This window comes from Rhodopirellula sp. UBA1907 (assembly GCF_002337565.1).
GTDB classification, from domain to species: Bacteria; Planctomycetota; Planctomycetia; order Pirellulales; family Pirellulaceae; genus Rhodopirellula; species Rhodopirellula europaea.
In genome coordinates this window covers 1-45478 of record NZ_DDGH01000113.1, presented here as the reverse complement: position 1 = coordinate 45478, position 45478 = coordinate 1, and the positions used below count along the sequence as shown (strand labels likewise).

Sequence of the window (45478 nt, the reverse complement as noted above, 5' to 3'; positions counted from 1 at the left end):
TCTGAGCCGACTGAGGGCCTCAGTCGGTTACAGGGTTGGATGGAGTTAGAGCGGGACGACTGAAAGGCTCAGTTGGCTGCAGGTGCTTGGCTGCGGTGAGGGACGGCCGACGGAGAGCACCGGATGGTGGGTGGTACCATGCGGTGGCAAGCACCTTTCCGACTCATTTGCGATGCGCGGTCGAACAGGCGGGAATTCGAAAGCATGTGACGAGTCACACGTCCCGCCATTGTTTTGCGACGCATTTGTTATGGTCCGGGACGGACATTCGTCAGATCCAACAGTTGCTGGGGCACAGTGACGTGAAGACGACGGAGATCTACACGCACGTGCGGAATCCGAACGAGGCGAAGGTGGTCAGTCCTTTGGATCGGTTGGTGCGGGACGAGGAGGTGGCTGGGGGTTGCGCTCGAGCCGACTGAGGGCCTCAGTCGGCTACAGGGTTGGATGGAGTTGGAGCGGGGCGACTGAAGGGCTCAGTCGGCTGCAGGTGGTTGGGCGAAGTCGGAGCGGGGCGATAGTGGGGGTGTGTCGGCTACGGGTGGTTGTAATGGCTTTTGATGATCGAGTCGGATGAGTCCTTGGGCAGTTGAATTGCTTGGCCAGCGGGTTGTGAGGTTGTGGGGAGCCTTGCTTACGCGGCGGGTTGTGATTGAAGGAGATCTCAGGCTGGAAGCCGATCGGGCCGTTGATTTGGTCGCCTATCGAATGACAACCATTTTCCGATGGGCGTCAGCCCCGGTTGGCGTCTGATTAACCGTCGCTAACGCGGCAAGGCACGTCAAATCAACAGCACGCTAAGCCACAGCGTGTGGGTGCGTTGTTTGATCTCAGGCTGGAAGCCTAAGCCACAGGGGAGCTCGTGGTGTGATGGCTGGGGAAGCATCGGAGGTGAGCGAACTGCTTTTGAGGGTGCCGTGATGAGCCGGTCGCTGTTTGGTCCGTTTGCGTCGTTGGAACCGGTGCGAACGCACTTCGGTGAATAATCCTCGGCCACGTGAATGATTTGCTTTGAACAGCGGGCTTGCGTGGTTTCATTTGCACGCTGGGTGCTTCACAATGGCGTTTCCCGCCCCGCCCCTTCCGTCCATTTTTGTGGAGACCGTTTGATGTCCCTGCCCCATCTTCTGGCATCGCTTTCGTTGGCCCGTTTGAGCGCCGTGGTTGTTTGTTTGGGAATTCCGGTTGGCTCGACCGCAACGGTTGGTGCGGCGGAATCGGTTTCCGTCGATTCAAAGAACGCTGACGTGATTTGGCCGCAGTGGCGTGGTGGATCGCAACAGGGCGTTGCACCCGAAGGCGACTATCCAGTGGAGTGGTCAGAGGAAAAAGCGACTCGGTGCAAGATTCCAGGCAGCGGTGCGAGTACTCCCGTGATCGTGGGAAACCGCGCGTTCTTGACCAGCGGGATTGATGGTCAGAATCATCTGTTGGGCGTGGACATCGATTCGATGGAGATCGCTTTTCAGACGCCGCTGGGCGATGACCGCGGCAACAAGCACCGCAAAGGCAGCGGAAGCAACCCGTCCGCTGTGACGAATGGCAAGAACGTGGTGGCTTATTTCCGCAGCGGTGATTTGGCGTGTTGTGATCTTGACGGAAAACCACTCTGGCACACCAATTTGCAAGAACAGTTTGGTGAGGACACGCTTTGGTGGGATTTGGGATCTTCCCCGATGATCGTTGATAATTTGGTGGTCGTTGCGGTGATGCAAACCGGTCCCAGTTACATCGTCGCCATTAACATTGAATCGGGCGAAGTGGTTTGGAAAGACGACCGGATGGTTCCGGCACCCGAAGAAGCGGCACAAAGTTATTCGACGCCTCTCGCGACAGAAGTCGATGGCAAGAAAGTCGTCGCCGTGTTGGGGGCTGATCACTTGACGTTGACCGATGCCAAAACCGGCAAGCGGTTGGGAACGCTCGGTGGTTTTAATCCGGGGCAAGAGAAGTTCTTTCGTTCGATTGCGTCGCCGGTGATCACGGGCAACGTCATCGTTTGTCCTTACTCTCGGGGCGCGACATTGACTGGGGTGGACATGGCCAAGCTGATTGAGGCGGGAAGTGACAAGAACGCAGCCGATGATGCCATTTTGTGGATGCGTGACGATGTTGGGTCGGATGTGCCGACGCCTGCCGCTCGCGACGGCATCGTGTATTTGATCTCCGATGGCAAGCAGTCCAAAGGGAAGTTGTCGGCTCTGTCGGCACAGACCGGTGAAACGCTTTGGGACACTTCTTTGGAACGGACGCGATCGAGTTACAGCAGTTCGCCGCTGCTCATCGGTGATCGTCTCTACGTCACTGATGAGTCGGGAACGACTTCGGTGTTGGAGAACATCGGTGGTGAGTCGGAGCCAAAGTTGATCCACACCAACCAAGTCGACGATGACGAGCAATTCACCGTTGCCAGCCCGGTACCGTTTTCCGGTGGGTTGTTGCTGCGGACGAAAAGCCATCTCTACAAGTTGACTCGTTGATCGATCTGGCGAGCGTCATTGGGGCAGCGGCATTCGGCCGTTGTCGGTCGGATCGTCGAACGAAGTGATTTGGGTGGACGTAGGTAACCGAACGTTCAGCGAGCTTGAACGATTGCGGCTGAAGTGTCTGGAAACAGATTGTGTATCAGAACGTTCTGTTGGCACCGTTTGGGGTGGTTGACGGTCGGCGAATGTGACATAGCAGCCGGTCGTGGCTGCCAATGTGGCGCGGCGTCCCAGGCCGGTTCAATGACAACTTTTGGAATAACTGTCGCAGGCGGTCGGAATCGCCCGGCAAAAATCGGTTGGTTAGGCGACCCAGGCGGTTTGAGGGCTAGACTTCAGTTTCGCGAATTGGTTTGGAACAGCGGCATTCGCTGGTTTTTGCGAAAATTGGCCCGTGTTGGACGGAATGCGACAGGCAGAGCGGCCGACTCGAGTCATCCGGTTAGGCAACGATCCGCCATCGCGGTACACTCCTTGCACTGGCGAGACGCAACTCGCCATCGCCAGTGCCAACGAACAGTGACTATTGAGGATAAAACGGTATGAAAAAGGATTCCGAATCGAACTCTTCGGACAAATCCAACAAGGAAGAGCTCTCGACGGGACGCCGTGGTGGCAATCCGATGATCATCGCTTTGGTGATCACCGTGCTGGCCGCGATGCTGTTTTTCAATCAGCCCGAGCCATCCTCTTTGATTTCGGCGAGCTTTTTCCGAAGTCAGCTTGAAAAGAACAACATCGAGTCGGTGGAAATCGGCGACATCGAGGTTTCGGGAACGTTCAAGACTCGTCCGCAGATGCCGGCCAGTGAATCGGCTGACGGCGACGAGAAACCGAAGGAATTGCTGAAGCGTTTTCGGTTCACGCGGCCCGCGGGAGCGGATTACGCCGTGCAATTGTCCGAAGACCTCGAGAAGCGGAACATCAAGGATTGGAAATTCTCGCCGCCGGACAACACCGCTGCGATCTTGAATTTGTTGATCCTGGTTGGTTTGCCGCTGGCGATTTTCTTCTTCATCTTCATGATGATTCGCCGCACGCGAAACGACATGATGGGCGGCGGATTTTTGTCGGGGTTCAGCAAGAGTCCGGCGAAACGATTTGAAGCGACCGACAAAGTCATCACGTTTAACGATGTTGCTGGTTTGGAAGGCGTCAAAGCTGACCTGCAGGAGATCGTTGATTTCCTGAAGACGCCGGAGAAGTTTCAGAAGCTTGGCGGGCAAGTTCCCAAAGGCGTTTTGCTGAATGGTCCTCCGGGAACGGGGAAAACGTTGCTGGCTCGCGCCGTTGCGGGTGAGGCGGACGTGCCTTTCTTCAGCGTCAACGGTAGTGAATTCATCCAGATGTTTGTTGGTGTTGGTGCCAGCCGCGTGCGTGATTTGTTCAAGACGGCAAAAGAGCAGTCACCATCGATCATCTTCATTGACGAAATCGATGCGGTCGGTCGTCAGCGTGGGGCTGGTTTGGGCGGTGGACACGATGAACGTGAACAAACGTTGAATCAGATCCTCGGCGAGATGGACGGTTTCGGTGGTGCTCAAGCGGTCATCGTGATCGCGGCGACGAACCGGCCCGACGTGCTGGATCCGGCACTGCTTCGTCCGGGACGTTTTGACCGTCATGTGACAGTCGGTCGTCCGACGATGAAGGGCCGCGAAGAGATCTTCAAGGTTCACGTTCGCGACGTGCCGCTGGGTGACGACGTTGATTTGCATCGTTTGGCAGCGGGCACCGTTGGACTGACGGGTGCCGACATTCGCAACATGGTCAATGAGGCGGCTCTTTGGGCGGCACGTGGCGACAAGAAAATCGTCGAGATGAGCGACTTCGACTACGCTCGCGACAAGATTTTGATGGGTGCGAAGCGTGAAGAGGTTTTGCTGGAAAGCGAGAAGGAAAAGACGGCTTATCACGAAGCCGGGCACACGTTGACGGCTTGGCACTTGGAAGGTTCGCACATCGTTCACAAGGTTACGATCATTCCACGCGGACGTGCGTTGGGTGTGACTCAGTACGTGCCGAATGAGGACCGATTGAGCATGAGCAAGCGAGAGCTTGAGCATCAATTGATCGTGTTGCTCGGTGGCCGTGCGGCGGAGAAGATCATCTACACGGAGACTTGTGTGGGTGCGGAAAATGACTTGGAACGAGCGACCAGTATCGCGCGGCGAATGGTCACGCACTGGGGCATGAGCCCGAAGATTGGTCCGGTCAGTTACAAGACGAGCGACGAAGATCCGTTTTTGGGTCGCGAGATTCATCAACAACGTCAGTTCAGCGAACACACGCAAGAATTGATCGATGAAGAGGTGGCGCGAATCTTGATGGAAGCGGATCAGAAGGCTGAGCAACTGTTGCGAGAACATCGCGGTCAGTTGGAGACGATCACGCGTGAGTTGCTGGATCGTGAAGAGCTGAACGAGGCTGAATTGACGGAACTGATTGGTCCTTCGATTCACAAACGTTTGGGCGACGAAGAGGGCAAGGTCGAACAGATCATGGCCCCCGAAGGAGCCGCCGAGCGGTCTTCGAACGCTTCCGCACGACGCGAAGACTGACCCTTGGCAAAGAAGCGAAGCGGAAACCTCCGAGCAAATTTTCGTAAGAAGCACCAGGGCCGAGTGCGGCGTGGTGATTTGACTCGTGATTTTTGCGAAGGTGATTCTCAAGACGACGCTGTTCAATCCGAACGGCTGAGCGGTAAAGGCGAGCTGACCCGAAAACGCACGATTCAAGGTGCGGATTCGACGCCGGAGTCAGCCGCGGGAATGCATGTGCAGTTGTCGGTCGATGAAGACAACTTGTTGCAAGGCCGCGTGCTGAGTGTTCACGGGTTGCAAAGCAAGGTGCTGGGCGACAACGGCGTTTTGTATGCGTGTGCGGTTCGTCAGGTTTTGAAATCGCTGAGCACCAGTCAACGCAATGTGATCGTTGCCGGGGATCGGGTTTGGTTTCGGTCGGAGTCTCGCGATGGCGTGTCGCTGAAGTCGGAAGCCGACGGGATGATCGAGCGGGTTGAACCGCGGACGGGAATGATCAGCCGGACAAGCCGTGGTCGTCAGCATGTGTTGGTTTCGAACATTGACGCGATGTTGATCATCGCCAGTGCGGAACAACCGGGCATCAAGCCGGCGTTGATTGACCGAATGATCCTGACGGCTCACCAATGCCAGATCGAACCGATCGTGATCATTAACAAGGTCGATTTGATCGATTTGGTTGATCTGCAGCCTTTGATCGGTGTCTATTCGTCGCTCGGCTATCGCGTCTTGCCAACGTCGGCGGAGACAGGCCAGAACGTCGACTACCTGCGGGCTTTGTTGAAAAACCGGCAAACCGCTTTGGCTGGTCAGAGCGGCGTTGGCAAAAGCAGTCTGTTGAACGCCGTTCAGCCGGGTTTGGGATTGGCGATCGGTGCGGTCAGCAGTGACAACGACAAGGGAAAACACACCACCACGGCGTCTCAATTGATTCCGTTGGCCGATGGTGGGGCGGTCTTTGACACACCGGGAATCCGGCAATTTCAGTTGTGGGACATCAGTGCGAGCGAGGTGGCTGGCCTGATGCCTGATCTGAGGCCCTACGTGAGCGGCTGTCGCTATCCGGACTGCTTGCACCTCGCCGAAGATGATTGTGCGGTGAAGAACGCAGTGGCCGACGCACGAATCGACGCGCGGCGTTACGACGCGTACTGTCATTTGCTAGAAGAAGAACTCATGTAATTGTGGCGCAAAATTCGTCAGGTTTTGGGCTCCAAGGGAAGGTTCGGGCATGACAGCGGTTTGAAATCTGCGAAACTGCTGTGGTGATTCAAGTTCATTTTCGATTGCAACTCGTGATTTCAGCAGGAAGTCTGAGGATCGCGGTCGATTCGCTGAGGACGAGGTTGAAATGTTAGAGTTGGATTCCGAGTCACATTCGAATCAAGCGTCGGAGACGGGACCCCAGGCGGGCACGACCGCTCGGGAGGGTGTTCGCGATCGAAATGGGAAGATGAGCAGCGGAACCACCAAGAAATCGCGTGGGGCGAAACCCAAGCCGCACGAAAGCAAGCTTTACGACAATCTCGTTCCGGCCTATCAGGCTCTTTGGCCGGCGGTGGCTCGTCGCCGGATTCAGCACAATCTGAATTCGCTGAACATCGCGGCGGGCACGAAGGTCTTGGAGGTTGGGGTTGGCACCGGGTTGTCGTTGGACGCTTACCCGAAGCACGCGGATGTCACCGGGGTGGATTTGTCTGAGTCCATGTTGGCGGAAGCGGAGGAGTTGATCGAGCAACGCGGATGGGAGCATGTTTCCGTCCAGCCGATGAACGCCGAGGAGTTGACGTTCGAGGACGCGAGCTTTGATTTGGTGACATCGTTTCACACGATCAGCGTTGTTTCGCATCCCGAACGAATGATGCGAGAACTTGTGCGTGTGTGTCGCCCGGGTGGTAAAATCTTGGTCATCAATCATTTCCGAAGCCCCAACCCACTGATTGCTCGCGTTGTTGATTCGGCGGGCAGCTTGACCCGTCACTTGGGATGGCGGACGGATTTGAATGTCGATGAATTGCTCAACGAATTGCCGATCCAGGTTATGCGATGCCAAAAGTCCAACCCGCTGTCTCTGTTCCGAGTCTTGATCGCCGAACGCAAAGCTTAGGGGCCGTCACACAGCGGCGTGCGTTTTTGAAAACCACCGCCGCGGCGACGCTGGCGACCCTCGCCGGACATTCTGCATCGTCCATCGCGCAGGCTCGCGGGCCGATTGAGCGTTCTGGTCCGCCGCGATTTAGAATTGGCATCGCGGGTTATTCTCTCCGCCCTTACTTTCGCTATATGAAGGGCAAGGAACAAACGTTTCGGCCGATTCCGGACGACGTTTCGTTCACCGACCGAGACGTGTCCGGCGGTTTGACTCAAACTGATTTCTTGGACTACTGCGTTTCGATGGGCGTCGAAGCGGCCGAGTTGACCGGTTACTTCATGACGCCGGGGCCGGATGGTTTTCCCACGGAAGCGTCATTGCTCGAACTTCGTCGGCAAGCCTTCACGCGTGGTGTTGTTATCAGCGGAACCGCGATCGGTAATAACTTCACGGTCGGTTTGGGTGAACGCTATGAGCAAGAGGTTCGCGATGCGATCCGTTGGATCGATTTGGCGGCGACTCTGGGTGCACCGCACATTCGTTTCTTCGCCGGTACAGCAGCTCAGCTTGCCAAGTCACCCACACGGATGGATGAAGCCGTTGCGGCGGTGAATCGATGTGCGGAACACGCGGCGAAGAAGGGTGTCTTTCTGGGCGTGGAGAACCACGGGCGTCTGACGGCGACGCAGATGCTGGAGATTATGGATCGGGTCGATTCGCCATGGGTGGGCATCAATCTCGATACCGGCAATTTTGAGTCAGACGATCCGTATGGCGACTTGGAAGCGTGTGCTCCTTATGCGGTCAACGTGCAAGTCAAACCGGTGACGAAGTCGCCTTCGGGCAAGAAGACTCCGGCGGACTACGGACGCATCGCGAAAATTCTTCGTGACTCGGGTTATCAGGGCTACGTGGTGTTGGAATACGAAGACGCTGATGTGTTGGAGGCTCTTCCGGGGCACTTGGATGAGCTGCGCGGGGCGCTTGGGGTTTGAGGGGAAGTTGGTTGGGTCTCGGTGGGCGAGCATCGCGTTGCAAGTTGGGTCTCGGTGGGGGACCACCGAGCTACAGTTGGACGACGAGCTAAAGGTTGGATGACTGTGATCCCTCCTCGCTATGCGAGGAGGAATCTGTAGCTTGCTGGGGCCCCCAGCGAGCCGAGCGCAAATCCACGGTGTGGGACCACCGTGCTACGGATTGACAGGTTTAGGGGACTGGTTTGCGGACGGCGTCGACCAGGGCGTTTCGGATGGTTTCTTGTCGGTCTGAATCCGTGATGGGACTACCGTCCAAGTTGGTGACGTAGAACACGTCGGCAATCTGATCGAGGTGCGTGTCGATCTTTGCGAATTGAATCACGACGTCGAGCTGCGACAACGTCCCGGAGATGTCTGACAGCAGGCTGGGGCGGTCGTAGGTGAACATCGAAAGAATGGTTTGATGGTCAAAGGTGTCGTTGTCAAAGAGCACCTTTGTCGGCAGCAACAGCACGCTGGACGGTTCCTTTGAACCCTGTGTCTGCCAGACTCTTCGTGGGGTCGGCATGACTGAATCGGGATCGTCGAGAGCTTTGGTCACAACGCGACAAACCTCTTCGATCCGCGATTCGGGTTGGCGTTGTTTCAGTTCCGGATCGTTGACCCAGAATTGATCCCACAGCAGGTCTTCGCCGACCGTTTCGACGTTGGCTCGCATAATCGAAAGGCCACATGCGCTGAACGCCGCGGTGATGCGAGCGAACACGCCGACCCGACGTTCGCCCTGACGAAGCACGATCGTGTATCGGACGGCGGAGGCGGCCGGGTCGACCGCACCGGCGCAGTAGCATCCTGGGTTGTCGGTCAACCATTCGCCGACTTGATGCATCTCGTGAATCAAGTCGTCAGTCGAGTGTTGACGCAGCAATGACAAAGGCATGTCTTTGGCAAATTCGATCAAAGACGGATCGAGCGTTTTCTCGGCGAGCGATTCTTTGACTTGTTCGATCTTGGAATCCAAGTCGGCTTCGTTTTCGCCGGGCAGGTTTCCAGTTTCGAAGTAGCGACGGGCGCGAAGATACAAGTCTTCGATGAGCCCCATCTTCCAATCGTTCAGCACATCAGGGCCGACGGCTTGCAGGTCAGCGACCGTGTGGATGAGCAGCAATTCCAACCGGGAAATCGAGCCGACTTCTGCGGCAAATTTGTGGACCACCTCGGGGTCGTTCAAGTCATGACGAAATGCGACTTCGTTTACAAGCAAGTGCTTGTGAATTAGCCACTGCAGCGTGTCTTTGTCATCCGCACTGAGGTGGAAGAGATCGGCGACGTCGCCCGCGATTCGGCGGCCCACTTCGCTGTGATCTTCCTCGTAGCCTTTGCCAAGATCGTGAATCAGCAACGCGAGGTGCAGCAGGGCTTTGTCTTTGAGACGCCGGTAACGACGGCCCATGGAATTTTCAGCGTCGATGAAATCCGTTGCCGCTTCGACCGCTCGGATGCAGTGAGCGTCGACGGTGTATTTGTGATACGCGTTGAATTGCAGCAAACCGCGACAACGCCCCATCGCGGGGATCAGTTGGTCGAGGATGCGAAGTTCGTGCAATCGACGAAGCAGCGAAGCGAGTCGTCCGGGATCTTTCAACAATTCCATGAACGCATCGACGGCGGGTTGATCCGGCGGAGTCGCTTCACGGTCCTGCATCGATTTGCGAATCGCTTGCCAAGTCGGGTGAGCGATCCGGCGCGAATGATGGTTCGCCAATTGAATCAATCGAAGAACGTCCGGCAGGCTTTGTGCGAACCGTTCGAGTGTATGGGATTTGACCCAGATGTGAGTCGGTCCCATGCGAATGTCTTCGTCGATCCGTCGCGACATGACCGATTCCACTGCGCCGGCGGCACGCGAACGGATGCGGGTGTCGTCGTGGAAGTAGGCGGCGACGTAGCGAACACCGCGAGTGTGTTCGAAGTAGTCCTGCATGAAATCTTCGACCGGCAGCACACCCGAGCGACCTTGGTATCCCCAGTCTTCGGCGATGTCTAATTGGGTTGGCCGATCCAAAACGTCTTGGGCTCGTTTGGTGCGGAAGTGCAGTTCATGACGAAGTCGCAGCATGAACGCGTGGGCTCGTCGCAACGTTCCGTAGTCTTCGTCCGACAAGGCGTTTAATTTGTTCAGTTGTTCCAAACTAGTTGAACCGTGGGTTGCAAACCCGAGCCAACGAACCAGTTGGATGTCTCGCAGGCCACCGCGAGAGCGTTTGACGTTGGGACGCAACAGGTAGTTGGTCTCGCCCCACTTTTGCCGTTCTTCTCGGCGAGCCATCAGCGATTGATGATTCAGATAATTTCGACGGCGACGGGCACCGGCGCGAAAGCGATCGAAGTAGCGGTCATAGGTTTGTTCGTTGCCGAAGCACAAACGCGACTCAGTCAGCGACGTGTAAATTTTGGCGTCAGCCCACGCCAGCGTGCAACATTCGCGGGGTGTCCGAACGGAGAAGCCGCAATCAATGCCGGCATCGGTGATGTCGCGAACAAATGTGCTGGCGACTTGAGCCGCAGCGGCTGCACTTCGCCGAGTGGTCAGCAACATCAAATCGGCGTCGCTGTATGGCGAAAGATCACGACGGCCATAGCCGCCGTGGGCAACCAAGCTCAGTTGAGAAAGTTGCGAAGCTTTGACACTCGAGGAGGCACGCTCGAGCGAATCCTGCCAAATTTTCTCGATGACATCGTCATAGAGATCTGTCAGCGCGGTTGCCGTCTGAACACTGGGCAAACCGGCTCGAAATCGAGACTCGATACGACCGCGTCCATCATTCAGTCGGTCACGACATTGCCGTGCCAACGAAGGAAGTGAACCAGAGGACGCCATCAGGGAAGCTTATAGCGCTTCTTCGCCACGCTCACCGGTGCGGATGCGAACCGAATCTTCGAGGTTGGTGACGAAGATCTTACCGTCGCCAATTTGTCCGGTTTGGGCAGTTTGCAGAATCGTGTCGATCACCGTTTGCAGGTTGTCACTGGTGCAAACGACTTCGATTTTGACCTTGGGGACGAAATCGATGGCGTATTCGGTACCGCGGTAGATTTCGGTGTGGCCTTTTTGGCGACCGAACCCGCGAACTTCGCTGACGGTCATTCCGTGAATCCCCTGCTCGGTCAACGCATTCTTGACGTCTTCGAGTTTGAAGTGACGAACAATGGCTTCGACTTTTTTCACAGGAGCGGCTCCGACAAACATGCGAACAGAGAATTTCAGATCATTGTACACTCGCCACGTCATTGAACCAGACGGGCAAGGAGAAGACGAGCAATCTCAGGGTTTTTCCCAGATTTGATCCGGAACATTCAGAATTTGGTTCACCAATCGGGACACAACGAACAACCAGTCACTCAATCGATTCAGGTAGATAATCACGGAGTCGCTGATCGGAGTTTCCGTTTGAACGGCGTCGGCCAGCGAAATGACCCGCCGTTCCGCACGTCGGCAAACCGCTCGCGAAAGGTGCACATGGGACGCCAAAACCGAGCCTCCCGGAAGAATGAATTGCTTTAGTGGCGGCAACTGCTGCTCAGCGTCGTCGATCCAATCTTCGATCCGTTGAATGTGAGGTTGGCCGATGACGCGTAGATCGAATTGGTCCGGATGCGGCGATGCGAGTTCGGCGCCGATCGAAAAGAGTTCGTGTTGAACTTGGGCGATTCGGGCGTCCAGTTCGCTCAATCCGTAGTTTGCTTGCGATGTTTGGCCCGCGGGTTCTTTCAGAGCCGAGCGAACTTGGCCAAGCGTCGCGTTCAGCTCATCCACCGTTCCGTACGCTTCGATGCGAGTGTCGTCCTTCGCCACACGTGGTCCACCAAACAAACCTGTGGTCCCGGAGTCGCCCGTGCGAGTGTAGATTTTCATGATTCGTTGCGTGATGGTTGCGTGGCAGTGATGGGATGAAGGTCAGGATGATCGTTGGTCGTTGACCGGAGCCGTTGAACGTTGTTCGGGGTTGAACGCTTTTCGGACTGGTTTGGCGATCGGACTGATTGAACGAATGGATAAGGCGAGGTTTGGATGCCGTGGAGCTGCTTCCGCGACCCGAACCGGTTTTGCATTGGAGCAAGATGGCAAGTGGGAAGAAAGAACCGGCACCGCCAATGGTGTGTGCGGCTGGTGTGTTGTTGTTGACTCGTGAACCGTCGCCGCGTTTTCTGTTGATGCGGCATCCCGACCGATGGGACCTGCCAAAGGGACATTGCGATGAAGGCGAGGATTTTCTGACGGCGGCCAAACGTGAATTGGCTGAAGAGACCGGGATCGACGCCGAAGAGTGCGAATTTGATCCGGATTTTCAGTTTGATCTGCACTACCCGGTCACCTATCGCAAGCAACCAGGCAAAACGTTTCAAAAGCACGTCCGGTATTTTTTGGCGTTCTTGCCGCAAGTCGTTAAAATTGAATTGACCGAGCACGAGATGTCGCGATGGTGGCCCTGGTCACCTCCGCATCAGATTCAGTCACAAACGATCGACCCGTTGCTGGCCGCGGTCGCCGATCACTTGGCCGCGAAACAGTCTGGCTGATACCAGCGACAAAGATACCGTTCATCGAAATTCTCTATTCGTCGAGACCCCATGCGATCGCGCTGCTTTCATCGTTTGCCAACCATCCTGGTTGCTTTTGGAATCTTGGCATGTTTGGGATCCGATGCCGTCGCTCAGGAACAGCGGGCTCGTCCGCCAAAGTTTGACGCCGACGAAGTTTCTCGAGTTTTCTTTGCCGATCCGGCTGCCGCGTTTCGAGGCGAGCGACCGTCGCTAGCCAATCTTCGAGACGCGGGTGCTGAAAAGGTGATGGCACAAGCGGAAGCCGCCGCCGAAGAGAGTTCGGGTGGCGGGGCGAAGTGGGGCAACATCGTTTCGCCTCTTTCGTTGGAAGACGAGATCAAGCGAATCAAGCTGCGATACGATTCGGTCATCACGACTCCGGGGGCGTTCAACGGCGGCGGCTATCAAGACGCTCGATTGAATTTGACCGTGCTGGCGACGTTGTTTGCTGTCGTTTCGGATCACAAAGAGGATGTGCGTTGGAAGTCGGATGCTCACACGGCCCGCGACGTGATGGCCCGAACCGCTCGCAACAGCGCGGCGGGATCGACTCAGGTCTACAACGAAGCGAAACTTCGCAAAGCGGATTTGCAAGATTTGGTCAGCGGAGCCGGCATCACGGCAACGCAGAAATCAGAGAAACTGAACGAGTGGCACATGATCGCGGACCGTTCGCCGTTGATGGAATACGCGGAACAGTTACTCGATACCTTGGGCGACCACACTCGGGACGCCACCACCACGCAAGACAACCTGGACGCGGTCAAACGCGAAGCGGAGTTGCTGGCCATGTTGGGCGAAGTGTTGGTGCAAGAAGGAATGGATGACTACGACGACCCGGACTACGCCGAACTGAGCCGAGCGATGACGAAAAGCAGCAGCGGCGTGGTCAGTGCAATCGAACGTCAAGATTGGGACGGGGTGCGTGCGTCGGTCGGTGATGTGTCGCAAAGCTGTGCGGCTTGCCACGAGCAGTATCGATAGTCGCAGGCATTGGCCGTTGTTGGATGTCGGGCGAGTGTCGGAGTTCTGATCTTTGGCGAATGTGTTTGCTGCTGGGGACGTTGCACGGTGACCGCGAGCGATGTCGGCGAGGACTCATTTCATAAGTTTCACAAAGCGTCACTGGAAAATTTTGGCTTGGGGCCGTTTAATGAACGCCGCTTGGGGTGAGCCTTGAATTGTCTTTGATGGGAACGCACCTAGCTCGCACTTTGTGTCCTTTCCCCCGTGAGACAACCACCCCGACTGCCTTGTGAAAAAGATCCGCGAGTTTCTAGAAGTCTTCGGGCAATCGTCTGGAAAGTGGATCGTGCTGGCGTCCATGGTGGGTGTATTGGTCGGCATCGGTGCGATCGTCTTTGATCGCTTGGGCCGAGTCGTTGTGCGTTTCGCCATGGCTCAGTTCACCGGGTACGCCCCAATGGAAGCTGCCGGCGAAGAAGCCGTGATGATGCCGCCCGACTCGGTGTTCTCGCCGTGGATGTTGGTGCTGGTGATGACCCTGGGGGGACTGGTATCCGGAACGATCGTGTACTGGTTCGCTCCGGAAGCGGAAGGTTCGGGGGCGGATGCGGTCATCGATGCGTTCCACAATCGTCGCGGGAAAATGCGGGCTCGGATCCCGTTGGTCAAAACCATCGCGTCGGCAATCACGCTAGGCACCGGTGGTTCAGGCGGTCGTGAGGGACCGATTTCGCAAATTGGCGCTGGGTTGGGATCGGTGTTAGCCGACCGGTTGAAGCTGTCACCGCGTGACCGACGGATTCTGATGGCCGCGGGAATGGGGGCCGGCGTCGGTGCGATCTTTCGTGCCCCGTTGGCCGGTGCTGTTTTCGCCGCGGAAATTCTGTACAGCGATTCGGACATGGAAGCCGATGTGATCGTGCCGTCGGCGACCGCGTCGATTGTTGCCTACAGCTTGTTCACTCAAGCGTTGCCGATCGAGTATCGGTATCTGCCGTTGTTTGGTGACGATCTGCATCACACGCTGACTTCGCCATTGGAGTTGTTGCCTTACGCGGTCTTGGCGATCGCGGTGACGATCGTTGGCGTGATCTACGTCAAATTGTTTTCTGGCACGCGACGGCGGTTCTTGGATTTGCCACTGTGGCCGCACATCAAGCCGGCCATCGGAGCTGGGCTGGCCGGTTTAGTTGGCATCGGATTGTTCCGCATGGTCGGTAACAACATGCACGCGCTGGGTGTCTTGGGAACCGGATACGGAACGCTGCAGATGGCACTGACGAATGCGGCGGAGCTCGGTATACCGATGTTGTTGATCATTGTGTTTGCAAAGATCGTGACCACCGCGTTGACGATTGGTTCGGGTGGGTCCGGTGGTGTGTTTGGTCCGTCGATGGTGATCGGAGGATGCTTGGGCGCCGCGATTGGTCTTGGTTTTCAAGCAATGTTCCCGAGCGTTGTGACTCAGCCAGAAGCGTACGCGGTCGTGGGGACGGCGGGCTTTTTTGCCGGCGTCGCGCGAGCCCCGATTTCAACGATCATCATGGTCCGTGCTTTGACGGGTGACTTTGGGTTGCTGGTGCCGACAATGTTGGTGACGACGTTGAGCTTTGTCATGTGCAGCCGGTGGCGTTTGTATCACTGGCAAGTTCCCACGCGAATGGATTCGAAGGCTCATCGTGGTGATTTCATCGTCGACGTTCTCGAAGGATTGAAGGTGGGCGATGTGTTTGACCCGGATCGAAAGGTCTTGCTGATCCCGGAAGCCACAACATTGGACGAGATCGTTCATTGTTTGGCTGACAACCAGCAGCATTATTTTCCCGTGGTGGACAAGCAGAAGCGAATTGTCGGCATCTTTAGCGATGACGACGTGCGGACCTACTTGTACAACGATTCCATTTGGCGACTGGCCGTTGCCAACGACGTCATGACAACCGACTTGGTCAGCGTCACACCGGACGACGACCTGAACACGGCGCTGAAGCGGTTCACTTCACTGAACCTGGAAGAGTTGCCGGTGATTGATATCAACGAGCCGGGCAAGTTGCTTGGGATGCTGCGTCGCAAGGAAACGATCGCGGCCTACAACCGCCGCTTGGTCGAACACAAGCAAACCGCGGAAGAAGCGTAGGATTACGCGTCAGAAGTTCTTGGAGTATTCGCAAAGTCGATCGCGAAATTCCGCGAACAGACGACTTTGGAAACGATATGGGTTGGTCACGCACACGATGCGTCGGGTGGGGCGAGGGCTGACGAACGACTTGTAGACTCGTCGTTTGCTGCGATCCAAGCGTCGGGCCATGTCGGGGATCATCGAGATTCCGTGCGATAGCGAAACCAACTCTTGAACCGTGGCCAATTGGTTGGCTCGTTCAACTGCGACGGGCAAGAACGAACGCTGCCGGCAAAACGAATGAATGTTCTCGGACAAACAATGGGCTTCGTCCAGCATCACGAATGGTTCTTCTTCCACGTCTTTCATGCCAATCCGTTCTTTGTCGCAGAGCGGATGATCGGGCGGAAGAAGCAAGCACAGTTCTTCTTCCATCAGCGGTTTGACTTCGACGTACTTCTCTGAGATCGGCTCGGCAAGGATCGCGAGATCGATTTCGCCCTGTTTGATTCGCTTGAGTAGTTCGTCGGTGGTGTTTTCGTGAACGATCAGTTGCGATCGAGGAAAGGCGTTCGAGAATTGCTTCAGCAGGTTGGGCAAAAAGTAGGGAGCGATCGTCGGGATCGCCCCGATTCGGATCTTGCCGGTTTCCCCGTCGTCCGTGATTTCGGCCCGCGTGTCTTCCAGGATTCGAAGGATCTGCGTGGCACTGCGCTGAAACAGCAACCCCGCGTCGGTCAGTTCGACCGAGCGAGGTTTTCGTTCAAAGAATGGTTGCCCAAATTCCTCTTCGAGTCGCTGGATTGAGCGACTTAAGGCAGGCTGCGAGAGATTCATTCGCGTGGCTGATTCGGTGAAGCTTTTTGTTTCCGCAACGCTTTGAAAGTACTTCAGTTGGTCAATGTCCATCGAATCATCACAAGCAAAAACGGAACGGGCGGCAACACAGTCTGCCTCCGATTGAGAGGTGCCGCGGCATCAAAAGCAGGGTCAGTCTAAAGCCAACCGCTGCCATCCGGCTAGCAGAGTCCGACAAGTCGATTCCGCCATCGAAACGAGTGTCACCTCCTATTGCCTCAAAATTCGACGAAAGATTTTGCTTGCGTCGTTACTACTTGCGTGGTAACAATGGGCCCGTCGTTACTACACGATTAGTCACACAGGAGTCGGACGTGTCTGAACCGAGCGAGATTCATATCACGGATGCGGAGTGGGAGCTGATGGAGAGCATCTGGCAAGCGGACGACCAAACCGCCGGCGACGTTCTTTCGCGTGTTGTTGCCGGGCATCGCAGCCACCGAACGTTGCGGACGCTTCTTGCGAGACTCGTCGAGAAAGGCGCGGTCTCCGTGCGAGTCGAAGGTTCGCGGCATCTTTACAGTGCGGCCGTCTCTCGAGAGTCATGCGTCAGGTCGGCCGCTCAATCGTTCGCCGCTCGCTTCTTCGACGGCAACATGCAGTCTTTGCTGATGCATTTCGTCGAACATGAATCGCTGTCAGAAGAAGACGCGAAGGATCTGCGTGAGCGATTGGCAGCACGGGTAGGTAAGAAGGTTTCCAAGCGGTCTCGTCCAGTCAAAAAGTCCAAGTGAACTCATTTCAGGAGACGACCATGGTGTCACTTACCGCTGAGTCCGATTTTTTGGCTGAGCTGTTGTGGCGAGCGACCTGGCAAGCGTGTGTGCTCACCGTGATCGTGCTCGCGGTCACGACAGGCTTGCGTCGATGGATCACGCCCAAATGGCGGTCCGTACTGTGGCTCGTGCCCGCGTGCCGGTTGCTGATGCTGCTTGTTCCAGTCAGCACTTTCAGTTTGTTCAATTTGTTCGAGTATCCGAACGTTGCACCCGTTGCAGTGAATCATGCAAACGCGACTTCGAAAATGGATGTCGCCGCAACCGAGCAACCCGTTTCAAGCTTTGCACTGGAACAACCTCTGCCGGATGTCTCCACCGCAATGACGATCGATGCATCGAATGCACTCACCGCGGATACGTCTTCGGTTCCGTCGACCACTTCAGCAATGGACAGCGAAATCCCCGAATTGGAGTGGTCTCTCACGACTGTACTCATCGGTGTCTGGATCGTCGGATGCGTCGTCGCAATGGTTCTCTGGATGCGTTCTCACGTTTTGATATCGCGGATCATGGCCAATGGTTGTGCAGCGACCGATCCAAAGCTCGTTGACATCTGTGAATCGCGGCGCCGGGCCTTGCGACTACGCCGGAAGATTCAGTGCGTTGTCGTGGACGACAACATCGGCCCCGCTGTCTGCGGTCTGTTTCGCCCGCGAATTTTGCTGCCGTCGAGTTTGATCCGTGAACTCAATGTTGATGAATTGCGCTCCGTCATGGTCCATGAGATCGAACACATTCGACGTTGGGATGGACTTTGTTCGTTGCTAGGTCGGCTGCTGACCGTCATTCATTGGTTCAATCCGTTGGCGTATGTCATTCGTCGCAATCTTCGTCACCAAATCGAACTCGCGGTGGATGCATCCACCATTGCTGCCGTTGGCGAGAACATGCGTCGCTCGTATGGAGAATTGCTGATTCAGCTTGCCCAACGCCCATCACGCCTTCATGGGATCGCTCACATGGCTGCGAAGCGGTCCAACCTGCGTTCGCGCATTGACGAGATTGCAATTCCCGCCAAGGCGAGTCGTGTTCGCTCCGCACTAGCAATGCTTGCCGCAATGGTTCTGATGATCTGCGGACTCACCGACTCTGCATCCACCCAAGAGTTGAACTCCAACGACCAAACACAAGCCACATCCGAGGCGGACCAGGATGACGACGAGACCCCAGCGAATGCACCGCCGAAGAAGGACGCTACCTCGCGAATGCTTGAAGACAAGATTCGCCGAATTCATGAAACGCCCAATTGGCGTTTTGTTGATACCGACTTCATTGCAAGTATCGAAGCGAGACAGGCAGAGCTGCGTGGGACTCGCATGACCCTCCGGGGAAATGTGATCGACGAACAGAGTGAACCGATAGCGGGTGCTTTTGTCGTCCTTCGTTTGCCTAGCAACCTTTCTCACATGCGCCGCGGAGTTGATGGTCGGGTGCAGGACGTTTTCGCGGTGGGTTGGACTGATGAACTTGGGCAATTTGCGTTTGATGATCAGCCAACGCCATGGTTCGAGTCCGGGAATCCGCTCACCTGGGAGATTTGCGTTTTTGCACCTGGTCAAGCCGTTGAGTCGAGAAAGTTCACGGGGGTGAGTGCGCGGATTCAACACGTAACGATGCCAATGACTCGCGAATACCAGATCCATGGAACGATTCGAGATTCAGAAGGGAAACCGATCGAGCAGATGAAGTTTGCACACGTCGAAATCGTCAATCCTTACGACCAGGCAAAATTTGAACTATCCCTTTTGAGTAGTGAGATTCGGTGCGTTCTTCGAACTGACGAGCGAGGCAGGTTCTCGGTCGGTGGTTTGCCACCGCAGAGGATAATTAGCCTGGTTCCAATCGGCGTGCCGGGATCGGTGATTCGTGTTGCCACTACGCCCAACCTTGAGGTCGACAGAATGATTGAGCGGGACTCGCCGAGAGCGGGGCTTGTCTATCCGTACTTCGAACCGACGTTTGAAACCTCCATCGCAAGACCGCCCAACGATCTTGCAGAAGCGAACGCTCCGACGACTGAAAGGTCGTCCAACACTCCTTCAACTCGCACTGTCACGGTTCGTGTACTCAATGCGGATGGAGGTGCTGGTGTTTCAGGCGTAGGGGTCGGTTGGGTGTCCAACGTTGACCGGATTCCAATCAGTCCAGGCATGCAGGCGACCGACGAGAACGGTGTTGCCAAGCTGAATGTTCCTCAGCGATCCGTTGAGATCTTTGTCGGTGGACGACGGTATGGTTTTCTAACGCAGTACGAACGGATTTCTGCCGGAACCAGAGAGTTCGCGCCGACGCTGGCACGCTCTGAATGGGTGAAGGGAGTTGCTGCTGGCGATCAAGACATAGAACTCAAGTTTGAGGTCCGGCCAGTCGCACCATTGAAGGTCAATGTGCAAACGGAAGATGGGACACCAAAGGCAGCCGAACTGCAGGTCACTCGTCGTGGCTGGGGCGAACTCTATTCAATGCCGACCATCCAAACAGATGACCAAGGACAAGCCAACATTCCAGTCCGGCCGGTCATGTTCGACATTGAAATCACCGCGACCACGGAAGACGGGATGCAAGGAAGGATCGCAGTCAAATTGTCCAGGGACTTCGATGATTCGGAATCAGCGATCGTCACTGTCAAATAACGCAGTTTGAATATCGGTTTCATCGTTGAGTTCGAAAGAGGATCAAACGAGAGAGACCAGGCAGTTTGCGTTTAATTGCCTCGGCGTTGATGCTTGCATCGACTTTCTCACATACCGGCTCGATCAGGGTTTGGTACCCAGGATGCGTTGATAGACGGTTAGGTAGTTGTCGGCCATTCGGTCGATTGAGAAACGATCGATGACGGATTGGCGAACGGCGAAACGATCAATGTCATCGATGCGTTCGATCGCCTGTACCGCTTCTTGGGCAGTGTTGACCAAGAAACCCGTCACGCCGTGTTCGATCAATTCTGGCATCGATCCCCGATTGGTCGCGATGACGGGCGTGCCGCAAGCCATGGCTTCGATGACGGAAAGCCCAAACGGTTCATCGAAGTTGATCAGGTGCAACAAAGCACGAGCGTCGCCCAATGTATTCAGTCGTTTCGTACCCCCGGCGACACCGTGATAGATCACGTTGACGCCGTCGTCCGCGGGTGCGACATGCATGTCGTGGTAGTGTTCGTCTTGCACGATCCCGTACATGTGGAGCGGTCGCTTGCTGAGACGTGCCGCTTCGATTGCTTCTGCCGCTCCCTTGTCAGGATGAATCCTTCCAAAGAAAAGAAGGTCTTCGCCGCGTTTGGGTTGGAACGGGAAGTCATCGATCGGAATTCCGTGATGAATCGTTGCTTCGTATCGAAGGCTCGGGTGGCGATCGGCATCACTGATCGCAATGTAGTGAACCAGATCTTGGTATTCTTGATACATCGGTAGAATGCGATCCGATGAGAATCCATGAATGGTGGTAACGATCGGCGTGTCGATCAGTCGGGAAAAGGCGTGAGCGGGAAAGTCTGCTTGATTGTGGATCAAATCAAACTGGCCGGCTTGTTCGAACAGGTGGGCAAGATGTCGAAACTCCCAAACCTTCGCGTCGATCGACGGATCTTCGCTGTACGGGGCCGGAACAACCCCATCGAGTTTGCCTGATGTCTCGCTATCGAGCGTGGCGAAAAGTGTCACATCGACGCCACGTTTCACGAGTGCTTCGGTCAGCATGCTGGTGACCAGTTCCCATGGACCATATGCTCGCGGTGGTGTTCTCCAAGCAATGGGAGCCAGCATGGCAATTCGCATCGGAGGTTTGCTTTCGGATTCGGGGCGAAGAAGTTTATGAGATGCAAGCAACCGGAAGCCCCATGCGTTCACGGAACAGATTCGGTGCTGCTCGACCTTGCGGTCATGAAATTCGCGAGGACTGATCTTCGCTGTCTACCAATTGCAAAATAAGGCCTTCGTTGGGTGCGAGAGTACCGTCGATGGCACGAGGCGTCGCGGTGGAACAGAGCACCGTGACTAGGCCTGCTGTTGAAGGCACCGGCAACGACCGGGCTTGATCGCCGAGATTCAACGCGATCAACAGGTGTTCGTCGCCATGCCTTCTTTCGAAAGCGAGCACATCATCACCGGTTTTGAGGAGTGTGAAGTTGCCGATTGACAAAGCAGCTTGGCGTCGCCGCAGCGAGAGCAGTGCTTTGTACAAATTCAACAATGAATTCGGTTCCCGTTCCTGGGTTGCAATGTTTCGCCGTCGCGAATCGGGGTTGAGCGGTAGCCACGGTGCGGCGGAACTGAAACCGGCTGATGGGGAATCGTCCCACGGCATCGGCGTGCGGGATCGATCTCGACCGATATTCAGTTCTGGTTGCAGCAAATGCTGAGGATCGCGAATTCGATCGCGAGGAATGGGGACCTCGCCAATGCCAATCTCGTCGCCTTGATAGAGCGTCGGTGTGCCGCGAAGGGTCAGCAGCATCATGGCGGCGACTCGGGATTGTGCGTCACCCACGCGGGCGGCGATGCGCGGTGCGTCGTGACTGCCGAAGCCCCAGTTCGGCCATCCATGTATCGGAAGAGAGGCCTCGTAGTCACCGATCACTTGACCGAGGGATTGAGCGTTCCAATTGCTTTCGATGAGATGAAAGTTGACCGGCAAGTGCACTTCTGGTTGCTTCTCCGTACCAAACCAACGGGAGAGTCGATCGTCGGGCAAACTGATTTCGCCGATCAGAACGCGATCACCATAGCTGTCCGCGAGCGAGCGAAACTCCGCCGCGATTTGGTGGGCTTCAGGTTGGTCGGTTGAGTTCAATTGAATCAGCTGATCTCGCTGAGTGCGGTCCGGAGTCCAATCTGGATTGATTGGATTGTCTCGAAGGGCGACGTCCTTAATGATGTGCCAAAGAACGTCGATACGAAATCCGTCGACACCTCGGTCCAACCAAAACCGCAACACGTCCAGCATCGCTTCACGAAGCCCGGGATGACGCCAATTGAGATCGGGTTGCTGAGGAAGGAAGGCGTGCAAGTAGTATTGCTTGGTTGCGGCGTCCCATTCCCATGACGAGCCACCGAAATCGCTGATCCAATTGTTAGGTGGGCCCCCATCGTCCGAAGCATCTCGCCAGATGTACCAGTCCCGTTTGGGATTTTCGCGAGAGGAACGACTCTCGATAAACCATGGATGTTGATCCGATGAATGATTCGGAACAAAGTCCATCAGAAGTTTGAGTCCACGTGAATGCATGGCCGCAAGCAAGCGATCGAAAGTCTTCAGATCGCCAAACAGCGGATCGATGTCGCAATAGTCCGAAACGTCGTACCCGAAGTCGATCATGGGTGAGGGAAAGATTGGTGAAAGCCATACCGCATCGACTCCAAGGCCCACTAGATAGTCCAATCGACGCTCGATTCCCGCGAGATCGCCGACTCCGTCTGCGTTGCTGTCTTGGAAAGAACGCGGATAGCTTTGGTAGATCACACCGGATTCCCACCATCGATGTGTGCTTGGTTGTGACGGGGCGGTCGTCGTTGATTGTGTCGTGATAGTGAAGCAATGCCTTGGTTGTGAGATCCGGGAACTTGTTGGCTGCCAGACGGTTTGCAGGGATGGCTGAATTCAAGCTGCCTGCGTAGCCACGAGCGAGAACCAGTTTGTCAGTTCATCATTGCGAGCAGTTCATTGAGTTCGATGGTGGCGAAGGTCGTCGCGTAGTCCGACATCGCGTAGGGAATGACCAGGTGGTCTTGATGAATGATCGCACCACACGTGTAGACCACATTGGGCACGTAACCTTCACGTTCGAGTTCGTTGGGAGTGACCAAGGGTTCATGCAGTCGTGCGATGACTTTTGAGGGGTCGTTCAGGTCCAGCAACATCGCTCCGATGCAATACTTTCGCATCGGTCCGACGCCGTGTGTCAGGACCAGCCAGCCGGCGTCCGTCTCAATGGGTGATCCGCAATTGCCCATTTGGACGTATTCCCAAGGTTCCGCCGGTTTGATGATCAATTCGCTGGTGTGCCAGAAATACAGCATGTCGGAGTACATCAAGAACAGATGTTCCCCATCCTGCCGGCCCAACATCGCGTAGTGACCATTGATTTTTCGCGGGAACAATGCCATGCCTTTGTTGGCGACGGCAGGTCCGTTGAGGGTATGCATCTTGAAGCGAAGAAAATCCTTCGTTTCCAATAGCTGAGGCAGTACCAATTGCCCATCGTAAGCACTGTATGTGGCGTAGTATCGAGCGCTGCCATCGTCTTCCGTGAAGTGCACGAACCGTGCGTCTTCAATTCCATTGCTTTCCGTTGGACTGAATGGAAAAACGACCCTTTCGGATAATTCATGATCCGGTGTGTATTGGATTTCGTAGTTTGACTTTGCGAGCATCACCACGCGGTCCACCAGCGGTGCCAGTTCGTTGTGAATCGAACGGTGTTCGCGCAGCGATGCTTGCAATCGCGTTTCCAATTCCTCGAGTGTGAATTCGGTCGGCAGGGCCGCTAGTACCTCGTAGGTGAAGGTGTTACCGAGTCCCAGTTCGATCAGCTTGCGTCGAAAGAGGTCGTTTTCGTAGCAAGAGTCAGGAACGTATCGGGGTGTAGTGACGAATCGCACCGGTTCGTCGATCTCAATGGAAAGATCGCGATCGATGGTGCCGCTTCGAAAGACGATGGATGAAATGTGGCCTTCGCCAACCGCTCGCAGGCTCATCGCAAAGCGACGCGAACCGGAGGGCAAATCGGATTGGTCGGGGTGCCAAACGAGTGAGGGGTTGAACAGGGCAGCCGATTCCAACGCGTATTCTTGAGTGAAGTACGCACCCAAAAGCAAACGCCGGTTCTCGGTCATTGGCGTGTCGGTCAGCAGATGATGCTTGAGGTCACGAAATCTTCGTTCGAAGTAAGCTTTGGGCTTTTGATGCCGACCGTGGAACTCTTCCAACACGTGAGCGACTTGTTGGCTGACCTCCAATTCGGATAGCGTGCAGACACGTCCGATGATGCGCAGCACGCGATCGTCACCCGGTGGCTGGAACGGTCGCAGTACGACGCGTTGACTATTGGGCGAGAGAACGATTCCGGTTCGTTTGATTGGCAAGATAGTTCAGTGAGTTGGGTTGGCGACGACACGCATGGTGGTATGAAGGCCTCGCATCTCGGCGAGTGAAAGAAGAAACGCGAGTGTTGATTCGGCACCCTGATTCGCATTGACTTGGTTTTCCATCAATCCGTCGAAGCAGCCGCCGGTGGAAGGGTCGTAAATCGGTTGGCCGAGATCATTGCGTCCCAGGAACCAATCGAATGCCAAGTGCGCTTGATCGGACCAGATCTTGTCTTTGGTGGCAGCGAAGGCTTCGATGGATGCGGACACCATGGCGTGAGCTTCGATCGCTTGCTGGTCAAACACGGCCGCGACGCCGCCCTCGGGACTGAAGCCGTTCGAACCGATCGGACGAAAACGTCCTTGTGGTGAAAGCTGAACTTCGCAGAGCCATCGCAAAGACTTCATACCAATGTCCGCGACTCGTGGATGATCGAACCAACGCCCGTGCGTGATCATTGCCTGAGAAAGTTTGGCATTGTTGTAGGTTGCGATCTTTTCAAACCACGGCCACGCGTCGGTGGCGGTGGAGTCATACATGTCGGCCAATCGTTCAGCGAGCTGCTGGCTCATCGCCGCAGCAACACGATCGCCACTGTAGCGGCGGAGGTATTCGTGAATACCGATGATCGCGAGTGCCCAGGTTCGCGGCGAGGTGGTTTTTTCACAGGCCGGAAGTGCTTGGTGAAACACTTCTCGCGCCCAGGCAACCAATCCAGCGTTGCTTGATCGACCAATGCATGTTCCTAGTGCCCACAAGGCGCGGCCCTGGGAATCGTCTGAACCGTCAGTTTCCAACCATTGCCGATCGAAGCTGAGAAAGTTGCGAAAGCGATTGGTTTCTCGATTGAAGGCGTTGTTGAGAAAGGCAGCGTAGCGTGAAGCCAACGACCGCACTTCGGTCGAGTCTTTGCCTTGTTCTTCTAGCAACACGGTTAGGATCAGGGCCCGAGCGTTGTCATCGGTGCAATAGCCGTGCGCATGATCCGGAATGGAATAGATGGCATGTTGGACGATCCCGGTTGAGTCGCTGAGGTGCTGCAAGTGGTCGAGCTGCATTTGCGGCAGTGCCAAAGGTTGCTCGTCCAAGGTGCGGACGGCTAAGGGTTTCAACGACGAAGTTCGTTGTTCACGAGCCCGGTTGAATGAGTCGATGTATAGCTGAGAAACGTGTTCCCACGTCATGTCTCGCCCCAGATCGTAGGCTTTGTCACGCATTGCCAAGCGTCGTTCGTCATCGCTGAGTAGTCCGATCACTTCGCGAGCAATCGCGGATGGATCCGCAAAGGGGACCAGCACTCCTCGTCCATCGGCGAGCAGTTCTTCGGCATGCCAGTAGGGTGTCGAAATGACCGCTTGACCGCATCCGAAAGCGTATGCCAGCGTTCCCGAGACGGCTTGTTCAACATTCAGGTAAGGCGTGATGTACAGGTCGGCAGCACCAATGAATTCGGTCAATTCTTCGAGTTCGACAAATCGGTTGTAGAAGCTGACATGTTTGGAAACGCCCAGTTCCTTCGCCATTCGCTCGAGGCTGATCCGATAGCGTTCGCCCTGTTCGCGGAGCAGACTGGGATGAGTGGCCCCCAGAATGATGTAAATGAAGTCCGGGAATTTGGCGACGATTTCCGGGATGGCTTTGAGTACGTGCTCGATCCCCTTTCCCGGTGACAACAAGCCAAAAGTCAAGGCGACAGGTTTGTCTTCGACACCGAATTGTTCCTTCAGAACGCTTTGATCGGTTTCAGGAGCGTCCGGAATGCCGTGAGCAATCACGTCGATCTGTTCGCTTTCGACCGAATAGGTATCCAGCAATGTTTGTCGGCTTCGTTCAGTCATCACGACCAATCGAGTGGACAGACGAATGAGTTGCATCATCACGGCACGCTGGGCTTCGCTTGGTTCCGACAGAACCGTGTGAAGGGTAGTGACGACCGGCATACGGACGTCTTGCAGAAGTGCGAGAATGTGGCTGCCACTGGGGCCACCAAAGATGCCAAATTCATGCTGCAGCGAAATGACATCCACGTTGCTGAAGTTCAAAAAGTCAGCGGCCGATTGGTATTCATCCAGTTCCTGATCGGCGACTTGAAATTGGACTTCGTTATCATAGGCGTAGCCGCCTTCGATGTCGTCGAGTGTGACAACAATGCATTCGGCGCAGGTTTCTCTTGCAACGCCGAGACGCAGATCATGTGTGAACGTTGCGATGCCACACTTTCGTGGCAGGTAGTCGCCAACGAAGGCTATTTTTAGAAGATCATTGGAAATCATTGACATGGTTTATTCGTGGGGATTGCGTTCGAGCGAATCCAAAACGGATTGCTTTGAGAGCTGAACCGATGCCACGCAGGCGTCGGCTGCTCCGTAGAAGATTTGAAGGTTGTCGCCCAGATCCAGCATTGCGGTGGGGAAGACAACGTTGGGAACAAAGCCGTTGCGTTCGTAGTGCCGGATAGGTTGCAGGACCGGTTGTGCGGAACGGCTCAAAACTCGATCGGGATACTCGCGGTCTAGCAGGAGTGCTCCCGCGGAATAGCTTCCCACGGTTCCGGCTTTGCTTGGGCGAGTGCAACCGTGATAGAGCGTCAGCCAACCTTCGTCGCAAAGAATTGGTGGCGTTCCGCTTCCGACGCGGTCACCTTCCCAATCATGCAAACCATCGAGAACAAGTTCGTGTCGGCCCCGGTGAATCATGTCAGGCGAACGAGCCATCCAGATTTGCGGAGGGCGAAAGTGGGAGTGCGGATTCGGGCGGTGCAATGCGACGAAGTCGTCCCCAATCAATTCGGGAAACAGCACGACATCCTTGTTTTCGCTGGGGAAGATGATCCCGTGCCGTTGGAAGTTCACTAGGTCGTTCGACGACATCAGTGCGGTCGCGGCACCCGATCGAGAGACCGCGACATAGGTGATCCAAAAGGTGTTTCCAATTTGTGTCAAACGCGCGTCTTCGATGCCATATTCTTCCCAAGGACTTTCTGGGATAATCGTCGTGACAAATTGCCAGTTCACGCCGTCTTGGTTGGTTGTTTGAAAGAGTTGCAAATGAGAAGCGGACGTCAAACGCAAGTCACCGTTGCTCTTCATCGCAACGACCCGGGCATCAACGACCTCTAGGTCATCGTTCTTAACCCAATCGATTTGCGTGGTTCCGGATGGGGCGAAACGAGGCAGAGGTGTCCAGCCTTTTCGGACTTCAGTTGGTGATTCAGCGACCCGGGCTAGCATCACAAGCCGATCGCCAAACGACGCAACTGCCGGATTGAAGACGCCAACGACTCGAAGATCATCTTGCGATGGTTGAATGTCACTGGGACGCAGAATCACGGTTTCGGCTTGACGCTCGATCATGAGCACGCCTTGATCGCATCGATCGACTGGCTGTCTAAGTCTTCAAACGTTTCGGATTGTTTCGCTGATCTGAGCAGTTTCCGAACCTCATTTGAAGAGCGACAGTCTTGAGCCCGCTGAACAAGATCGCACGCTTTGGTTGAATCGATTTGAGCAATGGCCTTTCGAAGACTTTCGGACCGTGAGGCACTGACACTGAGTTCTTGGATTCCGAGTCCGATCAGCAGCTCAGCGAATTCCGGATCGCCGGCTTCTTCGCCGCAAACACAAATGGGGCGGTCCCAGCGTTTTGCAGCGGAGGCGATTTGATGGATCGCTCGCAAGACAGCAGGGGGCATCGCGGTCACCTGATCGCTTTCCGCCGAAAGCTCTCGATCAGCAGCCAGCAAGTACTGAGTCAGGTCGTTGGTGCCGATCGCAATGAAGTCAGCCAGTTCAAGGATCTCGTCCAGGCAGAACAAGGCTGCGGGCGTTTCGATCATGGCACCGATTTGAGGCCGCCTGAATGCATTGGACGCTTCGACAACATCGTCGACCATCGCGATTGCTTGAGCAAAGTCATGGCCCCCGATCACCATCGGGAACAAGATGCTGACGTCGGCCTGTTGAGCGACCTGGACGATCGCATTCAGTTGGGAACGCAGCAAATCCTTTTCTGCCAGCGAAAATCGTAGTCCGCGCAGACTCAGACTGGATGCATCCACGTTCTCGTCTTTCGACAAAAACGGAGGCAGTTTGTCGCCTCCAAGATCAAACGTGCGGATAACCAATGGGCGGTCGCCCAAACGATCGGACATCTGCGCATAGATACGACGTTGGGATTCGGTGTCTGGTCGGTGTTCAGATTGCAGGTAGAGAAATTCGGTGCGGAACAGGCCGACTCCTGCCAGCCCGTGAGCAAGAACTTGGTCGAGATCGGAGGACAGTCCAACATTGCCATAGAGTGTTATCTCCATGCCGTCGAGCGTTTGGCATGTAGAAATGGAAGCCGGGTCGGAATGATTGCATTGAAGTGCATCCAAGTCGCGGTCCGCTTCAGCCAATCGCGAATCGAATTCAGACAGTTCCTGTTCATCAGGATTGGCGATGACGATGCCCGCCTCGCCATCGATCAAGAGCATCATCCCGCTTGTAATTCGCTGAGTCGCGTTGGCGATCCCCGAGACGGCAGGGATTCCCATCGATCGAGCGATGATCGCGGTGTGCCCGAGATTGCCGCCGACCTGAGTGACGATGCCGACGATCCCTGAGTCTGCCAACGCAATCGCATCGGATGGTGCAAGCTCTTGAGTGACGATGATGGCATCTTTGGGAAGTTCGTCCAGACGAGTCGCTGTCATTCCCATGAGATGCCGTTTCATGCGTTGACCAATGTCACGCACGTCCGTCTCGCGTTCGCGAAGGTAGTCGTTGTCGATTTTGGTCAATCGTCCGACGGTTTGGCAGATCACAGAGTCCAATGCGCCTTCGACGCCGACGAGATCGTGGGAGATTCGATCTTTAACCAATGACGCGATCTCACCCGCCATCGACGCATGGGCGGAGACCAAGTCAATTGCCGACGAGATGGAGGTTCTGTCTGTGGCGATCGACTTGAGGTCGTCGAGATCTTGTTTGGACTTTTCAAGTGCATCGTCCATTCGGTCGCATTCGTCGGAAACTTTGGACCGTGAAATGGAGTCAGACGTGTTCTCTGTCGGCAGCGTGATCGTGCGTTGCAGTTCATAGCCCAATACGACAGCGACTCCTTTGGCGAGTCCGGTCGATAGCGAGTTCCCTTCCATGCGTTCCATTCCATTTTTCCTATGAGATTCTGATGCGGCCAGTCGTGCTCGTATCAACTGAGTTCGGCGATCACTTCACCGAAGGATTGGCCGCCGATGGAGCCAGCGTGCCGATAAGTTGGCGGATCGGAGACCGCGTCGAGCTCGTACAGAGCGACGCTCGTCAGCGTACTACCGCTTGACGATTCGCGATTTTCAGAGCGATGAAGTTGCCGAAACGTGTCTTTCGTGATGAAACACAGGATTTCGGATGCGTGTGAACCATGTGCCGATGGTTGCTGATGTCCGTCGAATGGTCCGCCGATGAATTCGATCAACGCTTACCTTCGATCGCCCAAACGCAATACCACCCAATCCGAACGGAATCGTTCGATCGATTGGTTCAGCATATTCGCTGGTTCTTCGGGCCGAAGATGAGTGGCATGTTTGCCCTTCACGCCGCTGGCTCACTTGAAGCGGTGAGCGAGAATGACTCCACTCGATACGTCGAGGCTGTTGGGTCCAGGATCAACTTATGAGTAAGGTTGACCGTTTCAGAGCCGAGCCGAATCGCTTCGAGAACATTTTGGAAGGTTGCTGCATGGACCGACGTCTGAGTCGGTGAGTCTGCGTCGACCACAACCAGCTTCATCTCGTCCGCGTTCTGGTCGACATGCTTTTCTAGAAAACGTTTGACCAACGGATATGGCGTCAACGCCAACGAGCTCGCTTTGAGGAAGACGTCATATTGGGACTTGTTGGAGAACCCATAGATGACGATCGGGTGGTCCTGCGGCGAAGATTCTGTCAGCGAGGGACAGGCTGGAAACGCTGCGTCGTTCAAGACATAGCGTGGTGTGTTGGAAGTACCATCCACTGAGATCGCCTCCTTAGGACCCGTCCGTAAATAAACTACCTGATTGGCATTGATTTGGTTGCGGCAGATCGCGGACACTCTTTCGCATGCCGGATGCAAATGTCGTGAAAGGAATCCGATTGAAATATAACGCCTTGGTTGAGGACCTGGACGAACGAGGTCGTCGTCGGTGGGCCGCAACCGAGGCGATGGCGTTAGGAAGAGGTGGTATCGTAGCAGTTGCAGCAGCGACCGGCTTATCTGACCGTACGGTCAAGAATGGCATAGCTGAACTTCGTGACCCACAGCCACTGTCCTCAGGTCGCCAACGTCGAGTTGGCGGCGGTCGGAAAGTCGCTGAATTTCACACGCCTGATTTACAGAAAGCCGTAGAACGACTCGTTGAGCCGACCGAGCGAGGTGATCCTCAGTCACCATTGCGTTGGACTTGCAAGAGCTTGACGAACCTACAGACCGAGCTCCGTGGTCAGGGCTACCAAGTGGGGCGGACAAAACTGGCCGGAATCCTCAAAGAACTTGGCTATTCGCTTCAAGGAAATCGGAAGACACGCGAGGGGAAAGATCATCCTGATCGTGACGCACAGTTTGAATACATTGCCGGGCGAGTCAAAGCCTATCGTCACGGTGGGCGTCCAGCTGTTTCGGTAGACACGAAGAAGAAGGAAGTGCTGGGAAACAAGGCAAATGGCGGACGAGAGTATCGCCCCAAGGCAACACCACTGGAAGTCGATACGCATGACTTTCCTGACAAGAAACTTGGCAAAGCGGTTCCCTACGGTGTGTACGACATCGCCGAGAACGAGGCGCTGGTATCAGTTGGCGTCAGTAGCGACACGGCTGAATTCGCTGTCGAAGCGATTCGGCGATGGTGGAACGAACTTGGCATCGAACGATACCCCAAAGCAAAGCGGGTACTGATTACGGCCGATGCAGGTGGCAGCAACGGACACCGTAATCGGTTGTGGAAATTGGAGCTACAGAAACTGGCCGACGAAACGGGAATGAAGATCGAGGTCTGTCACTACCCACCTGGCACGAGCAAATGGAACAAGATCGAACATCGGCTGTTCTGTCACATCACACGCAACTGGCGGGGCATTCCACTGGAATCGCATCAGGTGGTTGTCAATCTGGTAAGCTCAACTCGCACGAACGAAGGGTTGGAAGTTCATTGTTGGCTCGATGCTGGCGACTATAAGACTGGTCGCAAGGTGACGGACGCAGAAATGCAAACAGTGCGAATCAAACGCAATGACTTTCATGGTGACTGGAACTATGAAATCCACCCAAGACTGAACCAGCGTTTCAGGTAGTTTATTTACGGACGGGTCCTTAGGCCATCGATAGGCCTGCTGCGGTTTGTCTGTCGTAGAGGATCTACAACGAGAGCGAACTGCGAATCGCGAAAAGGGAGTTTGCAGTCGCGGATGCGATGAAACAGCTGGCGGCACCTAAATGCACGCTTCGCGCAGGCCAACATTGCAGGCTACCACGATTCCTAACCAAGACAATCGCAAAAACAACGATGGGGGCGAAAGCCGCCTTCGTGGTCAAATCGCAAAGACGTTGGGCTTTCGTTTAATTTGGTCAGGGAGCGGACGTTTGAGATTCAAACGGCCAACCGGGGAGCTCACCGCAGCTTTGAAGTGCGAGGACCGCGTAGGCAGTTCCTGTGTTGGAAATTAGATTGCCGGCGTCGTTGACGGGCGAGCGAGTGAACCACTTTCCGCTTTGACGCTGGTTGGCGAGCAACCATTGGATTCCCTTTTGCAAGCGTGGATCGCTGGCGGGAATTCCCAATTCGCGACTGATTACGATCACCAATCCGGTCCCGTATCCGTCGCTGGTTTGTGTATCGAGCGGTTCGCCATCGTTGCGTTCCAGTCCATTCCAATCAGTTAAGAAGCCGGCCGTGGACCAGCCGCCGTCCGGTAACTGTTTCGAGAGCAGTTCCTCCACGGTTCCTTGGCGTTCGTCCGCAGTCATGAGGCTGTCGATTCGCCGGGAACACCATGCGATCATGGCACGATGGTGCAGCGACTTTGGCGGGTTGTTGTTGAAATAGGTTCGCAACTTCGCAATGCCCGACTTCGCGGCTTCCGCTTCCGCGTATCCGTCCGGTGCGATGCCAACGGTTAGCGCAGCCAGCGTGACTCCAAAGTGGTCATCGATCTCCATCGGAGCGTAGTCGCAATCGGGCCAGTCCCATCCGCCATCGGCGCGTTGCGTGGTCCACAAAAAGTCCAGCACATCGCGTGTGATCGGGCTGAGGTGCCCGGTCGTTTGCATGTCGTTGAACGTCAACCCGGCGGCCACAACGATCACCCAGAATCCTTGTCCTTCCGTAGGGGCCTTCTTCTTCCAACGCTCGGTTCGATACCGTTCAAAGAACTCACGGACTTCGCCGGGATCCTTTTGCACCGATGCCAATGCGGGGCGGGCGAACATGTAGGGCATGTTGGTGTGGCACGTGACACAGTTTTTTTCTGCCAAGTCAACGAAGCACGATCGAGATAGATCGCGGCTTGTTTGGCAGAAAACGATTCCGCGGTTGGTTCATCGGCATCGATCGAATCACGCTTGTCGGGAACGGAATCAAACGTGACGATGTCAGTTTGCGCATGGGCAAACATCGGCCACGTGAGTGCGAATGAGAGGAGAAACCCAAAGGCCGTTCTTGCCATGGTTCGGTGGGAAGGTTTGAATCCCATCTGATCGGGTTCGCTTGTGAATGGGGGTGTCGGTCGGTTAGCCGATTGAACGTTGGGTTGGTGGCGTGATCGCAGAAGTGAAGATATTGCCTGGGATGTGAGCCGCTTCGCGTTAGCGACGGTCAACCAGACGCCAACCGGGGCTAACGCCCATCGGCTAATTGTTGTCATTCGGTATGCGACTAAATTACGGCCCGCAAACGCCCAAGCGGCAAATGTTGTGGTTGGCAATCAATTCAGCTGATCTGCTCCGGACAGTTGGTATGCAGCTCATTCGCTTGCTGGTGTTTTCTCTTTAACGATGCTGTGAATGGGTTTGGGTTTGATGAACAGGACTTCGCCGCGTTCGATCCAGCCTTTCCGTAAATCGACCCGAAACCAGCCGTCGCTGTTTTTCTTGTGGAACCGGATTGCACTTCTTTGGCCGAACTCTTTGAGGTCGTATTGGGCCCATGTCCTGCCCAAGTCCGGTGAATAGATGATTCCCGTTGCGTAAGGCGATGCGGGAGCGTAGTGGGCCGAAAGGATCACGCCATCTTCGATGATCATGTTGGCGGATTCGTAGTGCGGGTTGAACAACAATTCATGCTTGGTTGGATTCGCGAGATCCTCCGGCGCACAACGAAAGATGCCGCGGTCGTGCGGCATCGTGCCGTTCTTTCCGTTGGCATCGGCGGCCCAGTAGAGTTGCCCGTCGACGAAGTTGATTCCGCCGGATTTGTATCGAGAGTTCGAGTTGACGGACACCAAGACTTGCCAATCCCACGCATCACTCGCGGCGTCGTAGGTGCCGCGAAGCCAGTGGCATTCCTGGTGGTTGTTGCCGTCGGCATCGGTGCGATCGTGGTCGCCAGTGCAGGCGTAGAAAGCGTTCTCGGCAGAATTGTAGGTCACACAGTGGATATGCCGGCAGACGACCGGATTGTCTGGATCGCCGAGTAGATCCTCGGGACCAGCGCCGGGTTGTTGGAACGCCGGACTCTGACCAAATGAGTACGCAATTTTGACGGTCTCGCCTTGGTCGGTCGAATAGTAAATGTTGACCGGTACCGCTCCGCCCAGCACGTTGCAGTAGTTGCCCCACACCAACATTTCGGAACCATTCACGTCCCAGGTGTGAACTCCATCGAGCGGATGAAAGTACCAGCCCGGATTCGCCGGATCGAGCGGTTGATGGGGAACGTAGTCGCTGCCGTCGGCGTCTTGAACAACAACTTCCTTGTACGTTTTCAGGTTGTCGGTGCTGAGAAACAATCGCGTACGTGTTGCGAACAGGATGTTTCCGTTCCCGAGGATGCAACTGAACGTGATGTTTTCCGCATCGCGAAAAATGGCGTCGTGCGGCCAAGTTTGACCGTTGTCTTCGGACAAGTAGATCTTGCCTTGACCAAATCCGAACGCCTTGTTGTCTCTTTGGGAATCGATGTACGGCCCCTCGGGAGCCAGTCGGTACCAGAAATGAGGCGTCGAAGAGAATGTCGAATCGTCCGACGAAACAGCGTCGCTTCCTTGCAACAACATGCCACCGCTGGCCGCGGTCGCCAGCAACCAATTTCGCCGAGTCAGTGGAACGGATCCGTTTGGGTTTGCTTCTGTACTCATCAAGCATTCTTTTGAACTGGGGTGTCGGTCAATGCTGCCCGCGGCGATGGTTTCTTGATCGGGATGCTGATTCTACCCGACCGAACATCGGCTATCATGGTTCGACCAACTGTTTCGATTTTTGTTGAGCTCGAAGCAATCGCATCGACAATTCGCGAACCCATTTTTACAACATCCTTGCTGCCATCTTTCTATGACCAAGATCCGATCATTCCATCTCGCAACCTCTGTCTTCTCGTTTTTGATTTCTGTCTGCTTTTTCGGATCGCCCATCTCTCATGTGGCTGCTGAGGGATGGTCGAGATTTCGAGGGCCGTCTGGCAACGGGATCGCTGAAGGGACCTCCAACGTTCCGACTGAATGGTCGCGTGATACGAACATTGCATTCCGAACTCCGTTGCCCGGTCAAGGTTGGTCATCGCCGGTTGTCTCGGACGGACGAATTTATTTGTCCGCTGCTATCCCGGCTGGTGAGGCCGGTGATTCCAAATCGCCTGACTTTGATTTGTCATTGATCGTTTTGGATGCGAAGAGCGGCGATGTGTTGAATACCGTTTCGCTGATGGAACAGACGGCTGAGAAGAGCCCGAAGATTCACAAGAAGAATTCGCACGCCAGCCCGACTCCCATCGTTGATGGTGACCGTGTGTTTGTGCACTTTGGTTACCAGGGGACGGCTTGCGTTGATTTAGATGGCAACGAGATTTGGAAGAATCGGGATCTGTTCTTCAAACCGGTTCACGGCAACGGTGGCACGCCGGTGTTGGTTGATGACAAGTTGATCTTCACCTGCGATGGTGCAAGCGATCCGAAGGTGGTTGCGTTGGATGCAAACACGGGCGAGGTTGTTTGGGAGGTGGATCGCCCGAACGATGCGAGCCGAAAGTTTTCGTTTTGCACTCCGGCTTTGATTTCCGTGAATGGTCAAGGGCAAGTCATCGCACCAGGAAGCGACTGCGTGCTATCGATCTCTCCTGACGATGGGCGAGTGATCTGGCAATTGTTGTATTCCGGGTACTCGGTGATTCCCAAACCGATCTATCACAATAGATTGGTTTTCCTGTCGACCAGCTATGACACACCCAGCATGCTTGCGATCGATCCAACCGGCGAAGGTGATGTCACGGACACGCATCTCAAGTGGTCTCTCAAAAAGAACGTTCCGCACACACCATCCATGTTGGCTGATGAGGAATGGATTTATTCCATCAGCGACGATGGAATCGCGATGTGCGTGGAGGCTGCCACCGGTGACATCGTTTACAAAAAGCGTGTCGGCGGAGGCTTTTCGGCTTCGCCCGTGATGGTCGACGACAAAATCTACTACACCAACGAATCAGGACTGACGAGTGTCATCGCGGCGGGGCCTGACTACAAGGTTTTGGCGGAGAATGATCTTGGAGAACGCACGCTTGCATCTGCGGCGGTCGACGGAAACGCTTTGTTCATCCGTACCGCCGATGCGATTTATCGGATCGAAGAGTGAAGCGATTCGCGATTGATTGACTGGCTGCCGGGTTGCGAGTGTGGTTGTGCCTGACGGCCTGTCTCACCACTCGCGAAGGCCCAGGCGGCTTCAGTTGAGACGTTCGCAAACAGGTCGTCTCAGCGAAGTCCGGGGGCTTCGGTGATGGATGTGATCTCGCCGCAGTCCAGCCAAACGCTTTCGCATCGACTGCATGAGTCAATGGCGACGCGCCCGGGGCCGGCGTAAAAGAACGAGTCCATCAGTGTGCGGCACTTGGGACAATTCAACCGGGAATGGTGATCGCGGGGACCATCCAACGCGGGATCAAACTCGCCGGTTCGATCGGGGCCTTCGTAAGATTCTCGTCGCTCACGAATCAACATGGCGAATGTGGAGCGATTCAGCAGGACGCCCTGGCACCGTCGGCATCCTTGGATTGGATACTTGCCGAGCGATCCGAGTTCTAGATGAGTGTGGTCGCAGGTCAAACAGGGTGTTTCTGTGGTGGTGCCGGTCAGCACGAGCCCATCGATGGAATCATTCAGCGGATTCGCGACCGCGGCGCATTCGCAATAGTCGCAGTAGTAACGTCCAGATCGTCCCATTCGTGTGACGGGGGCACCGCATGATCCGCAATTCATCGATTTGTCTTCCACAATCCAACTGATTCAAAATGACCTGACCTGCAGGCTTTGTATTTCGAAGCGTTGGTCACGGATCACTCGGATGTGTGCGTCTTTTCGAGTGCGGTCTCAAGCAAACGCGACGCTACAGCTCGTTCGGTGCGACTGTGACGAAGAAACGGGATCTACCGAATCGGGGTTCGGTTGGCTGGTCCACCACGGCGCGTCCGTCACAAGGAAGTGTCTTGTGACGCCAAGTGTTTTTCGAAGAATGCGTACAAGACCGAGTTGGAATCCTCGTTCGGCGAGTGATCGGCACGGTTGGTCATTGCGACTCGATCATCGTGTCCGAGCAAAGCGTTGACCGCGACGGAATGATTCAGTGCCTTCCAGCGATGAATCGGATCAGCCGACCCACCCGAGACAAGAAACGGACGCGGTGCCATCAAAGCGTGCAGTTCGTGCAAATCATGGCCTTCGGCGACCAGTCGTGGGTACAGCCCGCGAGCTGGGTTGTCCTGGGTGATCAGTCCGCGTTTACGCCAGGGTTTGGGATGATATCCCAGATACCACGGTTCCCAGTAGTTCACGCCTGACATCGATTCATCGAAAACAATGCCAGGATCTGACCAGGCACCACAGGCAAATCGTTCGGAAAGACAAGCGGCGAACATCGCCCATTTGCCACCGAAGGAATGGCCCACGACGCCAATCCGCTTTTGGTCGACTTCGGGGCGGTCCGCCAAAACTTGCGATGCCGTCGCGGCGGCATAGGCGAGCATCGACAACGGCTGCACCGACGCATCGTCGATCGATGGGTGATACAACGAATACGTCTTTGCTTTTGTCGCTTCGGTGGTGCCAATGGATAGCGTGACAAATCCGCGGCGAGCCAATTGCAACGCAAAGTCACGATGCGGTTTGCCCTGGCCGATGGCGGTCTCGGGTTCGTAGTAGACCGAAAGGACCGCTGGCAGATTGTGATCGGCGGGCTGGTTGGTTTTGGGAACCAGTAGATACGCGTTGGTCTTTTCACCGGGAGTCCATTGGAATTGGATGGTGTGCTTCGTCACCGAATCGAGTTGGTCGGTCTTTGAGATCGTGACTTGAGGATCGGCGATCGGCTCCGGCCACTTTCCCAGCAAGGATTCCCAACGCGATCGGATCTCTTCACGTCTTTGCGGCCATTGGCTCGCTTCGGTGACTTTCGTTCCGTCTTCAAAGATCAGCGGCGAACTATAGTCACCGAGTTCATGCGCCATCGCACGTGGCGGTTTGCAATATGCCGTTGGCTCGACGTTGATTCCCGGATTGTTGGTCATCGACGCGAGGTCGTTTGGTTGGTTCCACTTCAGTTTCGCGATGAAGATTCGATTGTTGCTGCCATGCTTCTCGACTCCAGCGGGCTGCATCCATTCGGTCACTGAGACCCAGGTCTCATCTTTGGAAACGCGGGTCACGCCGAAATTACCCAGCCGTGCACCGTGCTCGGGAACCAGAACTCGTTCGGTGGAGCGAATCACGCGTAGAGTCTCAGGGTTCACCTGAGCGATGAACAGCGGAGCACGGTGTCGAAACACGTGGTCGTTGTTTGCACCACGCCGTGTGTAGACCAAGAACAGACCGTTGCTATGCGTGACCCAGTGTTGTTGGGTGTTGTAGCTGCCTAGGTCTTTGCCGTCATCGAATTGCCAACGTCGTGGTTCATCGAAGTGCAGGCCATCGTCGCTGGTTGCGACATATCCATGTTGGTCATTTCGGATGGTCATGTAGTAGCGACCGTCGTAGTGCGTTAGCGATGGTTCGGCCATGCCTCTTTCGACGGGAATCGTCAGCGCGTTGCCATGTTCGATGTAGTGGAGTGTTTCGCCGTCGAAGCGACATCGCACGACTAGCGAAGAGTACTGCTTTTGTTCGGGGCGTTTGCAATAGATCGGCAACAGGACGTCTCCGCCGGGCAAGTCGACTCGTTGGACGCTGCCCGAGCCCGCACTTTGAAACTGGGGCTCGTCAGGCAGTTCGAGGATTTTCCAATCATTCCAATTGGAATTGCTAGGGTTCATCACAGCGTACGCAACGCCTCGCGGACGAACATGCATCACTCGGTTGTTGCGATACCAAACTGTTTGTCCAATTCCCAACAGACGTTGACTGGCCGCGTGCCACTGCGGGACGAAGTCGCATACGGTCGTTTCGTCGCCATCCTGCAACAACGCCTCGGCACCTTCTCCACCGCGTGGCATGTCATCGCCTTCCACCTTTTGTCGTGAAAAGGAATCGATGGGGCTGAGTTCCGACCATGAATCTGACTCGGTTGGTTTTCTGGATTCATGCAGACGGTAGAAGACATCCGATCCCGACAGCAGCAACTTTTGGGTGGTCATGACCGCAGTGGGATCGCCGTCTGCATTGGGAACAGTTCCCACGCGAGCATGCACCCAACATTCCTTGCCATCAAACCCTTCATGGGCGACTTCAAGTGACACCGAGTAGTCCAGCGTTGCTGGTTGAGAATCAGCGGGCTTGTTGGCGGAAACAGGTTCGTCTTGATAGAACCAAACGACTGGAATTCGTGTGATTTGCAACGAGTTCAGCCGTGGGTACTCGCAGTGCGCCAGCAAGACATGATCGCCGACGAACTCGATCGCGGTGTAACAGTACCAGCCTTCGGGATCGGTTCCGACATTTTGGATGTTCTGCCAAGTCTTTCCGTCATTCTTCGAAATCGCCGCGGTGAAAGGACGTCGACCAACGGGGTGTTTCTTTGCCAGTTCGTCGTCGCCGTTGTTCCACAGCATCAGCAAATCGCCGGTCGATGGAATTCGCTCGATCGATGCGGGCGAAACGGTTGGCTGAGTGAAGGAGGACGGTGTGAAGTCCGACCAAGTGTCGCCTTGGTCGTCCGAGTAGGAAAGTTGCTGGGCGTTGCTGCTGCGGCAAAACATCATCAGGCGATCGTCGCTGAGTTCAACGACACCCGGTTCCTGTGCAAGTGATTCTGATGTCAACGCGGATTGGCTGCGTTGCCAGGTCTTTCCTTGATCGTCCGACAGGTAGCAAACCATCTCGGCCGACTTCCGGTAGCCTGGCCAACCGACTCGATAGTGAACCGCCAACGGCACGACCAATCGACCACTGCGAAGTTGAATCACGCGGTCGTTGTTCAGCACGCTGTAAGAAGGTGTGTCTTTGGGCACGATGCGAGTCGGTTCGGACCAAGTGTCTCCTTCGTCCGAGCTGGTTCGCATCAAGATGTCATCCAAGAACAGGTGCTTCGCTTCCGGCGTCGGATCGTACTTGCGGATGTAGAACAAACCGATGCGGCCATCTTGCAAACGCAGCAAAGACACAGACATCAAATTCGCGTCGTCATCACCGCGTTCGATCACCGAGGCGTCTTCGGTTGTCCAGGTGATGCCGTTGTCGCTCGAGTGACGCGAGACCAACGCCGCCGGCGCGTGGTCTCCGGTGCCGATGAACTTGGTGTACACCAGCAGCAGTCGCCCGTCCTTCAACTGAACGAAGTCGCCTTCGCTGTTGCGGCCGTTGCCTGGGCGAGGTTCGATCCGCAGAACTTTTTTGACTCCTTTCGGAACGCCAGTTGGTGGACGCTGGGCGGAGGCGGTGGTGCAGACTAGCACGCCAGCCAAAAAGACAGACAGGACGCGGTTGGGCAGTTTCGGCAGAGACATCGCTCTTCCATTGGGCGGAGATTTGCTGCGGCGGCAGGTCGACGATGTCTTTGCCTCGACAAAAACGGGCGACGGAACTGTCTGAAAGCAACAAAACGGGCGGGCGAAAAAAGGCGGGAATCGCGGTGGCGATCGGATGCTCATGATAGTGCATTTTGAGCGTCAGAGCGGTTTGCGACCCGTGATTTGCCGCACTTTGGTGGTGTCGTGAAGATCGGCTCCCTACCGTTGATTTGCTGTCATGCGTCTGGTGCATGGTGAAGATGCGGTGAATGCATTGGACGTTTCTTGGCTCAGCCCGATACTAGTACGTGACCCCACTTCACCAAGCGAATGTGCTTGGGACCTGTTTGCAACTTTTTTGAGGACGCGGACGATGAATTCCACACTTACCAACATGAATCCACAACCAACAACGGCCCAGGTCTGCCGTCGATTTGCAACGCGACTGTTTCGCGGACCTGTTTCCATTCGCCCACTGACGCTGACTCTCGGTTGCTTGGCGGCGTCAGCCACCGGCAGTTTGGTCGCTCAGGAAGCGGCACCCAACGCTTCGGCATCTCAAGCGGATGCGCTCAGCAAGTGTCCCGTGATGGGCAATCCGGCTGGCCCGAATCGGCACACCGTGTCCGGAGCGATGGGCAATGGCGATTGGTGGCCGAATCAATTGAACCTTGACATGCTTCATCAGAATTCGATGAAGAGCAACCCGATGGGAGAAGACTTTGACTACGCCGCCGCGTTCAATTCGTTGGACTTGGCCGCCGTCAAAGCTGACATCAAGGAGTTGATGAACACTTCGCAAGACTGGTGGCCGTCGGACTATGGACATTACGGTCCGTTGTTCATCCGCATGGCTTGGCACAGCGCGGGTACCTACCGTGTGTCGGACGGTCGCGGTGGTGCATCCGATGGGACGCAACGCTTTGCTCCGCTGAACAGTTGGCCGGACAACGCGAACTTGGACAAGGCACGTCGCTTGCTTTGGCCGATCAAGCAGAAGTACGGCAGCAAGATCTCTTGGGCTGACTTGATGGTCTTGACCGGCAACTGTGCTCTCGAAGACATGGGCTTCGAAACGTTTGGCTTTGCTGGCGGCCGCGAAGATGTTTGGGAACCTCAGAAGGATGTTTACTGGGGGCCTGAAACAGAGTGGCTGGGCGACAAACGCTACAGCGACGATCGCGATTTGCAAAACCCATTGGCGGCGGTGCAGATGGGTTTGATCTACGTGAACCCGGAAGGTCCCAACGGCAAACCTGACCCGATCGCAGCGGCCAAGGACATTCGTGAAACGTTTGGCCGAATGGCGATGAACGACGAAGAAACAGTCGCGTTGATCGCTGGTGGTCACACGTTTGGCAAGGCACACGGTGCGGCGTCGCCGGAAGGCAACATGGGTGTGGAACCAGAAGGTGAAGGCCTCGCCGCACAAGGGTTGGGCTGGATCAACACGCACGGAACTGGCAACGCGGGTGACACGATCACCAGCGGTTTGGAAGGTGCATGGACATCGACTCCCGCAGAATGGTCGCACGGCTACTTCGAAAACCTGTTTGGCTACGAGTGGAAGCTCGTCAAGAGTCCCGCTGGTGCTTGGCAGTGGACGCCAACGGACGAAAACGCGAAGGGCACCGTGCCGGATGCTCACGACGCGTCGAAGTCACACGCGCCAATGATGTTCACGACCGATTTGGCTCTTCGCATGGATCCGGAATACAACAAGATCTCACGTCGATTCCATGACAATCCAGAGCAGTTCGAAAAGGCGTTTGCCAAAGCCTGGTACAAGCTCACTCACCGTGACATGGGCCCGGTTTCGCGATTGCTGGGTGACAGTGTTCCTGAACCACAATTGTGGCAAGACCCGATTCCCGAGGCGACGTTTGACGTGATCGGATCGAAAGAGATCGAACAGCTGAAGCAAAAGATTCTTGCGACGGAATTGACATCGTCGCAATTGGTATCAACGGCTTGGGCGTCCGCATCGACTTTCCGCAATAGCGACATGCGTGGCGGAGCCAACGGGGCGCGTATCCGATTGGCACCACAAAAGGATTGGGAAGTGAACGAGCCGGCTGAGTTGGCGAATGTTCTGGCTACATTGGAAGGTGTGCAGAAGGAATTCAACGCAAATCGCAAAGACGGCAAGCAGGTCTCGATCGCCGACTTGATCGTGCTGGGCGGTTGTGCCGGTGTGGAAGCCGCGGCAATGAAGGCGGGGCACGCGATCCAAGTTCCGTTCACTCCCGGTCGCACCGATGCGACTCAGGAAATGACGGATGTGGAAAGCTTTGAACCGCTCAAGCCAATCGCCGATGGTTTCCGCAACTACCAAGGTCACAACGCGGACCGTCCTGCCGAAGAGATGCTGGTCGACAAAGCCAACTTGCTCTCGTTGACCGCACCCGAAATGACCGTCTTGGTCGGCGGGTTGCGTGCCCTCGATACCAATGCGGGTGCTGGTCCGCTGGAGGATTTGGGTGTTTTGACGAAACGTCCCGGCGCTTTGACGAACGACTTCTTCGTCAACTTGCTGGACATGAATACGGTTTGGAAACAGTCACCGATGTGTGAGCACTTCTTTGAAGGACGCGATCGCGAATCGGGTAACTTGAAATGGACCGCCAGCCGAGTGGATCTCGTCTTCGGATCCAATTCGCAATTGCGAGGGATCGCGGAGGTCTACGCCAGCGAAGATGCGAAGCAAAAGTTCGTGGAGGACTTTGTCGCCGCATGGACAAAGGTCATGAACCTGGATCGATTCGATGTGAAGGAATCGGACGCGAAAGAGACACAGGTTGCTGCGAAGTGATTTGAGTTTCTGAGACGATTTGTTGTTTGCAAACAGGCGCTGGTCGTCCGGTGGAATGCCGGGCGGCCAGTGTTTTGTTGCACAAACGCCGCGATCCGTCGCGGCGTTTTTATTTGGGGGACGTCACAATCGCACGAGCCTATTAGCCGCCGGCCGTTAGGCCCGGTTGTAGCACGGAAACGCACGAACAACCGCCGGTTGAGGCGTTGATTGGGATCGCGAGAACGATGCGATTCGCCGTGGTTGTGAGAACCGCGGCTAACGCCGTTCGGCTGATGCTTTTGCTTCGCGATCGGTGACTTGTTTGATCTTTGCCAGAATCACGTCGCCCGCGTAACAGCCGCCTTTGTAGCACAACTCTTTTCCACCACCGCCTCCAGCGAAGGTTGCTTGGTGGGCGGACTTCATCGGCCAGCCAGGGCCGTTGGTCGAACCGGTGATGTACAGATTGCCGGCCTTGTCGAGGTAACACGATCGGCCATCGTCATAGCTCTCCCCTCCGATGTAGCTGCTGAACTTCAGCTTTGAAAAGTCATCGGACAACACGACTGCAATCGCGTCGTTGGGATTGGCCAGGGTTGATTGCAACGCATTGGCGGTCACTGGGAAATCAGCCGAGGACGCGTTGCCTGTGAAGAAAACGTTGCCGAGGTTATCGGCGTAGACCCCATCGGGACCTTCGTTGTCGGTGCCGCCCAGGTACGTGCATCGCAACAAGCCACCGTGCGGATCAAACTTCGCGACCACGATGTCCCGGTTGCCTCCCGCGAATTTTGATTGCACCACACCCGATGTCACCGGCAAGTCTTTGCTGGTGGTGGAGATAGCGAGATAAGCGTTGCCCAAAGAGTCCACCGCCATGCTGTGCGTGCTGTTGCCCTCTTCGTCACCCGAGCTACCGAAGTAGGTTCCGTACATGAGTTCGTTGCCGCTGGGGCTGAGCTTTGCGATGAATGAATCGGCTCCTCCACTGTAGGTTCGCTTGTGAGCATTATCGGTGGTGGGCACGTCCGGTGACTTGGTCGTGAAGTTGAGCAAGACATTCCTGTCGTCGTCCAGACGCAGTCCGCTATTTCCGACCTCGTCGCCCGAACCGCCCATCCAAGTCGCCCAGATCACGTCTTGGCCATCCGGACTGATTTTGATGGCGCCCACATCGGAACCACCGATGGGTTGATCGCGATAGGCGTTTGCAAACCATTGGATCGGTGGTTTGGGACCGTTTCCGGTGTAGCAAAGCGGTAGGTAGACTGAACCTTCAGAATCGACCGATACATCGCGACACATTTGATTGACGCCGACATAGGAGCTCCAGATCGCCGTTGAACCGTCGGAACTCAGCTTGGTCACAAATCCATTTTGCATTCCATAGATGCTTTGCTTGGATCCCTGGAATGTTGTCTGGAACGCTTGATCGGATACAGGGAATCCAGGCCCAGCTCTTCCGGCGACGATGATGTTGTCTATCGGGTCGACTTCGACCGCGTATGCACGGTCGTAATTGGGGCCTCCTAGCAGCGTTGACCAGAGCAACGTTCCGTTTGGGTCAAACTTGCACACAAAGGCATCGCAGTGACCGGCGCTGTCGGTCTTTGTTCCTGACCGGTTCTGGGTTCGCTGGAACGCATTGTCGGTGGTGGGGAAATCGTTGGAAACTGTTCCGCCGACGATGATCACGTTGCCATCGGAATCGACGACCACGTCACGAGCATGTTCCCAATCGCTGCCGCCAAAGAAGGTCGAGAATACGATTTGATAGTCCGCCGCGGGAGCAGACTTCGTCACTCCGGCGATCAGGCAGTGGACGATGACAGCCGCGATCAACGGCACGATTTTGCGTCGAGGACGTTTCAAGGTTGGGCCTTTGTCTGAGTCTACTGGGTCGTTTGAGTTTACTGATCCGCGGAAGTGGTTAGCGTCATGATCTCCCCGTTTCCAATGGAGGTCGTGCAGTTTTTGAGTGCTGTGCCAGTGACGCCTCAAGAACCCCGCCCGAGCAGCGGGAGGGGTCGGAAAGCGAGCGTTCAGTGAGATTTCCGGGGGAGGGCAATCCGCGCCGCTTCCCATGC

The 45478-nt window shown here is 55.6% G+C and carries 30 protein-coding genes and 1 pseudogene; 14 read left to right on the top strand and 17 right to left on the bottom strand.

Annotated elements, in window-relative coordinates:
* The first annotated feature begins 95 nt into the window (after window positions 1-95).
* From B2R17_RS28150 to B2R17_RS28125, 6 genes are all read left to right on the top strand, one after another.
* Window positions 96-422 carry a tyrosine-type recombinase/integrase gene (locus B2R17_RS28150; protein WP_349677013.1) on the top strand — a complete coding sequence of 109 codons (327 nt, stop codon included), beginning with the start codon at window positions 96-98 and terminating at the stop codon, window positions 420-422.
* Window positions 423-1109: 687 nt separating this feature from the next.
* Window positions 1110-2480 (top strand): PQQ-binding-like beta-propeller repeat protein, encoded by a 1371-nt coding sequence (locus B2R17_RS28145; RefSeq protein ID WP_286766627.1) that lies wholly within the window; start codon window positions 1110-1112, stop codon window positions 2478-2480.
* Between the two features lie 548 nt (window positions 2481-3028).
* Window positions 3029-5047, top strand: coding sequence for an ATP-dependent zinc metalloprotease FtsH (gene ftsH / locus B2R17_RS28140; protein ID WP_008655981.1), 2019 nt, complete (start codon window positions 3029-3031; stop codon window positions 5045-5047).
* 3 nt (window positions 5048-5050) lie between these two features.
* Entirely contained in the window at window positions 5051-6211 is a 1161-nt protein-coding gene (gene rsgA / locus B2R17_RS28135) for a ribosome small subunit-dependent GTPase A (protein WP_286766626.1), read from the top strand.
* A gap of 169 nt (window positions 6212-6380) precedes the next feature.
* The gene (locus B2R17_RS28130) at window positions 6381-7136 is read left to right on the top strand and encodes a class I SAM-dependent methyltransferase (RefSeq protein WP_286766625.1); all 756 of its coding nucleotides are present in this window, start codon (window positions 6381-6383) and stop codon (window positions 7134-7136) included.
* Between the two features lie 26 nt (window positions 7137-7162).
* Window positions 7163-8116 carry a sugar phosphate isomerase/epimerase family protein gene (locus B2R17_RS28125; RefSeq protein WP_286766628.1) on the top strand — a complete coding sequence of 318 codons (954 nt, stop codon included), beginning with the start codon at window positions 7163-7165 and terminating at the stop codon, window positions 8114-8116.
* A 211-nt stretch (window positions 8117-8327) separates the two neighbouring features.
* Here the strand turns inward: B2R17_RS28125 and glnD are convergent, their stop codons facing one another.
* The 3 genes from glnD to B2R17_RS28110 form a co-directional block, all read right to left on the bottom strand.
* Window positions 8328-10979: a [protein-PII] uridylyltransferase gene (glnD, locus tag B2R17_RS28120; RefSeq protein ID WP_286766624.1), complete on the bottom strand. Its 2652-nt coding sequence runs from the start codon at window positions 10977-10979 to the stop codon at window positions 8328-8330.
* A 9-nt stretch (window positions 10980-10988) separates the two neighbouring features.
* On the bottom strand, window positions 10989-11327 hold the full coding sequence (locus B2R17_RS28115; RefSeq protein ID WP_008684605.1) for a P-II family nitrogen regulator: 339 nt from the start codon (window positions 11325-11327) through the stop codon (window positions 10989-10991).
* A 96-nt stretch (window positions 11328-11423) separates the two neighbouring features.
* On the bottom strand, window positions 11424-12014 hold the full coding sequence (locus B2R17_RS28110) for a cob(I)yrinic acid a,c-diamide adenosyltransferase (protein ID WP_286766623.1): 591 nt from the start codon (window positions 12012-12014) through the stop codon (window positions 11424-11426).
* A gap of 206 nt (window positions 12015-12220) precedes the next feature.
* Here B2R17_RS28110 and B2R17_RS28105 point away from each other — a divergent pair, with 206 nt between their 5' ends.
* The 3 genes from B2R17_RS28105 (at window position 12221) to B2R17_RS28095 (ending at window position 15803) form a co-directional block, all read left to right on the top strand.
* Complete coding sequence (locus B2R17_RS28105; protein ID WP_286766622.1) at window positions 12221-12679, top strand: bis(5'-nucleosyl)-tetraphosphatase; 459 nt, start codon at window positions 12221-12223, stop codon at window positions 12677-12679.
* Window positions 12680-12730: 51 nt separating this feature from the next.
* Entirely contained in the window at window positions 12731-13687 is a 957-nt protein-coding gene (locus B2R17_RS28100) for a cytochrome c (RefSeq protein WP_286766621.1), read from the top strand.
* Window positions 13688-13958: 271 nt separating this feature from the next.
* Window positions 13959-15803, top strand: coding sequence for a chloride channel protein (locus tag B2R17_RS28095; protein ID WP_286766620.1), 1845 nt, complete (start codon window positions 13959-13961; stop codon window positions 15801-15803).
* A 9-nt stretch (window positions 15804-15812) separates the two neighbouring features.
* Here B2R17_RS28095 and B2R17_RS28090 read toward each other — a convergent pair whose 3' ends face one another.
* A complete protein-coding gene (locus B2R17_RS28090) occupies window positions 15813-16694 on the bottom strand; it encodes a LysR family transcriptional regulator (protein ID WP_286766619.1) in 882 nt (293 codons plus the stop codon).
* Window positions 16695-16957: 263 nt separating this feature from the next.
* Here B2R17_RS28090 and B2R17_RS28085 point away from each other — a divergent pair, with 263 nt between their 5' ends.
* Window positions 16958-17377, top strand: a complete 420-nt coding sequence (locus B2R17_RS28085) for a BlaI/MecI/CopY family transcriptional regulator (protein WP_286766618.1) — start codon at window positions 16958-16960, stop codon at window positions 17375-17377.
* 20 nt (window positions 17378-17397) lie between these two features.
* Window positions 17398-20055 carry a M56 family metallopeptidase gene (locus B2R17_RS28080; RefSeq protein WP_286766617.1) on the top strand — a complete coding sequence of 886 codons (2658 nt, stop codon included), beginning with the start codon at window positions 17398-17400 and terminating at the stop codon, window positions 20053-20055.
* 123 nt (window positions 20056-20178) lie between these two features.
* On the opposite strand, the gene B2R17_RS28075 is transcribed toward B2R17_RS28080, so the two are convergent.
* The 8 genes from B2R17_RS28075 to B2R17_RS28040 form a co-directional block, all read right to left on the bottom strand.
* Window positions 20179-21195: a glycosyltransferase family 4 protein gene (locus B2R17_RS28075; RefSeq protein WP_286766616.1), complete on the bottom strand. Its 1017-nt coding sequence runs from the start codon at window positions 21193-21195 to the stop codon at window positions 20179-20181.
* A gap of 103 nt (window positions 21196-21298) precedes the next feature.
* Window positions 21299-22879 (bottom strand): alpha-amylase family glycosyl hydrolase, encoded by a 1581-nt coding sequence (locus B2R17_RS28070; protein WP_286766615.1) that lies wholly within the window; start codon window positions 22877-22879, stop codon window positions 21299-21301.
* A gap of 176 nt (window positions 22880-23055) precedes the next feature.
* Window positions 23056-24501 carry a glycoside hydrolase family 130 protein gene (locus tag B2R17_RS28065; protein WP_286766614.1) on the bottom strand — a complete coding sequence of 482 codons (1446 nt, stop codon included), beginning with the start codon at window positions 24499-24501 and terminating at the stop codon, window positions 23056-23058.
* A gap of 6 nt (window positions 24502-24507) precedes the next feature.
* Window positions 24508-26784, bottom strand: coding sequence for a glycosyltransferase family 4 protein (locus B2R17_RS28060; RefSeq protein WP_286766613.1), 2277 nt, complete (start codon window positions 26782-26784; stop codon window positions 24508-24510).
* 3 nt (window positions 26785-26787) lie between these two features.
* Complete coding sequence (locus tag B2R17_RS28055; protein ID WP_286766612.1) at window positions 26788-27858, bottom strand: glycosidase; 1071 nt, start codon at window positions 27856-27858, stop codon at window positions 26788-26790.
* Window positions 27855-29651, bottom strand: a complete 1797-nt coding sequence (gene ptsP / locus B2R17_RS28050; protein WP_286766611.1) for a phosphoenolpyruvate--protein phosphotransferase — start codon at window positions 29649-29651, stop codon at window positions 27855-27857. Before ptsP ends, B2R17_RS28055 begins: the two co-directional genes overlap by 4 nt.
* Window positions 29652-29695: 44 nt before the next feature.
* Window positions 29696-29959 carry a hypothetical protein gene (locus tag B2R17_RS28045; RefSeq protein ID WP_286766610.1) on the bottom strand — a complete coding sequence of 88 codons (264 nt, stop codon included), beginning with the start codon at window positions 29957-29959 and terminating at the stop codon, window positions 29696-29698.
* A gap of 116 nt (window positions 29960-30075) precedes the next feature.
* Window positions 30076-30498: a hypothetical protein gene (locus tag B2R17_RS28040; RefSeq protein WP_286766609.1), complete on the bottom strand. Its 423-nt coding sequence runs from the start codon at window positions 30496-30498 to the stop codon at window positions 30076-30078.
* Window positions 30499-30584: 86 nt separating this feature from the next.
* Between B2R17_RS28040 and B2R17_RS28035 the strand changes: the two genes are divergently transcribed.
* Window positions 30585-31811: an ISAzo13 family transposase gene (locus tag B2R17_RS28035; RefSeq protein ID WP_286766608.1), complete on the top strand. Its 1227-nt coding sequence runs from the start codon at window positions 30585-30587 to the stop codon at window positions 31809-31811.
* Window positions 31812-32085: 274 nt separating this feature from the next.
* On the opposite strand, the pseudogene B2R17_RS28030 reads toward B2R17_RS28035, so the two are convergent.
* Together B2R17_RS28030 and B2R17_RS28025 are read right to left on the bottom strand one after the other, a co-directional pair.
* Window positions 32086-33209, bottom strand: a pseudogene (locus B2R17_RS28030) (prenyltransferase/squalene oxidase repeat-containing protein).
* Window positions 33210-33479: 270 nt separating this feature from the next.
* Window positions 33480-34811: a hypothetical protein gene (locus B2R17_RS28025; protein ID WP_286766607.1), complete on the bottom strand. Its 1332-nt coding sequence runs from the start codon at window positions 34809-34811 to the stop codon at window positions 33480-33482.
* Between the two features lie 193 nt (window positions 34812-35004).
* On the opposite strand from B2R17_RS28025, the gene B2R17_RS28020 reads away from it, so the two are divergent.
* Complete coding sequence (locus B2R17_RS28020) at window positions 35005-36297, top strand: PQQ-like beta-propeller repeat protein (protein WP_414707409.1); 1293 nt, start codon at window positions 35005-35007, stop codon at window positions 36295-36297.
* A gap of 119 nt (window positions 36298-36416) precedes the next feature.
* Here the strand turns inward: B2R17_RS28020 and B2R17_RS28015 are convergent, their stop codons facing one another.
* Both B2R17_RS28015 and B2R17_RS28010 read right to left on the bottom strand, forming a co-directional pair.
* Window positions 36417-36920: a zf-TFIIB domain-containing protein gene (locus tag B2R17_RS28015; protein ID WP_236615653.1), complete on the bottom strand. Its 504-nt coding sequence runs from the start codon at window positions 36918-36920 to the stop codon at window positions 36417-36419.
* A gap of 212 nt (window positions 36921-37132) precedes the next feature.
* Complete coding sequence (locus B2R17_RS28010) at window positions 37133-40594, bottom strand: exo-alpha-sialidase (RefSeq protein WP_286766605.1); 3462 nt, start codon at window positions 40592-40594, stop codon at window positions 37133-37135.
* Window positions 40595-40835: 241 nt separating this feature from the next.
* On the opposite strand from B2R17_RS28010, the gene katG reads away from it, so the two are divergent.
* On the top strand, window positions 40836-43409 hold the full coding sequence (gene katG, locus B2R17_RS28005; protein WP_286766604.1) for a catalase/peroxidase HPI: 2574 nt from the start codon (window positions 40836-40838) through the stop codon (window positions 43407-43409).
* Between the two features lie 258 nt (window positions 43410-43667).
* Here katG and B2R17_RS28000 read toward each other — a convergent pair whose 3' ends face one another.
* Window positions 43668-45263, bottom strand: a complete 1596-nt coding sequence (locus tag B2R17_RS28000; protein WP_286766603.1) for an SBBP repeat-containing protein — start codon at window positions 45261-45263, stop codon at window positions 43668-43670.
* Window positions 45264-45478: the final 215 nt, after the last annotated feature.

Bases quoted from the DNA above. Each gene is read 5' to 3' on its own strand.
- B2R17_RS28055 (WP_286766612.1), bottom strand. From the start codon at position 27,858: ATGATCGAGCGTCAAGCCGAAACCGTGATTCTGCGTCCCAGTGACATT.
- B2R17_RS28035 (WP_286766608.1), top strand. From the start codon at position 30,585: ATGCCGGATGCAAATGTCGTGAAAGGAATCCGATTGAAATATAACGCC.
- B2R17_RS28145 (WP_286766627.1), top strand. From the start codon at position 1,110: ATGTCCCTGCCCCATCTTCTGGCATCGCTTTCGTTGGCCCGTTTGAGC.
- B2R17_RS28020 (WP_414707409.1), top strand. From the start codon at position 35,005: ATGACCAAGATCCGATCATTCCATCTCGCAACCTCTGTCTTCTCGTTT.
- B2R17_RS28015 (WP_236615653.1), bottom strand. From the start codon at position 36,920: ATGAATTGCGGATCATGCGGTGCCCCCGTCACACGAATGGGACGATCT.
- katG (WP_286766604.1), top strand. From the start codon at position 40,836: ATGCGTCTGGTGCATGGTGAAGATGCGGTGAATGCATTGGACGTTTCT.
- B2R17_RS28090 (WP_286766619.1), bottom strand. From the start codon at position 16,694: ATGGACATTGACCAACTGAAGTACTTTCAAAGCGTTGCGGAAACAAAA.
- glnD (WP_286766624.1), bottom strand. From the start codon at position 10,979: ATGGCGTCCTCTGGTTCACTTCCTTCGTTGGCACGGCAATGTCGTGAC.
- B2R17_RS28100 (WP_286766621.1), top strand. From the start codon at position 12,731: ATGCGATCGCGCTGCTTTCATCGTTTGCCAACCATCCTGGTTGCTTTT.
- B2R17_RS28130 (WP_286766625.1), top strand. From the start codon at position 6,381: ATGTTAGAGTTGGATTCCGAGTCACATTCGAATCAAGCGTCGGAGACG.
- B2R17_RS28110 (WP_286766623.1), bottom strand. From the start codon at position 12,014: ATGAAAATCTACACTCGCACGGGCGACTCCGGGACCACAGGTTTGTTT.
- B2R17_RS28080 (WP_286766617.1), top strand. From the start codon at position 17,398: ATGGTGTCACTTACCGCTGAGTCCGATTTTTTGGCTGAGCTGTTGTGG.
- ftsH (WP_008655981.1), top strand. From the start codon at position 3,029: ATGAAAAAGGATTCCGAATCGAACTCTTCGGACAAATCCAACAAGGAA.
- B2R17_RS28010 (WP_286766605.1), bottom strand. From the start codon at position 40,594: ATGTCTCTGCCGAAACTGCCCAACCGCGTCCTGTCTGTCTTTTTGGCT.
- B2R17_RS28105 (WP_286766622.1), top strand. From the start codon at position 12,221: ATGGCAAGTGGGAAGAAAGAACCGGCACCGCCAATGGTGTGTGCGGCT.
- B2R17_RS28060 (WP_286766613.1), bottom strand. From the start codon at position 26,784: ATGTCAATGATTTCCAATGATCTTCTAAAAATAGCCTTCGTTGGCGAC.
- B2R17_RS28025 (WP_286766607.1), bottom strand. From the start codon at position 34,811: ATGAGTACAGAAGCAAACCCAAACGGATCCGTTCCACTGACTCGGCGA.
- ptsP (WP_286766611.1), bottom strand. From the start codon at position 29,651: ATGGAACGCATGGAAGGGAACTCGCTATCGACCGGACTCGCCAAAGGA.
- B2R17_RS28075 (WP_286766616.1), bottom strand. From the start codon at position 21,195: ATGCGAATTGCCATGCTGGCTCCCATTGCTTGGAGAACACCACCGCGA.